General features: G+C 72.7%; 65 protein-coding genes (2 of these 65 running past the window's edge). 54 read left to right on the top strand and 11 right to left on the bottom strand.

What is annotated here, in order from left to right:
- Both ACIQI7_RS32245 and ACIQI7_RS32250 read right to left on the bottom strand, forming a co-directional pair.
- Positions 1-908: the 5' portion of an AAA family ATPase gene (locus tag ACIQI7_RS32245; RefSeq protein ID WP_401117124.1), read on the bottom strand. Its footprint begins 106 nt before the window's first position; only the first 908 of its 1,014 coding nucleotides appear in the window; the start codon lies at positions 906-908; its stop codon lies off the left edge, out of view.
- Positions 909-1,101: 193 nt separating this feature from the next.
- Positions 1,102-1,848, bottom strand: coding sequence for a GntR family transcriptional regulator (locus ACIQI7_RS32250; protein WP_401116961.1), 747 nt, complete (start codon positions 1,846-1,848; stop codon positions 1,102-1,104).
- A 391-nt stretch (positions 1,849-2,239) separates the two neighbouring features.
- Here ACIQI7_RS32250 and ACIQI7_RS32255 point away from each other — a divergent pair, with 391 nt between their 5' ends.
- The 18 genes from ACIQI7_RS32255 (at position 2,240) to ACIQI7_RS32340 (ending at position 15,615) form a co-directional block, all read left to right on the top strand.
- Positions 2,240-2,851 (top strand): hypothetical protein, encoded by a 612-nt coding sequence (locus ACIQI7_RS32255; protein WP_401116963.1) that lies wholly within the window; start codon positions 2,240-2,242, stop codon positions 2,849-2,851.
- Between the two features lie 119 nt (positions 2,852-2,970).
- Positions 2,971-3,375, top strand: coding sequence for a hypothetical protein (locus tag ACIQI7_RS32260; RefSeq protein ID WP_401116965.1), 405 nt, complete (start codon positions 2,971-2,973; stop codon positions 3,373-3,375).
- The gene (locus ACIQI7_RS32265) at positions 3,375-3,569 is read left to right on the top strand and encodes a hypothetical protein (RefSeq protein ID WP_401116967.1); all 195 of its coding nucleotides are present in this window, start codon (positions 3,375-3,377) and stop codon (positions 3,567-3,569) included. The genes ACIQI7_RS32260 and ACIQI7_RS32265 overlap by 1 nt, the downstream gene beginning before the upstream one ends.
- A gap of 169 nt (positions 3,570-3,738) precedes the next feature.
- Entirely contained in the window at positions 3,739-4,146 is a 408-nt protein-coding gene (locus ACIQI7_RS32270; RefSeq protein WP_401116969.1) for a hypothetical protein, read from the top strand.
- The gene (locus ACIQI7_RS32275) at positions 4,146-4,538 is read left to right on the top strand and encodes a WhiB family transcriptional regulator (RefSeq protein WP_401116971.1); all 393 of its coding nucleotides are present in this window, start codon (positions 4,146-4,148) and stop codon (positions 4,536-4,538) included. Before ACIQI7_RS32270 ends, ACIQI7_RS32275 begins: the two co-directional genes overlap by 1 nt.
- Before the next feature lie 5 nt (positions 4,539-4,543).
- A complete protein-coding gene (locus tag ACIQI7_RS32280) occupies positions 4,544-4,684 on the top strand; it encodes a hypothetical protein (RefSeq protein WP_401116973.1) in 141 nt (46 codons plus the stop codon).
- Between the two features lie 237 nt (positions 4,685-4,921).
- The gene (locus tag ACIQI7_RS32285; protein WP_401116975.1) at positions 4,922-5,173 is read left to right on the top strand and encodes a hypothetical protein; all 252 of its coding nucleotides are present in this window, start codon (positions 4,922-4,924) and stop codon (positions 5,171-5,173) included.
- 119 nt (positions 5,174-5,292) lie between these two features.
- Positions 5,293-5,538, top strand: coding sequence for a hypothetical protein (locus tag ACIQI7_RS32290; protein ID WP_401116977.1), 246 nt, complete (start codon positions 5,293-5,295; stop codon positions 5,536-5,538).
- A gap of 115 nt (positions 5,539-5,653) precedes the next feature.
- Positions 5,654-6,016 carry a hypothetical protein gene (locus ACIQI7_RS32295; protein WP_401116979.1) on the top strand — a complete coding sequence of 121 codons (363 nt, stop codon included), beginning with the start codon at positions 5,654-5,656 and terminating at the stop codon, positions 6,014-6,016.
- A 117-nt stretch (positions 6,017-6,133) separates the two neighbouring features.
- Entirely contained in the window at positions 6,134-6,331 is a 198-nt protein-coding gene (locus ACIQI7_RS32300; protein ID WP_401116981.1) for a hypothetical protein, read from the top strand.
- Positions 6,332-6,439: 108 nt separating this feature from the next.
- Entirely contained in the window at positions 6,440-7,246 is an 807-nt protein-coding gene (locus tag ACIQI7_RS32305; protein WP_401116983.1) for a hypothetical protein, read from the top strand.
- 35 nt (positions 7,247-7,281) lie between these two features.
- The gene (locus ACIQI7_RS32310; protein ID WP_401116985.1) at positions 7,282-9,489 is read left to right on the top strand and encodes a hypothetical protein; all 2,208 of its coding nucleotides are present in this window, start codon (positions 7,282-7,284) and stop codon (positions 9,487-9,489) included.
- 146 nt (positions 9,490-9,635) lie between these two features.
- Entirely contained in the window at positions 9,636-10,151 is a 516-nt protein-coding gene (locus ACIQI7_RS32315; RefSeq protein ID WP_401116987.1) for a hypothetical protein, read from the top strand.
- Between the two features lie 4 nt (positions 10,152-10,155).
- On the top strand, positions 10,156-10,338 hold the full coding sequence (locus tag ACIQI7_RS32320; RefSeq protein ID WP_030286848.1) for a hypothetical protein: 183 nt from the start codon (positions 10,156-10,158) through the stop codon (positions 10,336-10,338).
- 144 nt (positions 10,339-10,482) lie between these two features.
- The gene (locus ACIQI7_RS32325; RefSeq protein WP_401116990.1) at positions 10,483-12,699 is read left to right on the top strand and encodes a hypothetical protein; all 2,217 of its coding nucleotides are present in this window, start codon (positions 10,483-10,485) and stop codon (positions 12,697-12,699) included.
- A 12-nt stretch (positions 12,700-12,711) separates the two neighbouring features.
- Positions 12,712-13,224 (top strand): hypothetical protein, encoded by a 513-nt coding sequence (locus ACIQI7_RS32330; RefSeq protein ID WP_401116992.1) that lies wholly within the window; start codon positions 12,712-12,714, stop codon positions 13,222-13,224.
- Positions 13,225-13,337: 113 nt separating this feature from the next.
- Positions 13,338-14,168 (top strand): hypothetical protein, encoded by an 831-nt coding sequence (locus tag ACIQI7_RS32335; protein ID WP_401116994.1) that lies wholly within the window; start codon positions 13,338-13,340, stop codon positions 14,166-14,168.
- Between the two features lies 1 nt (position 14,169).
- Positions 14,170-15,615 (top strand): transfer protein, encoded by a 1,446-nt coding sequence (locus tag ACIQI7_RS32340; RefSeq protein WP_401116996.1) that lies wholly within the window; start codon positions 14,170-14,172, stop codon positions 15,613-15,615.
- Positions 15,616-15,622: 7 nt separating this feature from the next.
- Here ACIQI7_RS32340 and ACIQI7_RS32345 read toward each other — a convergent pair whose 3' ends face one another.
- Positions 15,623-15,766, bottom strand: coding sequence for a hypothetical protein (locus ACIQI7_RS32345; protein ID WP_401116998.1), 144 nt, complete (start codon positions 15,764-15,766; stop codon positions 15,623-15,625).
- Between the two features lie 143 nt (positions 15,767-15,909).
- On the opposite strand from ACIQI7_RS32345, the gene ACIQI7_RS32350 reads away from it, so the two are divergent.
- The 17 genes from ACIQI7_RS32350 to ACIQI7_RS32430 all read left to right on the top strand — a co-directional run bounded on the left by ACIQI7_RS32350 (position 15,910) and on the right by ACIQI7_RS32430 (position 29,011).
- Positions 15,910-16,104: a hypothetical protein gene (locus tag ACIQI7_RS32350; RefSeq protein ID WP_350533838.1), complete on the top strand. Its 195-nt coding sequence runs from the start codon at positions 15,910-15,912 to the stop codon at positions 16,102-16,104.
- Positions 16,105-16,132: 28 nt separating this feature from the next.
- Positions 16,133-16,504 carry a hypothetical protein gene (locus ACIQI7_RS32355; protein ID WP_401117001.1) on the top strand — a complete coding sequence of 124 codons (372 nt, stop codon included), beginning with the start codon at positions 16,133-16,135 and terminating at the stop codon, positions 16,502-16,504.
- 84 nt (positions 16,505-16,588) lie between these two features.
- Positions 16,589-17,320 (top strand): hypothetical protein, encoded by a 732-nt coding sequence (locus tag ACIQI7_RS32360; protein ID WP_401117003.1) that lies wholly within the window; start codon positions 16,589-16,591, stop codon positions 17,318-17,320.
- A 126-nt stretch (positions 17,321-17,446) separates the two neighbouring features.
- Complete coding sequence (locus ACIQI7_RS32365; protein WP_401117005.1) at positions 17,447-18,088, top strand: hypothetical protein; 642 nt, start codon at positions 17,447-17,449, stop codon at positions 18,086-18,088.
- A 122-nt stretch (positions 18,089-18,210) separates the two neighbouring features.
- Positions 18,211-18,531: an RRQRL motif-containing zinc-binding protein gene (locus ACIQI7_RS32370; RefSeq protein WP_401117007.1), complete on the top strand. Its 321-nt coding sequence runs from the start codon at positions 18,211-18,213 to the stop codon at positions 18,529-18,531.
- Positions 18,532-18,559: 28 nt separating this feature from the next.
- Positions 18,560-19,732: a DNA polymerase III subunit beta gene (gene dnaN / locus ACIQI7_RS32375; protein WP_401117009.1), complete on the top strand. Its 1,173-nt coding sequence runs from the start codon at positions 18,560-18,562 to the stop codon at positions 19,730-19,732.
- An 86-nt stretch (positions 19,733-19,818) separates the two neighbouring features.
- Positions 19,819-20,547: a hypothetical protein gene (locus ACIQI7_RS32380; RefSeq protein ID WP_401117011.1), complete on the top strand. Its 729-nt coding sequence runs from the start codon at positions 19,819-19,821 to the stop codon at positions 20,545-20,547.
- A 455-nt stretch (positions 20,548-21,002) separates the two neighbouring features.
- Positions 21,003-21,422 (top strand): hypothetical protein, encoded by a 420-nt coding sequence (locus ACIQI7_RS32385; protein WP_401117013.1) that lies wholly within the window; start codon positions 21,003-21,005, stop codon positions 21,420-21,422.
- A gap of 121 nt (positions 21,423-21,543) precedes the next feature.
- Complete coding sequence (locus ACIQI7_RS32390) at positions 21,544-22,050, top strand: hypothetical protein (protein WP_401117015.1); 507 nt, start codon at positions 21,544-21,546, stop codon at positions 22,048-22,050.
- Positions 22,051-22,087: 37 nt separating this feature from the next.
- On the top strand, positions 22,088-22,693 hold the full coding sequence (locus ACIQI7_RS32395) for a hypothetical protein (RefSeq protein ID WP_401117017.1): 606 nt from the start codon (positions 22,088-22,090) through the stop codon (positions 22,691-22,693).
- Positions 22,694-22,804: 111 nt separating this feature from the next.
- The gene (locus ACIQI7_RS32400; protein WP_401117019.1) at positions 22,805-23,266 is read left to right on the top strand and encodes a Pycsar system effector family protein; all 462 of its coding nucleotides are present in this window, start codon (positions 22,805-22,807) and stop codon (positions 23,264-23,266) included.
- Positions 23,267-23,296: 30 nt separating this feature from the next.
- Positions 23,297-23,806 (top strand): AAA family ATPase, encoded by a 510-nt coding sequence (locus ACIQI7_RS32405; RefSeq protein WP_401117022.1) that lies wholly within the window; start codon positions 23,297-23,299, stop codon positions 23,804-23,806.
- Positions 23,807-23,918: 112 nt separating this feature from the next.
- Positions 23,919-24,698: a hypothetical protein gene (locus ACIQI7_RS32410; protein WP_401117027.1), complete on the top strand. Its 780-nt coding sequence runs from the start codon at positions 23,919-23,921 to the stop codon at positions 24,696-24,698.
- A gap of 90 nt (positions 24,699-24,788) precedes the next feature.
- On the top strand, positions 24,789-25,235 hold the full coding sequence (locus ACIQI7_RS32415) for a hypothetical protein (RefSeq protein ID WP_401117029.1): 447 nt from the start codon (positions 24,789-24,791) through the stop codon (positions 25,233-25,235).
- A 412-nt stretch (positions 25,236-25,647) separates the two neighbouring features.
- Positions 25,648-26,802, top strand: coding sequence for a ParA family protein (locus ACIQI7_RS32420; RefSeq protein WP_401117031.1), 1,155 nt, complete (start codon positions 25,648-25,650; stop codon positions 26,800-26,802).
- Positions 26,799-27,995 (top strand): ParB/RepB/Spo0J family partition protein, encoded by a 1,197-nt coding sequence (locus ACIQI7_RS32425; RefSeq protein ID WP_401117033.1) that lies wholly within the window; start codon positions 26,799-26,801, stop codon positions 27,993-27,995. The genes ACIQI7_RS32420 and ACIQI7_RS32425 overlap by 4 nt, the downstream gene beginning before the upstream one ends.
- Before the next feature lie 455 nt (positions 27,996-28,450).
- Positions 28,451-29,011 (top strand): hypothetical protein, encoded by a 561-nt coding sequence (locus ACIQI7_RS32430; protein ID WP_401117035.1) that lies wholly within the window; start codon positions 28,451-28,453, stop codon positions 29,009-29,011.
- A gap of 43 nt (positions 29,012-29,054) precedes the next feature.
- Here the strand turns inward: ACIQI7_RS32430 and ACIQI7_RS32435 are convergent, their stop codons facing one another.
- Both ACIQI7_RS32435 and ACIQI7_RS32440 read right to left on the bottom strand, forming a co-directional pair.
- Positions 29,055-29,981, bottom strand: coding sequence for an ATP-dependent DNA ligase (locus ACIQI7_RS32435; RefSeq protein ID WP_401117037.1), 927 nt, complete (start codon positions 29,979-29,981; stop codon positions 29,055-29,057).
- A gap of 110 nt (positions 29,982-30,091) precedes the next feature.
- The gene (locus ACIQI7_RS32440; protein ID WP_401117039.1) at positions 30,092-30,304 is read right to left on the bottom strand and encodes a hypothetical protein; all 213 of its coding nucleotides are present in this window, start codon (positions 30,302-30,304) and stop codon (positions 30,092-30,094) included.
- 443 nt (positions 30,305-30,747) lie between these two features.
- Here ACIQI7_RS32440 and ACIQI7_RS32445 point away from each other — a divergent pair, with 443 nt between their 5' ends.
- Both ACIQI7_RS32445 and ACIQI7_RS32450 read left to right on the top strand, forming a co-directional pair.
- Complete coding sequence (locus ACIQI7_RS32445) at positions 30,748-31,281, top strand: hypothetical protein (RefSeq protein ID WP_401117041.1); 534 nt, start codon at positions 30,748-30,750, stop codon at positions 31,279-31,281.
- On the top strand, positions 31,278-32,012 hold the full coding sequence (locus ACIQI7_RS32450; RefSeq protein ID WP_401117043.1) for a hypothetical protein: 735 nt from the start codon (positions 31,278-31,280) through the stop codon (positions 32,010-32,012). The genes ACIQI7_RS32445 and ACIQI7_RS32450 overlap by 4 nt, the downstream gene beginning before the upstream one ends.
- A 36-nt stretch (positions 32,013-32,048) precedes the next feature.
- On the opposite strand, the gene ACIQI7_RS32455 is transcribed toward ACIQI7_RS32450, so the two are convergent.
- Both ACIQI7_RS32455 and ACIQI7_RS32460 read right to left on the bottom strand, forming a co-directional pair.
- Positions 32,049-32,885, bottom strand: a complete 837-nt coding sequence (locus ACIQI7_RS32455; RefSeq protein WP_401117045.1) for a hypothetical protein — start codon at positions 32,883-32,885, stop codon at positions 32,049-32,051.
- Between the two features lie 16 nt (positions 32,886-32,901).
- A complete protein-coding gene (locus ACIQI7_RS32460) occupies positions 32,902-33,186 on the bottom strand; it encodes a hypothetical protein (protein ID WP_401117047.1) in 285 nt (94 codons plus the stop codon).
- 318 nt (positions 33,187-33,504) lie between these two features.
- On the opposite strand from ACIQI7_RS32460, the gene ACIQI7_RS32465 reads away from it, so the two are divergent.
- The 6 genes from ACIQI7_RS32465 (at position 33,505) to ACIQI7_RS32490 (ending at position 40,941) form a co-directional block, all read left to right on the top strand.
- On the top strand, positions 33,505-34,236 hold the full coding sequence (locus ACIQI7_RS32465; protein ID WP_401117050.1) for a hypothetical protein: 732 nt from the start codon (positions 33,505-33,507) through the stop codon (positions 34,234-34,236).
- 183 nt (positions 34,237-34,419) lie between these two features.
- Entirely contained in the window at positions 34,420-36,162 is a 1,743-nt protein-coding gene (locus ACIQI7_RS32470; RefSeq protein WP_401117052.1) for a hypothetical protein, read from the top strand.
- Positions 36,163-36,528: 366 nt separating this feature from the next.
- Positions 36,529-37,260, top strand: coding sequence for a hypothetical protein (locus ACIQI7_RS32475; RefSeq protein ID WP_401117054.1), 732 nt, complete (start codon positions 36,529-36,531; stop codon positions 37,258-37,260).
- Positions 37,261-39,021: 1,761 nt separating this feature from the next.
- Entirely contained in the window at positions 39,022-39,147 is a 126-nt protein-coding gene (locus tag ACIQI7_RS32480) for a hypothetical protein (protein ID WP_401117056.1), read from the top strand.
- 174 nt (positions 39,148-39,321) lie between these two features.
- The gene (locus ACIQI7_RS32485) at positions 39,322-40,440 is read left to right on the top strand and encodes a helix-turn-helix domain-containing protein (protein WP_401117058.1); all 1,119 of its coding nucleotides are present in this window, start codon (positions 39,322-39,324) and stop codon (positions 40,438-40,440) included.
- A gap of 81 nt (positions 40,441-40,521) precedes the next feature.
- On the top strand, positions 40,522-40,941 hold the full coding sequence (locus ACIQI7_RS32490; protein ID WP_401117060.1) for a sigma factor-like helix-turn-helix DNA-binding protein: 420 nt from the start codon (positions 40,522-40,524) through the stop codon (positions 40,939-40,941).
- Between the two features lie 87 nt (positions 40,942-41,028).
- Here the strand turns inward: ACIQI7_RS32490 and ACIQI7_RS32495 are convergent, their stop codons facing one another.
- Positions 41,029-41,700 (bottom strand): HNH endonuclease family protein, encoded by a 672-nt coding sequence (locus tag ACIQI7_RS32495; protein WP_401117062.1) that lies wholly within the window; start codon positions 41,698-41,700, stop codon positions 41,029-41,031.
- A gap of 621 nt (positions 41,701-42,321) precedes the next feature.
- Between ACIQI7_RS32495 and ACIQI7_RS32500 the strand changes: the two genes are divergently transcribed.
- The 6 genes from ACIQI7_RS32500 to ACIQI7_RS32525 all read left to right on the top strand — a co-directional run bounded on the left by ACIQI7_RS32500 (position 42,322) and on the right by ACIQI7_RS32525 (position 45,596).
- The gene (locus tag ACIQI7_RS32500; protein ID WP_401117064.1) at positions 42,322-42,588 is read left to right on the top strand and encodes a hypothetical protein; all 267 of its coding nucleotides are present in this window, start codon (positions 42,322-42,324) and stop codon (positions 42,586-42,588) included.
- The gene (locus tag ACIQI7_RS32505) at positions 42,569-43,084 is read left to right on the top strand and encodes a DUF6879 family protein (protein ID WP_401117066.1); all 516 of its coding nucleotides are present in this window, start codon (positions 42,569-42,571) and stop codon (positions 43,082-43,084) included. The genes ACIQI7_RS32500 and ACIQI7_RS32505 overlap by 20 nt, the downstream gene beginning before the upstream one ends.
- A 27-nt stretch (positions 43,085-43,111) precedes the next feature.
- On the top strand, positions 43,112-43,963 hold the full coding sequence (locus ACIQI7_RS32510) for a helix-turn-helix domain-containing protein (protein WP_401117068.1): 852 nt from the start codon (positions 43,112-43,114) through the stop codon (positions 43,961-43,963).
- 152 nt (positions 43,964-44,115) lie between these two features.
- Positions 44,116-44,265 carry a hypothetical protein gene (locus tag ACIQI7_RS32515; protein ID WP_401117070.1) on the top strand — a complete coding sequence of 50 codons (150 nt, stop codon included), beginning with the start codon at positions 44,116-44,118 and terminating at the stop codon, positions 44,263-44,265.
- Between the two features lie 192 nt (positions 44,266-44,457).
- The gene (locus tag ACIQI7_RS32520; RefSeq protein ID WP_401117072.1) at positions 44,458-45,174 is read left to right on the top strand and encodes a phytanoyl-CoA dioxygenase family protein; all 717 of its coding nucleotides are present in this window, start codon (positions 44,458-44,460) and stop codon (positions 45,172-45,174) included.
- Positions 45,171-45,596: a hypothetical protein gene (locus ACIQI7_RS32525; RefSeq protein ID WP_401117074.1), complete on the top strand. Its 426-nt coding sequence runs from the start codon at positions 45,171-45,173 to the stop codon at positions 45,594-45,596. The genes ACIQI7_RS32520 and ACIQI7_RS32525 overlap by 4 nt, the downstream gene beginning before the upstream one ends.
- Positions 45,597-45,658: 62 nt before the next feature.
- Here the strand turns inward: ACIQI7_RS32525 and ACIQI7_RS32530 are convergent, their stop codons facing one another.
- Positions 45,659-46,891, bottom strand: coding sequence for an MFS transporter (locus tag ACIQI7_RS32530; RefSeq protein ID WP_401117076.1), 1,233 nt, complete (start codon positions 46,889-46,891; stop codon positions 45,659-45,661).
- A 371-nt stretch (positions 46,892-47,262) separates the two neighbouring features.
- Here ACIQI7_RS32530 and ACIQI7_RS32535 point away from each other — a divergent pair, with 371 nt between their 5' ends.
- The gene (locus tag ACIQI7_RS32535; protein WP_401117078.1) at positions 47,263-48,078 is read left to right on the top strand and encodes a hypothetical protein; all 816 of its coding nucleotides are present in this window, start codon (positions 47,263-47,265) and stop codon (positions 48,076-48,078) included.
- A gap of 48 nt (positions 48,079-48,126) precedes the next feature.
- Here ACIQI7_RS32535 and ACIQI7_RS32540 read toward each other — a convergent pair whose 3' ends face one another.
- On the bottom strand, positions 48,127-49,011 hold the full coding sequence (locus ACIQI7_RS32540) for a hypothetical protein (protein ID WP_401117080.1): 885 nt from the start codon (positions 49,009-49,011) through the stop codon (positions 48,127-48,129).
- A 295-nt stretch (positions 49,012-49,306) separates the two neighbouring features.
- Positions 49,307-49,588, bottom strand: a complete 282-nt coding sequence (locus ACIQI7_RS32545; RefSeq protein WP_401117081.1) for a hypothetical protein — start codon at positions 49,586-49,588, stop codon at positions 49,307-49,309.
- Between the two features lie 306 nt (positions 49,589-49,894).
- Here ACIQI7_RS32545 and ACIQI7_RS32550 point away from each other — a divergent pair, with 306 nt between their 5' ends.
- From ACIQI7_RS32550 to ACIQI7_RS32565, 4 genes are all read left to right on the top strand, one after another.
- On the top strand, positions 49,895-50,515 hold the full coding sequence (locus ACIQI7_RS32550; RefSeq protein ID WP_401117083.1) for a DNA-binding protein: 621 nt from the start codon (positions 49,895-49,897) through the stop codon (positions 50,513-50,515).
- Positions 50,516-50,520: 5 nt separating this feature from the next.
- Entirely contained in the window at positions 50,521-52,734 is a 2,214-nt protein-coding gene (locus ACIQI7_RS32555) for a hypothetical protein (RefSeq protein WP_401117085.1), read from the top strand.
- 38 nt (positions 52,735-52,772) lie between these two features.
- Positions 52,773-53,438 carry a helix-turn-helix domain containing protein gene (locus ACIQI7_RS32560; protein ID WP_401117087.1) on the top strand — a complete coding sequence of 222 codons (666 nt, stop codon included), beginning with the start codon at positions 52,773-52,775 and terminating at the stop codon, positions 53,436-53,438.
- A gap of 123 nt (positions 53,439-53,561) precedes the next feature.
- A protein-coding gene (locus ACIQI7_RS32565; RefSeq protein ID WP_401117089.1) for a Helicase associated domain protein crosses the window boundary here: on the top strand, positions 53,562-55,443 show its 5' portion. Its footprint extends 479 nt past the window's final position; only the first 1,882 of its 2,361 coding nucleotides appear in the window; it begins with the start codon at positions 53,562-53,564; the stop codon falls past the right edge of the window.

The raw sequence follows: 55,443 nt of genomic DNA on the forward strand, positions 1-55,443 counted from the left end.
ACGTCGATCGTCTGCAGGTAATCGTCCCAGCGCCCCAGCTTCCAGGCGTCCCGGGCCGCGGAGCGGAAGCCGATGTACTCGCGCATCGACTCCGGGTCGCACTGGACCCAGATCGGTGCGACGTCGACACCGAGCGAGGTGCACTTGTTCGTGAGCCGCTGCATCCAGTCCGCGTTGGTCATCTCGGCGATGAAGGGTGCGGTGAGCACGGTGCTGATCCGGCAGTTGATGTTGGCCCAGGCGGCCTGCATCAGGCACTCGTACTCGAGGTCGCGTACCTGTTCGCGGTACAGATCGGTGTGTCGGTCGTGCGGGTCGCCTCCCAGCGAAACCAACAGCCGCTCCACCAACGGCCGGGTCAGCGGGTCCTTGTCCAGCAGCGGCCAGCCGGTCAGCTGGGTGAGGAACCGGGCGAACTCCGTCTTCCCGCTGCCGGCGTAGCCGCCGACCAGGACTACGACCGGGCGGTGCGGGTCGCCGCCGGTGTGCCTGCGCTTCCAGGCGTCCAGGATCCGCTGCTGCACGCCCATGTGGTCGGCCTCGTCGTTGCCAGGGGCGATCCGGTGGATCGCCCGCTCGACAGCGAGCACGTGCGTCCCGTTGTGGTCGTCGCTCGCCGGCGTCAGCCGGAACGACGTCTCCTCTCCCGGCAGCGCGGCACGGAAGCCCAACTGCGGGTCGGTCGCCCGGTACAGGAGGCAGTACGCCCGCCGGTAGTGCGGCCCGGGGTAGACCTCGCCCTGCTCGTGCTGCCACAGCGTCTGGGGATTCGCGGCCGGGATGCCCTTGAGCTTCGCCTCCTCGGCGACCTGGCGCAGCTTCTCCCCCGCCTTCTCCAGCGTCAGTCCGTGTGCCTCCCGCTGCGCACGCAGCAGGTCAGGCCGCCACCCCGTACGTCCCTTGGCCATGCCCCCACCCTCCACTGTCACCATGCCCGGCAGCCTAGGGCTGACCAGGCAAAACCCATGTGTATGCAGATGTGAATACGTGTGTACCGCCCCGTTGATGGAGCTGATGACGCAGCTGTGATTCTTCGTCAGGTCCCCAGCCGCTGTGATGTATCCCATGAGAGACGAGGACTTGAAGCCGCTGCCGCAGAGGTCAGCCGGCCATGCTCAGCGTCAGCAGGTGATGCAGGGGTGTGGTGCTGACCGTCACAAAGACCGTGGACTCCTGTGGATCGCGAGCAATGCTCAGGATCCGGAAGGCAGGGGTGCCCTCTGCCATGCCGAGCGCTGCAGCTGCGGCATGATCCATGGGTTCGGCAGAGATGGTGGTGTCGGTGCGCAGCACGTTCCAGCCGAGCCAGTCGGCGAAACGGACTCCGGCCGGGGGGGACATGCGAGTGGCGCCGACCGGAGCCAGCAGGGGAGGGACCCCTTCGTGACCCTCAGGCTGACGAGACGCCAGCTCGTAGGGCACGATGGTCAACTTGTGCTGGACCGGAACACCGTCTACCGAGCGGACCCGTGTGCGCTCCACGACATCGGTGTCAGCGATCCCCCACACAGCCATATGTGGCGGTGCGGGCAATTGACGGACCAGGGTAGTGGCCTCGCTGGCCTCACCGCCGGATGTCGGCTTCCAAATCGGCATGCTCAGGTCGGGGGGGCCGAACGTCCCAAGGTGGGCTTCGGTGGTCGGGCCTGCGGTGACGACAGTGCCGCTACCGGGCTCAGTTCGGACCAAGCCTAGAGCCGCCAGCTGAGCGTAGGCCGCAGCAACGGTCTGCTGACTTACGCCGCGCTCTTCCGCCAGTTTGCGCACGGCAGGGAGGCGCGTCCCGTGGCGGTAGCGCCCGGTCGAAATCCCTTCCCGGATCTCGGCCGCGATGGTGCTGGCGTTCAAGGTCGTCTCCTATCAAGCGGCTGCTTGGCAACAGGCTATCGCGTCAAGCAATGGACGTCACTATCTTGACGTCCGTCACGATGCAACAGAACCATCTTGACACATGTGAGATGGATCCCTATCTTCGATTGCACCGGACCAGTTACGGTCCGCGACAGCGGTGTCACCCGCCTTCGGGCGGTGGCGAAAAGTCACCTCGGTGACAGGGGTCGAGCCCTAGCTCCCCCACGTCGGACGCCTACATATCGGGTTTCACCCTCACAGCGCTGCTGCGCTGTCTGTCCGCCAGGACGCCGGCCGATCGGGCCGCAGGCCTGGCGGGCGGAGAGAGCAGCACTCCCGCTCCCGAGTTCCTCCCCCGCACTTCTCGTCTTCCTGCCAGGAGGCCCCGATGCCCGCTCGAACCCGCACGAAGCGCCGCTCCGCTCTCGCCCCGCTCAAGCTCTCGACCCTGCTCCCCAGCCGCTACAACCTCCGCCCGGACGAGGTGAACACCGTGGTCTGCCCCGACTGCCAGACCTGGCAGCGGATCATGGGGGTCGAGGGCAAGGTGCGCACCATCCGCGACCACTACTCCACCGACCGGTCCGGCGCCGAGCTCGCGGCCGGCCAGCGGGACACCCGCTGCCCCTCCGCACGCCGGATCGTCGAGATCGACGTCACGATCGCGCGATGGGCCCAGCAGGTCGAGGAGGGGAGCACGGAGGTCGCCTCACGTCGGCCGACCACGGTGTTGAAGAAGGTGAAGGCCCCGCAGCCCCGGGCGGTGCTGCACATCGCGCAGGGTCGTCCGGCCGAGCCCACCGTCTCCGCCAGGCAGGTCGCGCGGAAGCGCGCCCGGGGCTGGGAGGCCGTCCGCGTCGGTGTGCTCGTCACGGACGCCGTGCGGCAGCAGCCGCTGTACGGCGCGCGGGGCCCGCTCGTCTCGCTGCCCCTGCCCGACGGCGTGGCCACGGAGCCGCCCCGGAAGCACCGGAAGCGGAAGGGGCGCCTCGCCGCCTGACGCGCCACCAGCACGAACGATCACGGCCGCCGCCTACCCCGACCCGCCGGGGTGGGCGGCGGCCGTCGCCTTGCTCCGCACAGAACCCTGCCCCGCGAGACCGTCCTGAGGAGATCGCGATGCCCGACCCGACCACTCAGCTTGCCGAGGCCTTCACCTGGTACTCGACCGGCCTGCGCGACCTCGTGCAGGACCTCCTGGACGAGACCGGCCTGGACACCGCCAGCGACACCGTCGACGACCTGTGCGGCGAGCTGTGGCTGCACGCGGTGACTCGCGCCGTCTCCCACGGCCGCTCCTTCACCGAGCTCCTGGACATGCTGGACGCCCACGCCGAACTCGTCGTGGGCCGGCTCCGTGACCGGCCGCCGGTGACCTCCGCGGGCCGGCTCGACACCGCTGCCGACACCGTCGACGTCGCCGAGCTCGTCACCGACGCGATCGTCGACGCCGAGCGCAGGCCGTTCCGCCGCACGCGCCCCCGCGGCGGCGAGTGCCACCGCCCGCAGCGCACGGCGGCCTGATGCCCATCCACCTGATCGCCTACCTGGCCCGTACCCGTGACGGTGCCGAGCAGGGCGTGGCCCGCGTCCCGTCGGAGCGCGACCGGCCGTCGTGGCACGAGTGCGCAGCCGTCGTCCCCGGATACCTCATCGGCCAGTACCTCGGCCCCGTGCCCGAGCCGGACGAGACCCGGCCAGCGCGCCGATCCGCCTGATCCACCCACCGTACGAACCACCACGGCGCCGCCCACCCCGCCCTGTGGGGTGGGCGGCGCCGTGGCCGCTCGTGCAGCTGCCAACGCAGCAAGAAGGCCTCCGGGGATTGCGCCCCCGGAGGCCTAGCCCGGCCGCGACCACACCCGCAGAGACGAGAGGAACACGACCGTGAACACCATCATGCACGACGACGAGGACACCACCCTCGACCTCTACCACCGCTACTCCGCCCGACTCCTCGCCGCCGCGACCGAGCGCCTCGCCGCCATCGGCACCGACGCCACCCAGCTCGACGAGGACGTCGCCCAGGACGTGTGGGCCGCCGTCGCCGCCGGCGGCTACCCCGCCGGCCACCGGGGCCTGGACGGCCTGCTCGTCCTGCTGGACCGCGCCGTCGGTCGTGTGCGCGACGTCCGTTCCCGCGAGTGGCCGGCCGGACTCCCCCAGGCCCGCCCGCACAGCGAGGCGCCCGACCTCGTCGAGGACCTCGCCACCGCCCCGACCCCGCTGCGACGGCAGCACCCGGCCACCACGAACACCCTGCTCGCCGACCTGCGCGCGCTGGAGGTGGCGTGATGGCCATCCTCCACCTCTCCTCCCGCCCGAACAGCGCGACCCGCACCGCAACCAGCACCACCAGCACCGGCATGCCGGCCCCGTGGCCCTGCCAGACCGTCGACCCCGAGATCTTCTACCCGCTCTCCCAGTCCGCCTCCGCGACCGCCGTCACCGCCGGCGAGCAGACCGCTCTCGACCACTGCGCGGCCTGCCCCCTCACCCGCCGCAACGCGTGCCTGACCGAACAGCTCACCCACGGCCCCGCCGCCCAGTGGGGCGTCTCCGGCGGCCTCACCGCTGCCCAGCGCCGCCACCTCCTCGACAAGGGCAAGCTCGGCCCCGCCGTCGCCGCCCAGGTCCGCGGCCAGCTCCAGCAGCCGGTCACCACCGTCCTTCCCCTGGCCGGGTGACCGCGATGACCGACCAGCACCTCGCTGAGCTGCAGCGCCAGCTCCAGGAGCAGGCCGAGCGCCTCGCCGCGCAGCACGCCGCCGAGCGTGCGCTCGCCGAGCAGCTCCGCCAGCAGCAGGAAGCCGCCCAGGGAGGTACCCAGTGATCACCACTCGCCCCCACCGCTCCTACGCCGGCGGCACCCCCATCCCCAAGCCGCCGACCCCGCCCACCCCGGCCGGGGGTGGCCGGTGAACAGCCCCGAGGACCAGGCCTGGACCCAGCGGCAGATGGACGAGCTGCTGCGCCGGGCGCGGGAGATGCACCGGCGGGCGCAGGCCGAGAAGGCCGGCGGCCAGCAGTAGCCAGCACCCAGCGACGAAACGAGAGGGGAACACCTGTGATGACGACCGAGGAGTACGACGCCTGGCAGGCCGGGCTGGAGCAGATGCACGCCGCCTACGAGGAGGCCGACCAGGCCGAGTACGCGGCCTACTTGGATGAGCTCGACGCCCGCGACCTCGCGCTCTGGGCCGACCCGGTCCTGGAGCAGCCGGCCACCGACGGGGCGCTCCTGGATCAGCGGCACGTCCTGCACGAGGCCGCCCACCCCGACCAGGTCGAGGCGCTGCGGCGCCTGGCCGCCCTGGCCTGACCGTCGGTCGGTTGTCGTTCGTCGCCGCGCTCGTCCCGGACCACCGGGGCCGAGCGCGGCGACGTTCGTCGGTGCCCGACGCACCTTCACCTATCCGCTCTTCCACCAGAGGACCCACCATGCGCTGGACGTCTGCCGCCCGTACCAACCTCGCCGCGAACCTCGACCAGGCCGCCGCCGCCGATGAGGCCGCCGCGGCCAGCGGCCGCGCCGTCGCCGCCGACCCGACCGCTACCCCGACGGCCCGGCAGCAGGCTGCCACCGCTTCCGGGTTCCTCGCCGACCAGGCCCGCTACCTGCGCGCCGACGCGGCCGCGGTCCGAGACGGCGCCGACCCCGTCGAACTCGGCTACCCGACTCCCTGAGCCTCGGTTGCTGTCGTTCACCGCCGTGCCCGCCCCGGACCACCGGGGTGGGGCGCGGCGGTGTTCGTCGGTGCCCGACGCACCGCAACATCCGTCCCCCGAAGGAGCGCCTGCGATGGCCCATGTCCCGCCCCCGTACATCGACCTGCACCCGCTGATGAGCGCGGAGAACCCGCTGCCGCCCGGCAACGAGGACCTCGCCGCGCGGATCACCGTGCAGCTGGCGCAGGCCCGCCTGGCCGCCGCGGCCTTCACCACCGCCGACTACACCGACACCGCCCTCACCCGCGACGAGCTGTGGTCCCGCTTCACGGCGATGCGCGGCGAGGCCTGCGCCCTGGCCGCGCTGCTCAACGAGGCGCTGCTGCTGATCCCGTACGAGCAGGTGCCCGGCGTGTGGTGCGTGAGCACCGCCTCCGTCGTCGAGTACCTGACCGTCCCGCGATACCCGGTGATCCAGCGGGAGCTGCACTCCTGACCGCCGGACGCAGTCGTTCGCCGCCGCGCCCACCCCAGCAGCACCGGGGCCGGGTGCGGCGGTGTTCGTCGGTGCCCGAGGCGCCGCCCGCTCCATCTCACCTCACTGGAGGACCTCATGAACGACCCCACGAACTCCGAGTCCACGACGACGAACTCGGTCGACGGCACGGTGAACGGCCCGGTCATCCAGGCCGGCCAGGTGAACGGCCCGGTGATCACGGGCCCCGTCGACCAGACCGTTCGGAACATCACCTTCAACGGCAGCGCCAACTACGTCGCGACCGGCGACGTCCACCAGACCTTCAACCGCTAGCTAGCCGGTGCTCACCGCCGCGCCCCGCCCCGGACCTGCCGGGTGCGGGGCGCGGCGGTCTCGTCGATGCCCGATGCGCCAGTTCGCAGACCCGTACGAGGGAGAAGAATGACCACCCGTACCCACACCGCGTCCGCCGGTCCCGCCGTCCTCGACCTCACCCAGCACACCGGCCGGATCACCATCCGGGTCGACCACGCCGTCGCCCAGGCCTGCATCGCCGTCAGTACCACCGCGGAGACGGGCCCGGTCGCCGACGCGGTCCGCACCACCGGGATCGAGCAGAACGGCCGGCGGATCACTGTGGCCGTCCCGGAGGTCCCCGGCCTGTCGCTCTCCACCGGCACCACGGTCATCTCCGGCGGCGACATCAACATCAGCGGAGGCCGCATCAGCGGCGGCCTGGACGGATTCAACTTCTTCGGGGGTGTCAGCGGCCGGGTCGTCATCAACGGCGTCGACGTCACCGAGACCGTCGACGGCGGCACCGCACCCGCCGAGATCGAGACCGCCGTCACCCTGCCGCCGAACTCCTGGGTGCGGCTGACCACCCACTCGGCCACCACCCGGGCGATGGGCCCGCTGGAGTGCCTCGACTACTCCGGCACCTCCGGCAACCTCAGCGCCGACGAGGTCGGCGACCTGGCGCTCACCCTCACCTCGGGCCGCGCGACGATCGCCCGGGTCACCCACCGGCTGACCGCGACCCTGACCTCCGGCAACCTCGGCGTGCACGCCTACGACGGCAGCGACGCCCGCCTCACCCTGACCTCCGGCCACGCCCAGGTCGCCGCGACGCCGACCAGCCGCGGCCGCTTCTCCGTCGGCCTGACGTCCGGCCACGCCACCCTCACCGGCACCCGGCACCTCGACATCAGCCGCCGCGTCACCAGCGGCTACCTCAGCGTCAGCTGATCCCCCGCGCACCCCTATAGAGAGGAGGAGTTCTCGTGGCGACCCGACGCACCCCGGCGCGCCGCCCGACCGCGGCGAAGACCCCCACGAAGAAGACCACCACCACCGCCCCGGTCGCGGCCGAGCAGCCCACCACCGACGCGGCCCTCGACCAGGCCCGCGAGGAACGGGCCGACGCCCGCGACCGCGCCGCCGACCTCCTGGGCCCGGCCGAGCAGGCCACCGCCGACGCGGCCGCCCTGACCCGGGCCGCCGACGAACAGGCGCAGCAGATCCTGGACGGCGCCCGCCAGCAGGCCACCGACCTGCTGGCCGACGCCGAGCAGGACGCCCAGGCGCTGCGCGAGCAGACCCGGGCCGCCGCCGGCGCCGAGGCCGAGCAGCTGCTCGCCGACGTGAAGGCGCGCGCCGACCAGCTGCTCGCCGACGCCGAGACCGCCGCCGACCAGGTCCGGGCCGTCGCCGGCGCGGAGGCCGAGCAGCTGCTCGCCAACGCGACGGAGCAGGCCCGGCAGGCGGCCGCGGTGCTCACCGCCGAGGCCGAGGCCACGGCCGGGCGCCGTGCCGAGCAGGTCCTCGCGGACGCGACCGAGACGGCCGGCCAGCTGGTGGAGGCCGCCGAGACCGAGGCCCGGCAGATCCGCCGCAAGTCGGCCTCGGACCTGACCACCGCCCGCGAGCAGCTCGCCGACGCCACCGAGGCCCTGGAGCGCACCCGCCAGCGGGTCGACGCCTACCAGGCCGAGGCGGAGAAGGACCTGGCGGGCCGTCGGGCGCTGGCCGACCAGGCCTGCCGCGACGCGCTGGCCGCCGCCGACCAGGCCCGCGCGGACGCGGCCGCCGATGCCCAGCGCATCCGCGACACCGCCGCCGCCAAGGCCCGCGAACTGGCGGAGGCCACCGAGGCCCAGGCCGAGGAGCTGCGCCGCCAGGCCGAGGAGCTACGGGTGCGGCTGGAGGAGATGGCGAGGGCGGACGCGGACGAGATCCGCGAGACGGCCCAGGCCGAGGCCGAGCGGCTGCGCGAGCAGGCCGAGAACGAGGCCGAGGCCATCCGGGAGGACGCCGCCCGCCAGGCCGCCGGCCTTCGCGAGCGCGGCCAGCAGCACGCCGACTCCCTGCGCACCGCGGCCGAGAGCCGGGCAGCCGAGCTGGACAGGCAGTCCAAGGCGGCGCGCGGCAAGGCCGAGGCCGAGGCGCAGCGGATCCTCACCCAGGCCCGGATCGAGGCCGAGGGGCTGATCGGTGGGGCGGCCCAGCAGGTGGTCGAGGCCGAGGCCAGGGTCGAGGTGCTGGTCGCGGAGGAGCGGCGGATCGCGGCCAAGCAGGCGGCGCGCAAGCGCGGCTGGGCCTCGAAGGCCCGGCGCCGCACCACCCAGCTGACCGGCTGGGCGTGGACGAAGGCGCCGTGGGCGGCGCTGGCGGCCGGTGTCGGCCTGACCGCCAGCGGCGAGTACGCGCTGGCGGTGCTGGTCGGCATCCCGGCCTCGATCGGCTGGCTGCTGCCGGTGGCGATCGACGTGTGGGCGATGTCCGCGATCCGCGCCCGCAAGGCGAAGGAAGTCGTGGTGGCGCTGATGACGATGATCCTCGCGAACGCGATCTACCACATCGCCGACGCCCACCTCCTCGGAGTCGCGCAGGGCGCCGACGGAACGTGGCACGCCACGTGGCAGCTGATCGTCGCCGTTGCATGCATCGCACCGATCGTCGTCTGGCGCGTCCACGCGCTCATCCCGCACGCCCCTGCAACGCACGACGACGACACCGCCCCGGCGGACGAGGCGTCTGCAACGCAGCCCGACGGGCCTGAAACGGGCGCTGCAACGGCCCCGGTCCACCCCGCCCCGGTGGCGGCTGCGCCGGTCGCCCCGGTTCCCGTTGCACGGCCCGCCGCACGGGGTGAAACCGCAGGTGGCGCGAGTCGTGCAACGGTCGGCGGTGCAACGCGGCTGGCGCTGGCGGCCGGTGAAACGGGCCGCAACGGGGCGGCTGCAACGGCTGCAACACCCCGGTCCACTGCAACGCCCGTAGCCGCAACGGAGACCGGCGGCGCAACGACGGTGAGCGTTGCACGGGTCCTGACCGAGACCGACATCGAGGTCATCACCCGGCACGTGCAACGCCACCAGGGCCCGCCCGAGCGGCTCCCGTTGCAGCCGATCGCCGACGAGCTCGGCGTCTCCAAGTCGACCGCGTCGCGGCGGGTCGCCGCCTACCGCGACCTCGCCAAGGCGAACTGACCGACGAGCACTCGGCCTCTCCGGTGGCCACCAGGGCGCACCAATCGCCCTGGTGACCGCCGAAGGCGCCGACAGCGCCGAACACCACCGTAGCGACCCGTGCATCCGGCCGGAGCCCGGGTCGGCACCCATCACCTGGAGGACATATGTCCCAGCACCACAAGAACGGGTGGACGTCGGAGTACCTGCTCCGCCCGCAGGGCACCAACCTGTACGCCGCCCAGCAGCGCGAGCGGCTGCGGCAGATGGCCAACGAGGTCCAGGGCCTGCTGAGCGAGTACCGCTCGGCCCTGGAGGACATTCACATCGACGGCGACAAGCCGCTGGAGGCGAAGGTCCGCGCATTCCGTGCGACCCGGCCGATGGCCGCCCTGGAAAAGCACCTGCGGGCGGCCGTGAACGAGGCCGGAAAGATCGACACCACCTACAATCGGCTGTACGTCGAACTCCCCGTCAAGCGCGAGAAGCGCGCGGCCGCCAAGGCGCTCCAGAAGGCCCACAAGGCCGGAATCAAGAACGGTCAGGGAATGCAGGCGGTGAACACGGCGGCAAACCTGCACGGAATCGCCGCCGGATTCACCGACCAGCAGAACGGAAACGGCGACGGAAACGCCCAGGAAAAGCCCGCCGCGACGTTCCTGGATTTCCTGAAGGAGGCGTGAATCCGTGCCGCTCACACCCGGGCAGGCTGCCCACTGGAATCAGCGCATCGCGGCGACCGCGACGAATCCCGACCGCGCGCAGGCGCTGTGGGACCTGGCCCGCGCGATGGCAGGCCGGGACGAGACGGCCTGGGCGGACCTGGTCCGGATGCTCACCGCATGGACGCAGGCCCGCGCCGGCTCCTGACTGGCCGAGCGACGGGGTGACTCTTCGCGCTCACCGAATCCGCCGCGATGCCGTCATCCAGGGTCCCCACGTGCGCGCACTGTGCGCGCACGCGAGAGACCCCAGATCGGTGACGCACAGTGACGAACGATTGGAGGCGGCCGGATGGCCGACGACACCACGGGGACCGTGCTCGGCTTCCCCGGCCTGACCCTGCCCGGGGTCGTGGGCGAGGACGGCCCCGGCGACGGCCTGCCGACCCTCGCCCCGCTGACCACCGAATTCGCCCCGCCCGCGTCCCTCTCCGTTCCCGAGGGACCCGAACTCGGCGGGAATTCGGAAACCGCCGCCCACGGAATGGAGGCCGCCCCGCCCGCCGGGTCCGGCTCCTTCGCCCAGGTCGCCTCGATGTCCACCGTGATGATGGCCGGGATTACGGTCGCCGCCCTGCGCGGCGCCTATCACGCGGTCGGCTACCTGAAGGCCCGCGCGGAGCACTTCAAGGCCGTGAGGGACCAGCAGAACGCGGTCACGGGAAAGGCAAATACGGAACTCGAAAAGGCCCGCACCGCCGCCCTGGCGGCGCAGCAGCGCGGCCGCATGCAGTCCGGTCCGGAATTCGGTCGGAACTCCCGTAGCTCCGGCCCGAATTCCTCTCCGAATTCGGGCCGGGCGAATAGCCAGGTGCCCTCGACGTTCCGTTCCACCGGGCAGACGGGGCCTGGCGGCCCGCAGCCGAAGAAGCCCGAGACGGGCCGTGGAGGCGGGCAGGACGGCCGCTCGGGCGCGCCGGGCAGCACCGGGCCCGGCCGGGTCCAGGAGGCGCGCAGGAAGGCCCTGGAGGACTCCGGCCGCAAGGGCCGCCAGGACGGGAATTCCGGAGCCCAAAACGGCTCTCGGAACGGTGCTTTGACCACCGGTCAGCAACGGCCGCCACGGCAGCCGGCGCGGCCGGACACGATCCGCGGAGCGGCCCGCCAGCGCGCCGCCGACCGGATCCTGAACGGCCCCAAGGACAAGCAGCCGGGCGCCGACCGGAAGGGACCGGGGGAGCGGCCGGGCAAGCCCGAGCGGACCCCCGCCGGGCCGGACACGATCCGCGGAGCGGCCCGCCGCCGGGTCGCCGACCGGATCACCACCGGCAACTGGAAGCCCACCGGCGCCCACACCGGTGGCGGCGCCACCCCGACCACCATCCGCGGCGCGGTCCGCAAGCGGGCGGTGGACCGGATCCTGAACGGCAAGAAGCCCACGGACACGGCGAAGAAGGACGGCACGGCGGACACGCCGAAGCCGACGACGCCGGGCACCGAGCTCGCCGTGCGGCCCGGATCGACCGGGGCGGCCGGGACCGGGACGGGGGCGGCGGGCACCAGATCGACCGCCGGCACCCGAAGCGGCCGCCGCACCCGGCGGACGTTCACCCCGGGCGGGGAAACCGGGGCCAGGCCCTGGCGGCTGCGCAGGCCCGGCACCACCGCCCCCGGCAGCCCGGAGGACATCCGGGCCCGAAAGCGCCAGGAGCAGCAGGAACACAAGGACCGCCAGCGTGCGGAGCGTAAGGCCCGCAAGGCCCGGCAGGCACGCGAGCGGGCCCAGCGGGCGAACGCCCGCCGCGCCGACAAGACACGGCCCGGCGACACCCGACCGCCTGACGACGGACGGTACGGGCCCGATGAGGACACCGACTCGGAGTGGAGGTACGAGGGACGGCATTCGTGGCTCTGCGGATGCCGCGACTGCGCCCGGTCCCACGAACAGTCCGGACCTCCGCCCGGCTGGATGCACAGCACCGAGCACACGGTGCGCCGCGACGACCGGCCCGACCCCGACAAGGCCGCTCCCGCGATCAGCCGGGGCCAGGCCGCGCTGCCGCGCGCCCCGTACAACGGCCCGCACGCGCGGCCCGGAACCACCCGCCCGACCCCGATGCCGCCGGCATCACCCGTTGGAGGACGACACGTGACCATCCCCGTGCCCAGACCGGGCTCCGGCACCCAGTACGCCGGTGACTCGGACCTGACGATCCACGACGTCATCGAGGCGGATGCCGACATGGCGGAGGAGATCCTGCAGGGCGCCGACGACGCGCGCCTGGCCGCGGAGGGCTGCGAGAAGCTGCTCGGCCGCCTGGAGGCCCTGCACGCCAAGGTCGTCGACCTGAAGGTGCCGGGCGTCCTGGAGAGCATGGTCGCCTCCCTGATCGAGAAGACCGAGGAGGTCAAGGCGAAGGCCGACGCGGTCGCCGAGGCGATCCCGGCCGCCGCCGAGGCCATCGCCGCGGCCGGAGCGAACGCGGCCCGCCGTGACAAGCCGGTCGCCGACATCACGCGCGACATGGGCCACGCCGCCCCCGCCGAGCGCGACTACCACGAGAAGTAGAAGGGAGAGCCGATGTCCGACACCGACCTCGCGCCCATCACCAGCAGCGCCCCGGCCGCCGTCCACGACGCCCGCACCGACCGGCCCGCCGGCGGCGGCGCCGATCTGGAGGTCTCCACCGGCGGGGTGCTCGCCGCCGCCGGCGAGGTGATCCGCGACGCCGTCAGCTACGGCATCGTCGTCGGCCAGCTCGCCATCGCCGCAGTGCGCCTGGCCTACCTGTCCGAGCAGGTCACCGGCACCTACGAGTACGTCGAGGGCTGCGCCAAGTCGGTGCAGCGCCTCGCGGACCAGGCCGCCGGGATGAACGTCGACCGGGACACCGTCGCCGAGCACCGCGACGCCGCCGCGGTGATGCTCTCCGTCCTGGAGGAGGCCGAGGCCATGGCCGCCGCCACCGCCGAGCTCTCCACCCTGTTCCAGGCCACCGCCGACGCGCACGAGGCCGACTACGGGCCGGTCGACGACGTGATCGCCGCCAAGGAGGGCGAGCTGGCCGACCGCGAGTTCTACGCCAACCGCTGACCCCACCCACCGGGGGCGGCCGGTGCCGCCCCGGACGGGCCGGTGCCGTCCGCCCCTTCGCACACCCCGCCCCGCCGCTTCCCCGGCGGCCCCCGCGAAGGAGCCCCACGTTGATGTCCCTCGGCCCGCTGCGCGGGCGCATCGCCGTCGCCCGCGGCTACGTCGGCCGCACCGCCACCCTCACCACCACGGCAGGACTTGCGGCCGGCGCGCTCACCACCGACCCCCTGCCCTTCGCCGTCACGCTCAGCGGCGCCGGGGCCGCCACCGCCTGGGGGCTGATCTGGTCGGCCACCCTGCCCAGCGGCCGCATCCGCGACGCCGCCACCGCCCTCTACCTCGTGGCCCCCGTCAGCGCGGCCGCACTGCTCGTCACCGAGCGCCTGGTCCACGGCCTGCACTGGTGGGAGCTCGCCCTCGACGCCGCGTGGGCGGTGGTCACCTGGAAAGTCCGCCCCGCGCGCATGGCCCGCGTCCTCGCGGGCCGCGAACGCTCCCTCACCCCCGAAGCCGTCCAGCAGGTCCAGGAACAGCAGGCCACCGCCCTCGTCCCGGCCGCCTCCACCCACCCGATGTCGATCTGGTGGGCGCAGCGGGTCGCCGTCGAGGGCGGCGTCGCCCCCGGCACCGTACTGACCGACGTCGAGCGCACCGGCGAGAAGGGGATGAGCGCCCTGATCCGCGCCGCGGTGCCCGGCACGCCGGTCCCCACGATCTCCATCACCGCCCTGTCCGCGCTCCTGGACTGGGACGAGGAGGAGATCAGCGTCGAGAAGGTGGCCGGCCGCGGCGCCGGAGTGCGGCGCCTGCACATCGGCACCGCCGACCAGGCCGCCCTCGACCCGTACGCGCACTGGGTGAAGAACATCGCCCCCAAGGGCATGCCCGGCACGGTCATCACCGGCGTTCGCATCATCGACACCGACACGAAGGAACTGCACTGACATGGGGCTCATCTACGAGCTGACCGTCCAGGCCCCGCCCGGCGACGTCATCGGCTACGACATGGCCCGACTCTCCGACGCGATGAACATCAAGGACCCCGCCCGCCTGGCCGTCGAGACCCACGGCAGCCGGGGCCTGGTCACCATCTACCCCGAAGACCCGCTCGCCGACGTGATCCTGCCCGACCCCGAGTTCCTGGTCATGGACGCCACCGGCCGGATCTGGGTCGGCCTGCACCACAACGGGCGCCGCACCCGGCTGCGCCTGTACGACCCGAAGGCCGGCTCGGCGCAGCGCATGCTGCTGTTCGGGACCACCGGCGCCGGGAAGTCCACCGGCGGGCAGATCATCCTCGCCGCGATGAAGCGCTCCGGGGTCGGCGTGTTCTACGCCGACCTCAAGGGCGGCCAGTCCGCCCCCGAGGCGCGCGGCAACTGCGACTGGGCGGTCTACACGCAGGAAGGCGCCATCGCCCAGCTGCGGACCTTCTGGAACGTCATGAAGGCCCGCGAGGTCAGGTACGCGGCCGCCGGGCGCTCGAAGTTCCTGATGGACCGTCCGGACCCGCTGATGTACCAGGTGGTGGACGAGGCGAACCGGCTCCTGGAGAAGGGCGCCCCCTACCGGGACGAGGCCACGTTCTACATCAAGGACATCGGCCGCACCGGCCGCTCGCTCGGGATGGGCATCGCGCTGTTCGCGCAGGCCGGCCACCTCGAGGAGCTCGGCGGCTCCGACACCCTGCGCTCCATGCTCAAGGAGGGCGAGGTCATCCTGCTGCGCTGGACCTCCAACCTCATGAGGCAGCTGGTCTCCGACGGCCTGCTCCCGGCCGGGCAGAAGCTCGCCGCGATCCCGAAGTACGCGGGCGCCGTCGAGCTCGTATCGCAGTTCGACGACACCGAGGCGGACGAGGACCGGCCCGGCACCCAGGGCAGCGGCTACCACCTGTCGGGCCTGCACCCCACCGCCCGCATGCGGTTCTTCAAGGTCGGCTCCGACGTGCCGACCGAGGGCCTGGACCCCGAGATGCTCGCCCTGTACGGCGACGGTCCGCACGCCGTGCTCGAGAAGGAATCCTGGGAGCCCGCGGGCGAGGCCTACGTCGGGAAGCTCGACGGCATGGAGGCCTACCAGGCCGCGTGCCCGGAGAAGTTCGAGGAACCCGAAGCCGGCGGTGGCGGCCGGGGCCGCGGCGGGAACCGGGGCGGCGGCGGGGGCGGTCGGGGTGCGCGCAGCGCGCCGGTCCCCGTCATCCCCGTCTCCGCTCCCGAGCCGCGGACCGCCTCCCGGCTCAACCTCACCGACCGCGTGCTGGCGGTGCTGGAGAGCACCGACGGCGAGGACCTGGACGCCGAGGAGATCCTCGCCGCCGTCAACGCCGACGGCGGCCGCAAGGTCAGCCTCGGCGGTGTCCGCAACGCCCTGACCGGCCTGCGCGGCTGACCAGCGGTCAGTCGTCGCAGAAGTTCTCCGCGTCGCAGTTCCAGCAGAACCAGGACTCCGGGACCTCCACGACGTCGCAGCAGTCGCAGCCCTCGCCGTGTACGCGGTTGTCCGCCTCGCAGTTCCAGCAGGCGTAGTGCACGTGCGCCACCACAAGCCCCCTCGTCTCCCAGCCCCGCACCCCAGTGGTGCGGGGCGCAGCCCGAACCTGACGTACCACCAGGCCGGACCAGCAAACACCACACCCGGCCCGCTCGTCCGCCCAACCCGTCAACGACCCGCCAGGAGCCAACCGTGGCCGTCACCGTCTCCCTCGCCGTCCTCTTCGGCATCATCACCGCCGTCCTCTACCGCAGCCGCGCGGTCGGCTTCTGGCCCGCCCTGGCCCTCGTGCTGTTCGGCTTCACGCTCTCCTCCACCGGCGCTGGCCCCGCCATCAACCAGCTGCTCACCAACCTGGTCACCGCGCTCAGCAACGCCGCCTCCTGACCCGCCACCCTCCCGGAAGGACACCCCCATGAACGCCAGCCGCCCCGCTCGCCCCGCGCGACTGCGTATCTCCGGCCAGGTCAGCGCCGTCGACCTGCTCCTCGCCGAGGCCTCCCACGACCCGCGCATGCGGTCCCAGCCCTTCACGGGCACCGCCGAGGACGCCCTCACCGCGCTTGCTGCCCACCAGGCCCTGATGGAGCTGCGCCTGCGCAGGGCGCTGCCCGCCGCGTCCCGGCGCTTCGGGCTGCCGCCCGGCCCGGCCCGCGTCGACCTGGTCGTCCTGGACGAGGCCGCGTACCTGGCCGGCCAGCCCCGCACCGGCAAGCACTCCCCCGAGACGACCCGCCTGCTCCGCGAAATCCTCGCGCTCGGCCGCACCAGCCGCATCAACGACTGACCACCACCCGCCACCGACACCTTGACCGTGCCCGCCGCCCACCACCGGGCGGCGGGCACGACCGCCTCCCGAAGGGAACAGCCCATGACCTCCGCCGCCGCTCTCGCCCGCTACGCCGACCTGACCCGCCAGCACCAGGAGACCGCCCAGCTCGCCGACCCGGCGCCCCGCCCGCCGGCCGACCAGCTCATCGACACCGCCACCGGCACCGTCGCCATCGGCCGCTACGCCGACGGCACCGTGGCCCGGGTGCCGCTGTGGAACACCAACGGCGCCGTGCACCTGCACATCAGCGCCCGCACCGGCGCCGGGTCCAGCACGCTGATCGACCACCTGGTCGCCGCCGAGCACGCCTGCCCGCTCACCGAGCCGTGGGTCGCCGACCCCTACGGCGCCCGCCCCGGCCTGGCCGCCCGCACCGCCACCACCAAGGCCGACACCACCACCCTGCTGCGCGAAGCCGCCGACCTGCTGCGCGGCCGCCTGGGCGAGACCGGCGACCACACGGCCTACTCCCCCAGCCCCGAGCACCCGCTGATCACCATCACCCTCGGCGACTGGCCCCACCTGTCCACCGACGAGGAGACGGTGCGCCTGGCCGAGGAGATCGCCAGCACCGGCCGGGCGGCCGGGATCAGCCTGCGCATCGAGACCTGGGGCGTGGTGTTCCAGCCCCCGCTCCCGCTGACCACCACCGCCCTGCGCCACGCCCACCAGGTCACCATGACCGCCCGCCTCACCCCGGGTCTGGGCACCCACGCCCCCCACCCGGCCGCCCCCGCCCGCCTGTTCCGCACCTGGACCCCCGAGCAGTAACCCCGTCCGCTCCCGGCCTCTCCGGGGGCCGCCGGACCCGCCCCGACCACCGGGCGCGGGCCCGGCGGCCCCAGAAGGCGCCCGGCGCCCCCAGACCCAGCAAGCCCATCCCCCTTGGAGCACCCCGTGGACAGCATCTACACCGGCCCCGCCGCCATCGCCGCCGACCTGGCGGTCGACCTCAACGCCTACCTCCTCCAGGAGGGCTTCGTCCCGGCCTCGCTCGACGGCCAGGTCGTCGCCGTCCCGCTCCAGCCCTCCCCCACCACCCCGGCCCTGATCCCCGCCCTGGTCGACGGCAAGGTGATCGCCGTCCCCGTGCACAACCCGCTCGCCGCCGCCGCCGCGGCCGCCGCGCAGCAGCAGCCCGCCCCCGCCCCGGCCGCCCAGGCGCAGCCGGCCGCCGAGCAGGGCCTGCCGCTGGCACTGCGTCAGGGCATCCTCTACGGCTGCGCCGGAGCGCTCACCGTCGGCGGCCTGACCTGGATGGTCGGCGCCGGGGTCGGCGAGGTCGCCCCGTACGCGGACCAGATCGGCAAGGTGCTGATGTGGGCGGCCGCCACGGTGGCCGCCGTGGCGATCGGCGTCGCCGCTCTGCTCGGCAAGCTCCGCTCCGTCGCCTCCAGCGCCGGCACCGGGGCGACCGCCAGCGGCGACGGCTCCACCGCGTCCGGCCCCGTCCTCGCGATGTTCCACCGGCACACCGAGGTCACCATCGGCAAGCAGTCCGCCGGATGGAAGGGCACGGTCAACAACAACGTCCGCTGACCGGCCGCCCGGTCTCGCCCCTGGCCCGCCTCCGCCCGCCCCGCCGACCCCGGCCGGGACGGGCGGCGGCGCACCGGCCCTCCGATCCGCCGCCCACCCAGCAGGGAAAGGAGACCCTGGCGGTGCGCGCATCCGACCTCGACCCCTCCGGTGAGGACCACGGCGGCCTGCCGACCTGGCCCTGGCGCTACGCCGACCCCGGCCTGCACACCCGCCGCATCGCCTACCTCTACCGCATCGAGGGCGCCCGGCCGGTGCGGCCGATGACGCCGGGCCGGGCCGCCGCCCTGGACCGCGCGATGGCCGCCCGCCAGACCTGCCCCCTGTGCCGTGTCCGCTACGACGCCTGCCTCCCGCTCAAGACCCTCGGCTCCTGCCTGCCCTGCGCGGAGCTGTCCGACGACGAGCGCGAGCAGCTCGCCGCCCTCACCAACGCCGCCTGACCCACCGCCACCGTCCTGGAGGACACCCGTGAAGCTCCGCGTCTTCGCCAACGTGCTCGCCGAGGCCGTCGCCTTCGCCGCCCGCGCCCTGCCCACCCGCGCCCCCGTCCCGGTCCTGGCCGGCATCCTGCTGCGCACCGACGAGCGCGGCCTGCACCTGGCGGCGTTCGACTACGAGACCGCGGCGACCACCCGCGTGGACGCGGAGATCGCCGACGACGGCACCGCGCTGGTCTCCGGCCGCCTCCTCAACGAGATCTGCAAGACCCTGCCCAAGGCGGCCGAGGTCGACATCGAGCTGTCCGGCTCCCGGCTGCTCGTCACCTCCCGCTCGGCGAAGTTCACCCTGCCGACCCTGCCGGTCGAGGAGTACCCGCAGCTGCCCGGCGTGCCGGACACCGTGCTCACCGTCCAGGCCGACACGCTCGCCGACGCCGTCGCCCAGGTCGCCGTCGCCGCCAGCACCGAGGAGAGCCTGCCGGTCCTCACCGCCGTGCAGCTGCTCCTCGAAGACGACCGGATCACCCTGGCCGCCACCGACCGCTACCGCTTCGCCGTACGCGAGCTGACCGTCCAACCCACCGGCACCCTCCCCGCGGTGACGCCCAAGACCGGCAAGAAGAAGGACCAGCCCGACGACGGCGCCGTCCTCATCCCGGCGAAGTTCCTCGCCGAGGCCACCCGCGCGATGACCGGCGAACACCCGGTCGCCGTCGGCTGGTCGGACGGCCAGCTCACCCTCACCACCGCCGGCAGCAGCATCGGCACCCGCCTCCTCGACGGCGACTTCCCGCGCCACCGCGGTGTGTTCCCCACCCCGGCCGACGCCGAGCTGACCGTCACCGTCCCCACCAGCGAGGCCCTGGACGCGCTCAAGCGCGTCGCCCTGGTCGCCTCCGACAAGACCCCGGTCCGCCTGACCGTCGCCGACGACGGACGGCAGCTGCTCCTGGAGGCCGGACACGGCGACGACGCCCATGCCGTCGACCGTATCCCCTGCAACACCACCGGCCACCTCGACGGCGGAACGATCGCGTTCAACCCCGGCTACCTCGCCGACGCCCTCAAGGCGCTCGCCGCGCCCGAAGCCCGTCTGCACGCCACCTCGGCCACCAAGCCCGCCCTGCTCACCGGGCACTCCGGCGAACTCGCCGACACCGACTACCAGCACCTGCTGATGCCGATCCGCCTCACCAGCTGACCGCGCCTCACTCCGCCCGCCCCGCACCGCCGGGGCGGGCCCCGGCCACACCCCCAGCACACCAACCCGAACAGGAGCAGCAACCCGTGACCCAGCACACCGAGCCCACCGCCCTCCAGGAGCAGCCGAGCGTCAGCGTCCGCGAATCGGCCCGGCGCCGAGCCCGCGCCCTGACCGCCCCCGGCGGCTGGCTCGACCGGCGCCGCCGCGAGCTGGCGGCCGGCTTCGACGACTTCGCCGGCGCCGAGCCGTGGGTGCGCACCCTGGCCTACCTGACGGCGATCACCCTCGCCGTCCTGGTGGTGGGCACCGTCGGCGGCATCCTGCTCAACGCCGCGGCCGCCGTGATCGACGCCGTGCACCTGCCGCAGAACCTGCCCGCCGGAGGCGACGGCCTGCGCGTTGCCGTCACCGGCCCCATCCACGCCTACCTCATCGCCCACCAGGCCTACCCGCTCACCCCGGACACCGTCTACGGCGCCTGGAAGACGCTCGGCCTCCTGGCCGCGCTCCTCGCCTTCATCACCCGCAGCGCCATCGCCCGTGCCAGCTGGACGGCCTGGGCCACCGCCACGCTCGCCATGGTCTGGTCCGCCGCCCCCGAGGCCGGGCGCCCGGTCGCCGTCGGCCTGACCGCCGCCGCCATCGCGGTCGTCTCCCTGTTCGCCCTGCGCGGCCTGTCCTTCAGCGTGCGCCCGATGGTGATCAACCGCACCGAGGTCCAGCCGCAGATCACCATCCAGGCCCCCGAGACCAAGACGGCCCGGCCCCGCCCGGCCGTCCCGGCTCCGGGCTCGCCGTTTGACCCGCGCTGACCCTCCCGGGCGGGCCGGTGCACCGAGCACCGGCCCGCCTGGTCCTTCCCCGTCCCGTTCCGCACCGCCGATCGAGAGGCACCTGCCGTGGCCCTGGCCGTATCCCGCGACGCACAGATCGCGGCCCTCTACGAACGACTCCACCACCGCTCGGCGATCCTGCCGGCCTCACCCCCGGCAGCAAGGCCCACGCCGGGATCCAGGCCGAATGCGACGCCATCCACGCCGAGATACGGCGCCTGCAAGCCACCACCAGCATCTCGCCCAAGGCTGTCCTCGTAGGGATCGCCGTGATCCTGCTGCTCATCTGGAGCGCCGTCCACTGACGTCCGGGCACTGACGCTGCCCACCACGGCGCCCGCCGTCCCCGCCACCCAGGCCGGGACGGCGGGCGCCGTGGTGCGCGGCGCGGCCACCCGGCCGGCACCAACCAGCCAGCCCCCTTGGGAGGAACCGTGAACGGCCGCCTGCTCCGCCTGCTGCCCGCCCGCCTGCTCCGCCGCCTCGGCCACGGCCTCGCGTACGCCGACCAGGACGCCCTGGCCGCCGCGCTGGAAGACAACCTCGACACCGCCCGCGCGGGCCACCCGGCCGAGCTGTCCAAGGCCCTGCGGCGGCTGACCTCGCCGCTCGACTTCCAGCCCGGCCTGGTCGACCTGCACCAGGAGAGCGCCGACATCGTCGTCTACCTCTGCGGCCTGGCCGCCGCCTCCGAGACGCACCTCGACCTGCGCGACCCCGACCAGCACCGCCTCTACAAAGACCTGCTGGCCGTCGTCCAGGCCGCCGAGGAACTCCGGCTCCGGGTCGCCACCGCCGCCACCCACACGCTGCCGGACGCCGAGCGGGACGCCGTCGAGCTCCAGCACAGCTGACCCGCCCCCGGGCACTGACGCTGCCCACCACCGCGCCCGCCGCCCCGGCTAGCCAGGCCGGGACGGCGGGCGCGGTGGTGCGCGGCGCGGCCGCCCGGCCGGACCCCGACAGGAGGCTTCCGTGACCACCGACACCACCACGTCCACCCTGGCCGCCACCGCCTACGAGCCGTTCAACCAGCCCGGGAGGACCTTCCGCAAGGACAGCATCCTGGGCGAGGCCACCGACTGGGAGCTGGCCCGCCTCGCGCTCTCCGAGCGCAGCTTCGCCGCTTACAAGGACGACCCGCGCGCCGACGAGGCCCGGCGGATCGGCGAGCAGTTCACCGCCGAGGAAGCGCAGCGCGTCGACGCCTTCCTCGCGGCCGGCATCCAGGACACCGGCCACCTCGAGGCCGTCGCCGCCGCCGAGGAGTTCACCGGCGAGGACCGGGACTGGCTCATCGGCCAGCTGCGGCTGGCCTGGGACCGCCTGGACCGACTGCACGACTGCCTCGACGACTCCGGCAGCCTCCTGACCAACACCTACGCGGCGAGCAGCGTCGACTACGTCCGCTGGTCCCGCAAGCCGCAGGCCTTCTCGCCCCTGCTCGGCGGGCGCCCCGGCCGCCCGACCACCGCCGGCTGACCACAGACACGAACCCCGAGCAGGAAGAAGGAGAAGGATGAACAGCACCCTGTCCGCGGAGGAGCAGCTGGCGCTGGCCGTGGAGTTCCGAGTGCCGATCCCCCAGGGCCCGGTGGGCGGCTACGGCGAGGTCGTCGTACGCCGCGACGAGACCAGCGACGGCTGGGCGGTGACCGACGGCGCCCTGGTCGGCCTGCGGGCCTGGGTCGAAGGCGAGGACGGCGGCTGGCAGCCCGTCAGGGACATCGGCCGCGCCGCCGCCTACAAGCACACCCGGGAGCAGGCCCTGGGCCTGGCGCACCGGGTCGCCGAGTACGAGGCCATCAACCACCAGGTGCTGCTCGGTGTGATCGCCGACCCCCTTGGCCATGCCATCCGCACCCGGCAGTACACGATCACTTGCCCGCGCTGCCAGACGCCCGGCGCCGAGGAGTACGGCGAGCCGGCCTGGAACAGCGACGACTTCGCGGACTGCGCCCGCTGCCGCGCCTGCGGTCTCGAATGGGCCCTCGACCCAGGGGCTGACGCCTCCTGCACCACCTGCGGCGGCAGCGGCATCCCGGGCGCCGGCCCCACCCGCACGCACACCCCCAGCGGTTGGCAGTCCGTCCCGAACTGCGGGTGCCACGAGTCCGGGCGCTGACCCTGCCCACCACCGCGCCCCGCCCCCGGTGCCAGCCAGGCCCGGCGGGCGGGGCGCGGTGGTGCGCGGAGCCGGCGCCCGGCCGGACCCCGACAGGGAGGGAAGACCACGATGGACACCACCACGCCGATGACCGCGCTCGACCAGGCCCTCGACCGCGAGCTGGCCGCCGTGAGCGCGGACATCGCGCGAACGGACAGCAAGGCGTCGTTGCTGCTCGGAATCACCGGCGTCCTCATCGCCGGCGTGGCCGCGCTCGGCAAGGCGCCCACGTTCGCGTTCGCCCTGGCCGCCGTCGGCATCGCCGCCGCCGTCGCCTCCGCGCTGCTCTCGGTCCTGGTCGTCATGCCCAGGCTCGACCCGACCAGGTCCAACGGCTTCTCCCGCTGGGCCCGCTGCACTGACCCGGATGCGCTTCGCGAGGCCCTGGCCGACGACGTCCGCCCCGCCCGCCTGCACGCCCTCAGCGTGCTGTGCGAGCGCAAGATGCGCCTCCTCCAGTGGGCGGCCCGCCTCGCGCTCGTCGCAGTCCTCGCCGTCTCCGCCGCGGCGCTCCTGTCCGCCGCTGCCTGACCACCCACCACCCACCCGGAGGCAACCGCCGTGACCACCACCCTCGCCACCACCCGAGCCCGCACCCTCGACCCCGTCGAACCCGGCGACGTCGTCGTCATGATCGGCCCCAGCGCCTCGGGCAAGTCCACGGCACTGCTCAGCGTTCCGCCGCACCAGATCGTCAGCCTCGACCAGCTGCGCGCCGTCGCCTCCGCGCCCGGCGACCAGGCCGCGACGGCCGACGCCCTCCTCCTCCAGCACCAGATCCTGAGCATGCGGCTGCGCCGAGGGCTGACGACCTTCGTGGACAACGTGAGCTGCGAGAGTCACCACCGACTCCAGCTGGTCGACCTCGCCCACGCCCACGGGCGCCGCGCAGTCGCGGTTCTCACCGACGCCCCACTCGACCTGTGTCTCGCACGGAACTCGAGCAGGCCCGACCACCAGCGGGTGCCGGAAGACGTCCTGCGCTATCAGCACCGCATGGCCCGCTCCGCCCGCGCCCTCCTCCTCCACGAAGGATTCGACGAGATCCGCCACCACCGCACCGGGCACTGACGCTGCCCACCACCGCGCCCCGCCGCCCGGCCATCCAGGCCCGGCGAGCGGGGCGCCGTGGTGAGCGGCGCGGCCGCCCGGCCGGCACCACCCGCTCCCCTGGAGGCACCTGATGACCGAGCAGACGACCCGCGCCCGCCTGCTGAGCAACGCCCTCGACACCGCCGACAACGTCGCCATCGCCGCCGCGGCGGCCGCCGCGGGCCTCACCACCTACCGCACCCTCGCCGCCCGCCCCACCGAGACCCGCTTCATCCTCGCCGCGGCCGCCGCCGGCATCGCCGCCTGCCTCGCCGACCAGGCCACCACCCAGCTCCGCCGACCGCTGCGCAACCGCCTCGGCGTCCCCGCCTACGGCTACGCCCCCACCCCCGCCGCGCCCGCCCCGGCACCGTCCAGGGAGCAGCTCGCCGAGGAGGTCGCCTCCGACGCCGCACACCGCGCGGCCACCCACGCCCACGGCCTCGACCGCAGCGGCGGCAGCCTCACCGAAGCCGCCAACTGGGTCGGCTCGACCGACGGCACCGCGACGTGCGAGCTGCCCGGCGGCGCGCACCTGCTGTGCGTCCCCTCCCCCGCCGACCCGTACGGCCACAGCACCCGCACCTACCTGCTCGTGCGCGACGGCGAGCAGATCCGGGTGAGCAGCATCAGCGAGCTGGTCGCGCTCCTGGACAACCCGACACCGACCCGGCGCAGCCCGCCGACAACGAGGACCAGGCCGACGACCCGTGGCCCGCCCTCGGCAGCGACCTCGCCATCGCCGAGCTGTGCCCCGCCGAACCGCTCGACAGCGAGGACTACGTCGACCAGGAGGCCGAGGCCCACGCCGCCGGCCTGCTGTAGGGCCGTCGCACCCACCGCGGCCCGCTCGACCAGCCACCACGCCTGACCACCCGCCACCAACCCGGCCCCGGCCCGCACCCCAGCGGGCCGGGGCCGATCACCTTCCTCGTGACCCGCTGACCTGACGGAGGACCACGTGCACCGACCCGTCATCGCGCCCACCCCTGACAGCCCCGCCAGCCAGGCCGTGGGCCTGGACCTGGACGGCACGCTCGCCGATGCCTCCGCCGGATGGATGGGGGGCCGCATCGGCCTGCCCCTGCCCGGCGCCATGGAGGCGCTGCGCGTCCTCACGGCGTCCAGGGCCGTCTTCGTGTACACCGCCCGGCCGCGACACTTCCTGCCGGAGGTCGCCGACTGGATCACCTGGTACTCCGGCATCGCGGCGTTCGTCGACCCGTCCCCGGAGCGGGCGTACTGGACCACGGTGGGCGGTCCCATCCTGGTCACCAGCACGAAACTGGGCGCGGCGGCGTATGTGGACGACCGGGCCGTGCACCACGCCGGCAACTGGAATGACACCCTTGCCACCGTCAGTCGGGCGATCGGCCTGGACCGAGCGGGCGTTCCCCTCCCAGCCTGATCGCCAGCACAGTGAAGGGCCCGCTTTCCCCGGCTTGAATGCCGGAGGAGGCGGGCCCTTCTGCGTTTCCGGGTCTTTACGCCCTATAGGTCTCTACGACGAGCCCTGTGCCCGCAGGCGATGGCCTGGTACGCGATGGTCGGTGCGTCGAGGGGCGCCTTCAGCGGGTGGGTGATCCTCGGGGAGCAGGCATAGGCATTCCCGTCGTTGCTCTCGTGCGACGCGGTCCGATGTTGTCCGCGGACAACATGGAGGTCCGGGAGCGTCCGCTGAAAGGGGCAGGCGGGCTGGGCATTGTTGTCCGCGGACAACATCGGGCGAGGTCCCACGAGGCCGGGGCAAATGCACGCAAAGTCTGTATTGCCCGGTGTGGGTGTGCTGACGTCGTGCCAGCGGTTAGTAAACTCCCCTCATGACCGCCGAATCTGTGCCCGATGACCGGGACAAGGTAGTTACCAAAATCCCTAAGCAGTTGCGACTGGAGCTGAAGATCCGCGCCGCAACGGTCAACACCCCGATCCAGGACGCCGTCACCCAGGGCATCCAGGCATGGCGGAAGGTAGACCGCGAGCTCGACCTGATCGACACCGCCAAGTCGGAGTCCTTCTCCACCTACGTCCCCTCGGAGCTGTACAAGGCCTTCCGCGCGGACTGCTCAGGCCGCAACGTCAAGTTCAACCAGGGCCTCGCCCAAGCGATCCGGCTCTGGCTGGACGCCAACCCGCTCCCCCAGCGGAGCCGGCCGACGACCGGCGCTCGCCGGGTGGCGTTCGGCAACCAGAAGGGCGGCGTCGGCAAGACCGCCATGTCCGCCGGCGTCGGCCAGGCCCTGGCGGAGATGGGCTACCGGGTATGCCTGGTCGACTTCGACCCCCAGGGACACCTCACCAAGCAGCTCGGCCACGACCACCTCCCGATCAAGGGCGACAGCCTCGTCAAGAACATGTGCGGCGAACGGCAGGCGGACCTTCGCGAGTTGCTCATCGAGATCCCCGGGGAGGCCTTCGGCGACCGCCTGCACCTCCTGCCGGCCTGCACCGACGGCTTTCTCCTCGACGCCAAGCTCGTCTCCTCGCGCGACATCCGCGTCAAGGAGACCGCTCTCGAGAAGGCCCTCGGCCCGATCGAGAGGGAGTTCGACTTCGTGATCGTCGACTGCCCCCCGAGCCTCGGGTACGCGATGGACAACGCGATCTACTACGCGCGGACCCGCGACGGCGAGCCGGAAGGCAGCTCCGGCATCGTGATCCCGGTCCAAGCCGAGGACTCCTCCGCCGACGCCTACACCCTCCTGCGCGAGCAGATCGACTCCCTCTGCGACGACCTCGACATCCGCGTCCACGACCTCGGCTTCGTCGTCAACCTGTACGACGTCCGCAAGGGCTACGTCGTGACCTCCTCTCTCGACTCCTGGAAGAGCCTCGGCCACCCCGAAGTGATCGCCGTCGTGAACGACCTGAAAGACCAGCGCGAAGCCGTACGGATGAAGACACCGCTACTCGTCCACGCACCGGACAGCGACCAGGCCGACGTCATGCGCGACATCGCCAGGAGGATCGCCGAGTGAAGGCCGCCGACCGACTCGGCACCGGGGGAGCCTTCGGTGCCATCACCCGCACGCCCCGCAGCGAGCGGGGCCGGGCCAAGGCCCAAGCCGAGGGATCGATCCCGGACTACGAGATCCAGCGCATCCCCCTGACACTGGTGGCGCTGTGCCCGATGAACCCCCGCCGCTACTACGGCACCGACGAACAGCGCGAAGCCCTCGGGCAGAGCCTGGCCAAGAAGCAGACCACCGCATGCGTCGCGGTCACCCGCAGCGCCTACCTCGCCCTCTGGCCCAGCCACAGCCGCCTCATCGGAGACGACACCGAGTTCGTCCTCCTCAACGGCGAACGCCGTCACCGCTCAGCCTCGCAGGTGGGACTCGAGGCCCTCGACTTCGTGGTCCGGGACGACCTGGCGACCAGCCAGGCCGATTTCATGGACTACCTCATGGCCGAGAACGAGGACCGTGAGGACTTCAATGTCATCGAGCGGGCCGTGGGCCTGGAACAACTCCTGAAAGCGTGCGGAGGCAACGCCGCCGAGGTCGCCCGCCGCCGTGGCAAGGGCCGGTCCTGGGTGGGCAATCAGATCCTGCTGCTGTCTCTCCCCTCGGCGATCCAGGACCGGCTCGCTACCGGCGAGATGGCCGAGCGCTACGGCCGGCGCTTGGCCCGCGCCTACAAGGACAACACGTCCCTGACCGTCGACGAGCTCTTCGCCCTCGAGGAACAGCTCAAGGAAGAAGAACGCGCAACACGCATCGCCCAGCGGGAAGCGCTCAGGATGTTGTCCGCGGACAACACGCCTACCCCGCCGGAACAGCCGTCGGCCACCGCCGCCGCCCAGACTGTCGTGTTGTGCGCGGACAACACGACGCCCGAGACCGCCGTGGATACGACGAACGTCCCGGAGGCCGAACCGGAAGCCCCAGCAGCGACGGTGTTGTCCGCGGACAACACCGAGCAGTCCACGGGCCGACAGGACGAACCGGTGGACGAATCGGTGGCAACGCCGCAGGCGACAGCTACCGCCGAGGCCCGGCCCCCGCTGCCCAGGCAGCCCCCCGCCACGGACCCGGTTCCCTCCCAGACGGCACGCCAGCGCGTTCAGGCGCTCGGATCGACGGCTGAAGAACAGGCCGAAACGCTCCACGCCGGCCTGGACGCGGACGGCTTCCTCGCACTGATCAAGGCGTTGCACGCCCACGTGTAGACGGGCACACGGAGTTCTTCATTGCCTCTGATCCTGTCCGCGAACAACACATGGCCCTGGCATTCGCCGGGGCCACGGTGTTTTCACACCACGTGCGGTGCTGCTCCTGTGGACGGGTACGCCGAGCACGCCCCGCAGCAGAAGTGCTCGGGATGTCGTCCGCGGACAAAATCCCGCCCCACCGAGTACCCCGCCGCCGTGCCTGCGCAAGGGCTGAGCGGCGCAGCAGGCAATCCTCTTCAGCTCTGCGGGGCCCCCTGGCCGCCGCCGAGTACTGCCACGTCCGCACCCTTACGCGCCCGCTACGAACCCCGGCCCGTCGACCCGGCCCGCTGGGACTGGGCCGGGTCGACCCACCCTGATGGCCCGGGCCGTCCTACCGCAGAGTTCCCGGCGGGGGCGGCGTTTCAGTGAATCCGCCCGCCGGCCATCACCGGGCCGGGATGCTCACTCCCATGACGACGAAGACCTCAACGGGCCTGGAGCTGGCCCGGATCCTGCCCGGCGACCCGGGGTGGATCCGGCGCGCCGCATACCTCTCAGAAGTCCTCGGCCTGGTCGCCCGCGCGGCTGACGTCCGCCCGTACGCCTACCCCCTCCCCGCCCTGACCCTGGAGACGGCGGGCGAGGTCATCGCGGACATCGACGCCGCCCTCACCGCCACCGCAGCAGACGACCCGACCCCGGCCGTCCTCTACGTCCTGCCCGCCTGGGTCCTGAAAGCCCTGCAGGACGTCCTCGCGGCGCTGCGCACCGCAGTCGTGGAGGAGCCGGGGGGCGAGTTCCGGCTGCGGCCGATGCTGGTGCTGCTGGGGGAGGGCCTGGACTACCCGAGGGGCCGGACGCCGGCCGAGATGGCGGCGGACCTGGAGCCGGTGGTGGCGGTGCTGGCCCTCGACGGCCCGGCGGTACGGGCGGCGGCCACCGATCTGGCCCTGGGGCGCTGGCAGGCCGGCACCGGGGCGGCGCTCACCGAGGTCTTCGCGCAGTGGGTCCTCCTCGGTGTTCCGCTGTAGGCCGGTCGGATACCGGCGCCCCGCCTTGCACCTTCCATACTGATCAAGTGCGGGCCAGGTGCTCGGGGCGCAGGTCGGCTCGGACGCGCTTGACCTTCGGTCGGTGGCGGTAGCGCGCGAACTCGGCCCGCTCGTCGGTCTCGATCTCGACGACGACCTCGGGCTCCACCGGCAGGAAGGCGACCGGCGCACTTCCCGGCAGGCCTCCCAGGGTCCCGGGCAGCTCCGTCAGGTCGCTGCCCGTCGGGTGCAGGAGCGAGGCGAGCTCGGAACGCTGCGCCTGGTCCAGTGGGAGGCTGATGCCGACCGGCCGGAGCCGGCCGCGGGCGTCGGGCTGAGCGAGGACGGCGGCTTGGCGGGCGGGGGAGGAGCCGGGAACGATGCCGACGACGACGGCCTCCACGGTGGTGGTGACCCGGAACTTCCTCCAGCCGCTGGAGTAGCCGGCGATGTAGCGGGAGCGGGCGGGCTTGAGCACACAGCCTTCGACGCCTCCGCCGAGGCTGCCGAACCAGGCCTTCGCCTGGTCGAGGTCGTCCGTCATCGGCACCGGCCAGATCGTGGCGGGCGCGCTCTCCAGCAGGTCGAGCAGGTGGCGGCGACGCTCTAGATAGGGGAGCGGGCGCAGGTCGGTGTCGTCCGCGAGCACGTCGAACGCGGCGAACTGGACGGTGAAGTCGGCGCCCGGCCTGGGGCCCTTGCCGGAGCGGGTCTGCAGGCGGGCGAACGACAGCGCACCGGTGTCCAGGACCGCGATCACCTCGCCGTCCAGGACACACGGCGGTAGCTCCGCGGCGGCCTGGACGACGTCGGAGAACGCGCGGCTGAGGTCGGTGCCGTGCCGGGAGTACAGCCGCGGGACAGGGCCGCCCGCCAGCACTCCGCGCCACCCGTCCAACTTCGGCTCCACACGGTCGGACCCCGCGCTGGCCGGCAGCCGGTCGATCGGCCGGGCGAGCGCGACGTCCACAGGAAGACCAAACGGCGCCACACCTTGCATCTACCCGCCGCAGCGCGGATTGACCTGCGCGGTGGCCCAGCGGTGACCCGGGCACCCCCGGAGCCGCCTGCGCGGTCAGGTCACCGGCCGCTCTCGCACGTGGCGGTGGCGTTCGGGACCGCATCGATGGGGATGGCGAGGAGCTGGGCGCTGTTGCAGGCACCCTGGGGGAGCGGGACGTCGAAGTTCTGAACGAACTGGACATCGAAGTCGTCGGCAACGGCGCCGCCTGCGGTGGCGAGGACGCCGGCCACGGTCAAAGCGACTGCCGTTAGGCCAGTTCGAATACGCATGTTCTCTCCTCGAGTGGTGACGGACGTCGTTCTACGAGCACACATCCCGGGAAGGTCGGCGGCAATACCCATCATCCGATCGAGGTAGTGGCACGTGCGTCGCCCGGCGCGGCACTCCTCTTCCGGTGGAGGAGGAGGTGCCGGCCGCCACTCCCCGCGTGCGGTCTGCGGGCCACGCCTCGACATCCCAACCCGGCGCAGTTCACGGGCATACGCCTGCTCCGGCGTGTTCCGGTACGAGCCGGTGCGAGTCCATACCGCTCCGTGCCCGCTCAGTAGAGCGGTTCGCGGTCAGGCGGCGCTGACGTTTGATCAGTCGAACAAGCGATCGAATAATGAGGGGTGTGACCGCCTCCGTGCCCTCTTCCGCCCCGCCCCGCCGACCCGGCGGCGTACCGGGGGATGCCGAGCGTCCGCCCCGGGAACTGATGACGCTGCCCGGCATGCACCAGGAGGTACGCCGGTGGCGGCTGGTGGAGGTCCGCCTCGACGGCCGGTGGCAGCCCGCCATGCTGACCGGGTGGCGCCGACCGCCCGGCAGCACCCGCTGGGTGGTCCACGTCCGCTGGGGTCCCGACGGGCCGGGCCCAGGCGCTGAGCCGTGGGCCTGGCTGCTGTTCGACGAGAGCACCATCCGCCCGCTGTCCGAACCAGTCGGCTTCGTCCCGCTGAAGGACGCTGTCGTGGTGCCGCCGGAGATGGCCGGCACGTCCGCCGCAGACGACTCCGGGCGCTGCTGGCGCCTGGCCTGGGTCCACGTCCAGGGTCAGTGGCGCTCCGGCCTGGTCACCGAGCAGCGCCGCCCCGCGCCCGACCTGCCATGGATCGCCCACGTGCGCTGGGGCGAGGACCGCCAGGCCGCCTGGCTGGTCGCCGACCCGGCCACGGTGCGCCCGATCCCCGCCGCCGAACAGGCCGCCCCGCCGGTCACGCCCGCGCCCACGACGCCGGCCCCCGCCGCTGGGGACCGGCGGTGAGCCCGCGGATCGCGGCCGTACCCGATCCGGTGACACCCGCGTACGACGAGCGGCTGGCAGAGCTACTGGACGAGACCAGCCCGCAGGTCCGCCGCGCCCGCATCGAGGCGGGGACCCGGCCGGTCCTGCCCGCGCTGGAACCGCTGCTGCCGGACGGCCGACTCCCGAAGGGCGTCGTCGTCGAGGCTCTGGACCACGGCCTGCTGCTCGCGACCGCGGCGGGACCGGCCGCCGCATCCGAATCGCACTGGACCGCGATCATCGGCTGGCCCGACGCCGGCCTCGCCGCCGCCCGCGCCTACGGCCTGCCCTGGGAGCGCACCCTCGTCGCCGACGACCCCGGCGACCACTGGGCCGAGGTCGCCTCCGTCCTCGCCGACGCATGCGAGACGATCATCCTCAAACCCACCGGACGACCCGCACCGCGCCAGCTCGCCCGCCTGGAACAACGCCTACGGACCACCGGCACCACGATCCTGACCCCCACCATCTGGCCGGGCACCGCCGAGCTCCGCCTCACCGTCAGTGGCTCTGCCTGGGCGGGGCTCGGCGAAGGCTACGGAGCTCTCCAGCACCGGACGGTCACCGCGCGCTGCACCGGCCGGGGCCGCGCCCGCCGCCCCCGCGAGGCGCGTCTGCTGCTGCCGGACGAACAGGGCAGGGTGAGCGCAGCGGCTCCCGCGTTCGCAGATGCGGGTCCTGGTGCCGTGGGTGTCGCCGCCATGGCGTAGCCGCGCGACACGCGGCCCGCCGCCGCAGACGGCGTCTCAGGTGAAGTCGTACAGCCTGGTGCCGTCGACGCGCGCCAGGTCGAAGGTGGCCACGACGGCGAGGTGGTCGGAGTGGTCGTGCTCGACCACCTGGTAGTCGATGGCGGCCGGGGTGAGCGCCGGGGTGGTGTGGACCTGGTCGACGCGCAGGCCCCCGTGCCGACCGGTTGCCCGGCGCAGCGTCGGGTCTTGGCGGTCGTCGGCGAGGTGGGCGGCGACGTCGGTGAGGTCCGCGTCGCGCAGGGTTCGGCCCACGATCCGGTTACTGACCCAGGGGTCGCCGGGGTTCTGGCGGCGCTCGCAGCGGGCGGACCGGTTGTACGGCTTCACCCGCTCCCAGTCGATCTCCGGGTCGGTGGCGGTGGGGTGGTTGATGTCGCCTCCGATCAGGCCGATCCCGCCGTGGCGGTAGACCCGGGCGGCCAGGATCTGCGCCTCGACGGCGGCCTGCTGCGCGGAGTAGGGGATGAGGTGGGCGCTGACGGCGATGAGCGGGGCGGGCAGGGCGGCGGTGAGGCCCCAGGGGGCGATCCGGGCGGCGGCGTAGCCGTGGTGGAGTTCGGCGGCGTACCGGGTCTCGATGTCTTCGACCCGCAGGTGCGCTGGGTCCCAGGCGACGGAGACCGGTCGGCCGCTGCGCGCGGGCGCGACGAACAGCTCCATCCCGAGGGCCCTGCGGGCGGCGTCGGCCTGGCCGGGGTCGGTGAGGTGGTCGGCCTCCTGGAACAGCAGGAGCTGCGGAGCGACCGCGCGGACCACATCGACGAGTCCGGCCCACCGGCGGACATCCGATCCGTACTGGATGTTCTGGCTCATCACGGTCAGCGTCGGCATGGCGTGGCTCCCTGGATCAGCGGCGGCCGAGGCCCGCGTGCGTGATGTCGGACAGCAGGCCGGCGGTGTCCTGCCGGATCCGACCGACAACGTAGGGGCTCTCGTCGGAGCGCAGGAGGACACCGACGGCGACGGCCAGCGTGTCCGCCAGGGCCATGTCGTCGTGCGGCGGCCGCCGTGAGCGGACAGTCTGCCACCCAGACTGGATCTGGCGGGCGGTGAGGTCGAGTCCGCCGTCCTCGCGCTGCCGCTGCAGGATCCGGTCGGAGACGAGGACGTCGGCCGGGGTGGGGATCCACACCCCGGCCGCGAACTCGAACGGGCGCTCATCGCCGTGTCGAGCACATCGCCCAGATCCGTGGCGTCCGGGCCGACGACACCCCCTGACCAGCTGAGGCACCTCCCCTTTCACTTGGCCCGAACGAGTCACCGCACGCTTCGGGCAGGACACCGCGCAGACCCTCGCCGGCGAACCGTGTCCGGGGCATGAGGTGGTCGTTGAACGCTGCGACACGAAAGGCCGCCGTCGAGAAGGGCGACGGATGCCGTCCTCGCCGCCGAATGCGGCGACGGTTTTCGGGCGTGGTCACCGTCGTCGGCGGCGCAGGAGAGGAGCGGTATGCCAGGCGAGCAGCAGGACACGACCGAGGCGCGGACGGACCAGGAGAGGGTGGCAGCTCGGCAGATGGCGGCGGCGCTGATCGCCGCGCACCGGCTCTTGGGCCGTGAGTCCAAGGTGCTCGCCAACGACGAGAGCGGCCTTGCGTCCAACGATCGGGCTGCGACGCTGCGCCGGAAGCAGGGCCTGCTGAGTGATGCCTCCCGGCATCTGGCCGGCGCGGTCAGCTCGCTTGCCTCGGTCGTCGGGCTGCAGGAGCTGGGTGTCGACGGGCAGTACCCGCAGGATGCGTCCGGCGAGCCGTACAAGGCGCTGTACAATCTGGAGAGCCTGGATAGCGACCTGTTCTCCTCGGTCTTCGAGGAGCTGCACGGCGCCATGAGGGCTCTGCGCAAGGTCTACACCCCCACCCGCAAGCACCCGGACCTCGCCTATCCGGAGGACAGGGCGGCAATGAGCGAGGTGGTCACGCACCTGCGCACTGCCTCCACGTTGCTGAAGGCCTCGTTCAACGGTGCCGAGGACGGCGAAGAGGACGAAGGCGATGAGGTGGACCTGCTGGCCGAGCTGGAGCAGATCTGCGAACCGTTGCCCGCGCAGCAGGGGGAGATGAGCGACGAGGCCGTCATCGCCCGGGTTCTCAGCGATCCCCGGCTGGCCGCCAAGACCGCGAAGGCGCTGCGCTCGCGGAAGCTGGCAGCGGGGCCGGCCGAGCAGACATCCGTTCGTTGAGTCGCGGCTTACCCGGCGACCTGGTTTGAGTTGCTCGAGTACGTTCGGGCGCAGCAGGTCGGGCACGTCAGGTTCTGATGTCCAACCAGACGGTGTGATCCCGGGCGGGAGCCGGCCCGGCGACGTGCTGCCGGTTCCTGGAGGCCCGGCTTTTCCTACGCGTTCGTGCCCGGAGCCGGGCGGATGGCGAATACCCTGCCGCCCAGGACCACCGCCCGCCTCCTCCACACGCTCCAGGAACGGATGTTGAACGCCATCATCAACCCCCTCACCCTGCGTACCAGCCTGAGCATCGACCAACCCGCACTCGCAATCCCCACCGTCCGCAGGCTCACCGTCGAGTGGCTGACGAAGAAGTTCGGCAGCGCCCCTCTCGCCTCAGGGCACCACCAACTCGATGCCATATCGACGCTCACCAACCAAGTGATCTACGGCGACGACGGCACCGAGCACGCCATCCGCCTCCAACTGCGCGAGGACCAGCCAAACGCCACCTGGCGAACCACCATCACCGCCACAACACCACCGCGGAGCGCCACCGCCGCAGTGGCCGTCCTCCTGGAGGCATTCCCCAACCCCGGCCACCAGGTCAACCCGGCGCGCCCAGCCCTGGTGCGCAAGTTCGTGGAGACCCTGCGCCCCCGCGACGGCCTGGCCCGGCTCACCCTCAAGGCACAGGAGGTCGGTACCGACGTCGAGCCGCTTCTGCACGTCCTATGCGATCCCGCTCGAACCCTTCCTGTCGTTGTCGCCGCCCGCCCGCTGCAACCCGACCCCACATGGTCCACAAGGATGCAAAAGGCTATGCCGCACTGCGCCGGCGCAGCCTCCCTGTACCTTCTCAAAGACGCCGACGCCGTCGACGCCTTCCGCCAAGAGATCGGAGAACACCACCGCGTCGCACCCGGCGCCGTACGCACCTACCTGCCGGACGTCGACCCCGCCTGGGGCCCGGACGCGGCCCGGCATCGCTTCCTTAGCTTCGCCAGAATGAGCGACCCCACCGACACCTCCTGGTTCGGCATCGCCCGCCGCGTCCAGCAACTGGCCAACGAAGCCCCAGTACCCGAACCGCTGCGCCACCTGATCTTCCCCGATGCCGCCCAAACCCACCACGCCCAGCGGCAAGCCGCCCTGACCGCCGACCGCACCTCCACCGAACTGGCAGCCCTACGCTCGGACATCACCCTGCTCACCGGGCTGCTGACCCAGGCCGACACCGACCTCAAGGAAGCCGCCCGCAACGCCGAACTATCCATCCGCACCATCGACTCTCTCGAGAGCGAGCTTCAAGAAGCCAACGCCCGAGCGCTGCGCGACATCGAGGAGGCACTGACAGCCTGGGACGAGGTCGAGCGGATCCGGGGCGAGGCCGATACTCTCCGCACGCGCCTGCGGGAGGCCGGCCGGTATGGCGACACCGTCGTTGTGGAGCAAGCGACCAGCCTTCCGCAGTCTTTCGAAGAACTGTGGGAGCGGCTCGGAGAGCTGGAAAGGGTACTGGTCACGGCCGACCGTGATGTGGCGCTCGCCCTCGACGAGTCCGACCGCAGCCGGGTTTGGGCCGCGAAGGCGTGGAACGGCCTGCGATTCCTCGATTCCTACGCCCACCACCCCGATTTCAACGGTGGAGTCCTACAGTTCTGCAGCGCAGGGATTCCCGGAGCCGTTTCCTGGACGCACAAGCAACTCGCCACCAACGAGGGGAAGACGACGATGGATCGTTGGGGAGGCGAACGGATCTTCCCTGTTCCCCCTGAGGTCGACGCTGCCGGGCGGGCGGCGATGAAACCGCACCTCAAGCTCGACAACGGCGGTCAAGCACCTCGGATCTACTTCCTCGACGCCACCAAGACTCTAGGGCAGCCGCCGCGGGTCATCGTCGGCTACATCGGCGCCCACCTCACCAATACCAAGACAAACTAACCGCCCCTGCCGGTGGGCCGGGCCGGCAGAAACCGAACCAGCCCACCGGCCCGGCGTGCCCTGACAGACTGGTGAACATGACAGCCGAACACCGCCGCCCGTTTGTGGCAGCCTTTTTCCGAGCAGGCCGCCTGACCGGGGACGACCTGGAGCTGCGACGGGCAGAGGAGGATCTGATGCGCCCGGATGTCCTGGCCCGCGTCTCCCCACGCGTCCTGGCTTCTGCGGCCCGGGCCGTAAATGCGCCCGAAGCCGCGGCCGCGCCGAGACCTGGAGAAACGGCCCGAGCCGCAAATGCCGCCTTCGCGTCCGGCCCCGGCACACCCGGGACAACGGCCCGGGCCGAAAAACCGTCCCGGCGCCGCCGTGCCCGCCCCGGCCGGCGCGGCCGAGCAGTGGGCGGAGGACTTCGAAGCGCTGCGCCGTGCGGCGTGCACCCTCCCGACCCGGCGGTTCGGCGAGCCGGACCGCCTCGACGACGTGGACCTGACGGTCGGTGAGGGCTGGCTGCTGGCCTCCTGGGACGACCCCGAGGCCGGGGACGTCCACCAGCTGCTCCACCGGGGCCGGCCGATCGGCTGGACCGCGCCGCTGCCGGACGGCCCGTGGGGAGCGGCCGGCCACATCGCCGCCGCACACCAAGGCGAGCAGGCCGCCGTGATCCTGACCGACAAGGACAGCGGAGCCCGCACCCACCGCACCGTCGGCGACGCCCTGGACGCCCTCCAACGCGCGCACGCCACCCGGCTGAGCGCCGAGCAGGCAGTGGCCGGCGTGCCGCGCCTGGCCCTCAAGCGCCCGACCGGCTGGACCGTCCCCTCCGACCGCGGCCTCGGCATCCCGACCCGCTACGCCCTCGCCAACGGCCTGATCCACCTCACCTGGCCCGACCACCCGGGCGTCCAGGAACTCCAGCAGGACGGCCGACCGGTCGGCTGGATCGAGGAGTACGACGTCCAGCGCGGAACCTGGACCGCCCTGATCGACAGCAGCATCATCGCCGACGCCGCCAGCGGCGAACCCCTGCGCTGCCCCGGCCCCGCCGACGCCCTTGCCCTGCTGCGCCGCGCGCTCGGGGAACACCTCACCCGCTGGTAGACCCGCCGACGCCCCCACCCTGCTGCGCCTCGCGCTGCACCGGGGCCTGGCCGGGGCCGGGTGGGCCCGGCGTCCGGCCAGGCGCGGCCTGGACCTCGCGGGAGTCGCCGAAGGAGAGGTCGGGGGTGCCGGAGCCCCGTCTTCTCGCGTCGCTTACCGGTCCTGGGCGATCGTCTCGATCAGGGACCGCCGTACGACCACGGTCCTGGCGATGCTGTCCGCCCAGGTCTGGTGCCGGGCGTGGACGACCGGACGTAGGAACCCGGCGCCGACCGGGAGGGCGTCCAGGACGTGGAGCAGCCCGCGCAGGATGCTGCGGGCCGCACCGATGGGCGGCCCCTGTCTCCTCGTCGACCGTCACCACCCCGGCGAGCCGCTGCCCGAGGCTCTCCCCGGCGCGGCGCGGCGCGGCCCCGCTCCGCCCACTGGACGACCATCCAGCCGGCGCCCACCAGCCACTACTCCTGCGCCAGCCACCGCGAACGTCCACGTCGGCCAGCAGCGGGAGCAGCTGCAGCACGGCGAACCCGCTGGGCCGCGTACAGCGCGGCCGGGTACGCCGTCATCAGGCCGTCGGCGATCCCGAGGTCGATCCCGGCCGCCGTCGCGTGCGCCGCCCATCCGGCCCGGCCCGGGATCGAAGCCGCCCTCGGACGGCAAGGCTGCGGCAGGGCCGGTACCACCGGGTGCGGAGTCGGCGGCACCGCAGGCATCCACCATGGAGCCGCCGGCGAACGGGCGCCATCGGATGGGACGCCGGTCGGCAGCCGGGGGCGGAGGAGTCGTTCATGATCCGGACAACGACGCGGCTCCGGGCCGGTGCCGCGTGGGTCCGCCGAACGTGGCGGCCGCGAAGAACAACCGGCAGCGGGACTCCCAGAAGCCGTCGGTCGCCGCCCTGACCAGGTCCGCTGGCCAGGCCCGCGGGGCGGCCTCGAAGAGGACCTTGCCGACGGTGCCGGGGTGCGGTCGGCGGCCGGCGACGTGCGCTCGGAAGCGCGTGGCATCGCCTGCTCGCCTTGACGGAGGCAGGCCAGCTCGCCGCCCAGGTCCCCTTGCCGGTGTCCACCGCGGTGTTGAGGAGTTCCCAGCCTGGTGACGCCGGCCGGGACGGTGCGCAGCATCTTGGCGACGTGCCGGTCGCGGGCGTGGTGGTGGAGCTGGTCGAACGCTTGGAGAACCCGATGGGTGAGAAGGTAGACGGCGTTGCCCTATAGCAGGCTGGCGGGGTTGGCAACGGTGCGTCCGGTGTGTTGCCGAGAAGCGGCAGGCGTCGGCATCGTGGTGCCTGCGGTGTACGAAGGCGCTCCCGCGGCAGCGCCCGCACCCTGAGCACCGAAGATTGCGTTTCGTTGACCCTGGCGGGCTCAAGGCGCCAGTCGATTCGGAAGGAATTTGGCGGGATTCGAAACGAGCCGCACCGTCGGGCGATCGGTTACTTTCGCTTCTGATCGCTTTGTTCGAATTCTTTCCGGTGAGTGGCAGCTAAGAAGATGACCCGTTAACGCGGTGGGGTGATCGCGCTGTAGTGTCGCGAATACGGAGAGCCCCGGCGGGCCTGAGAAACCAATCATGCCGGGGCTCTGCGCAACAACACGACTCGATCGAGGAGCCTTTGTGAGCCCTGACCGGATCCGGTACCTGACCGCCCTGCGACGGTTCGTCCGTGGCACCGAACCTAACATGCCTCCGCAGTTGGCCGGGGAAACCTCCGTCGCCATTGCCATGTGGGTACATGTGAAAGGCGGCCTCCTCGTAGCCGTGCCCGGCGCGTTCGCCGCCCTCGTCGCGGGGGCCGGTCCCGGCCTGGGAGCCTCGGCCCTGCTGTACGCCGCCGGGTCTGTCGCCAACGCCTCCCACGTCAGCTACCTGCGCCGTCTCATCTGACCCCTGGCACAGCCGGCCCGCCCCGGAAGTACTCCGGGGCGGGCCGGCAGCCGCAGCACCCGCGTACGGCTGAACTGCAATCCGTACGCGCTGTTCTGAATCACCGGGTATCCGCGAACGAAATCCCCTGGAGAGGCTCACCCGTTCGCGGTATCCCGAATCAAGGAACGGGACATGACCAAGCCGATAGGGCCGAGGCAGACCTGCGACCACTGCCGCACGGAATTCGAGCCCAAAGCCCTCGGGCGCCGCCGTCGCTTCTGCACCGACAGGTGCCGCTCCGCCCACCACCGTACGAAGAAGACCATGCCGCTGGACCCCGCACCGACACTCGACCCGGAAGTCACTCAGATCGCCACGGGCCTGATGACCTCCGCACGGCGGCTGCGGAACGTGGTCAAGTGCGCCGACCCCGCCCTCGGCGACCTCGCCGAACTGAAAATCCTCGCCGACATCGGCAAGGACCACGACGAGCTGGTCAACGCCGTCGTCCTCCAGGCCCGCCGACGCAAGGTCCCCTGGCCGACCATCGCCAAGATCCTCGGCGTGAGCACCGAGACCGCGCGAACCCGCTGGGAGGAGAAGAAAGCCGCCCGGGTGCTGGACCGCCGACGCGAACGTGCACGCAGGACCGCCCGCCCCAGAGGCTCCTCCCCTAGGGAACGCGGCCCTCGCAACCGCCGCTCCGCAGCCCACGCCCTCGACGCCCAGGCCCGCCTCGCCAGCGCCCTCTCCCACCTCCTGCGCCCCACGGGCCGCTACATGCGGGAGATCGCCGAGGAAGCCGGAGTGTCCACCTCCTACATCTCCCGAGCCGTGAGCGGGGAACGCATGCCGCGCTGGGACGTCGTCGCCTCCTTCGCCCGCTCCTGCGACGCCGACCCCGAACAGCTGCGCGTGCTGTGGGAGGAAGCCAATGGCAAACCCGCCACCCGCCCGTTCTTCGCCGGCCGGCCGCAGGCCTACGACCACGCACTGTTCCAGCTCACCTCCGCGATCAAGGGCCTCCACCTCGCCGCCGGCCGTCCCACCGCGGAGTTCATCGTCGAACGCTCCAAACTCTCCCTCACAGCCGCGCAGGCCACCGACGTCCTGCAGCGCCCCGAACTCTCCCGATGGCCGGACATCGTGGCGGTCGTCACCCTTCTCCAGGGGCTACCCGACGTCATCAGGCCCCTGTGGGAGTGCCTCCAGCTGGCAGCGAACCCGGAATGGACACCCGAGAGCCCGCCCTCACCCACCCCCGCGTCGATCGCCCAGGCCACCACCACCTTCCTGGCCGAGTCCTTCTGACCCCGGTCCGCGGCACCCTGCCGCGGACCGGCCCCACAACCCCGCCCTCCTGCTTCCACTCCTCTGCTCCCGGGAACCGCCATGCCACCGACCTGGCACGGGAACCGACCGTGCCGCCCGACCCGACCCGAACGCGTAGGACCATGGGCCCTGCGCGACCTCCACTACGACCGCTACCTCCGCTACGCCTCCCTCCTGCTGCCCGTCGCCGACGCCTGCACCGCGATCAAGCAGGCCTTCGACGACATCGCCGCACGCTGGCCCACCATCCTGGCCACGCCCAGCCCCGCCGCCTGCGCCTGGCAGGCGGTCCGCCGCCGGGTCCGTTCGATGGCCGGCCCGCTCCCACCCGTCGCCCACCTGAGCGAGCCCGAGCAGGACGTCCTCGTCCTGCACCTCGTTCTCGACCTGCCCGAGGCCGAGGTCGCCGAACTCACCGGAACCGACACGGCAGCCGTCCACATGCATCTGTGCTCCGTTCGCGCCACCCCCCGCCCCTAGCCCTCCGGCTCCATCCCGGCCGGAAACGCGACCGGGGCTGTGCAGCCCTGCGCAGACTGCGCGGACTGCCGACCGGCTCCCGCGTGGTCAGCGGGCGAGGGCGACCGTGATGACGGGGTTGTCGCAGGCCGCGGTGATCCGCTGGATCGCGGCGTGCTCGGCGGGATCGGTGCTCAGGCGCCACCGCGTCTTCACGGTGACCCAGTCGGCGATGTAGCGGCAGGTCGCGCTGGCGGCCGGGGGCATCCACTGGGCGGGGTCGCGGTCGGCCTTGGACTGGTTGGCGCTGTCGTGGACCGCGAGGAGGGAGCGCGGGTCGTCGAGGTCGTTGGCGTAGGCCTGGCGCTCGGCCGCGCTCCACACCGCCGCTCCGGAGTCCCATGCCTCCCCGAGGGGCACCATGTGGTCGATGTCCACGTCGAACTTGTCGGTCTGCGTGGTCTCGTCGTACCAGGACTTCCACACGCCGGTGTTGGCGACGATGGTGCAGCGCCCGGTGATCTGCGGCGCGACGACGGCATCGCGCAGCAGCACCTCGTTGCGGGTGTTGCAGCCGTTGTGGTCGGCGTCGATCCAGTGCTTGAACTGCTCGCGGGAATAGCCGTCGCGGGGCCCCTCGTCCTCTACAGGAAGCGCCGCGACCAGCCCCGACAGCGGAGCGCTCAGCGTCTCCCCAGGAGCGGCCGCGGCTGTACCAGAGGGCAGCAGCAGAGCGGGAACGGCGAGGGCGGCAGCGAGCGCAGTGCGCAGGGTTCTCATGCCGGGTCTACGCCGCCGACGGGTACAGGGTGACGGGATCAGCACAGGGTTCATCCGAAAGGCGACCCCGGTGCCCCCACGGGGAAGCCCCCGGCGACCGGACCCGTACACAGCTCGCCCCGGCCCGGATGGGTGCCGGCCCCGCCCACGGTGAGCCCGCGCCGCCATCGGCCGCCGCGGTGAGGGTGTGGTGGCGGGGCCGGTTGATCCGTCGGGGTTGCGTAGCGTTCGCGGCTGTTCAGCTCCGTTCTCGCCCGGCCCTTGCGGCGGTGGAGTTGACCGGTCTCGTCGCGCTCCCACCCTCGCCTGCGGGCGTCCTGGAACGGCACGGTGACGGGCCGTTGACCGATCTCCGGCTCCGAGACGTAGGGGAGCTTGAAGACGCGGGTCTCACGGCGGGAGGCCTGGACGGGACTGGCCCGGTTACATCCGGGGATGATCGCCGACGGCAAGATCCGTACCGCCTGACCGCACCACAGGCCCGAGGCCGGACGCTTCCGCCTCGGGCCCAGTCGTACGGCCCGGGCCGCGTGGATACGCCCGTGCGCCCCTTGACGTGTCGTCACCTGTGGGTGGAGCGTCGTGCAAGTCCGTGTAACCGACTTGGTACGGGGGGCCACCGTGACGCTACGTTTTCTGGGGATCTGGCCGAACACCCCATCCGACCAGTCCCCGACGATCTGGGTAGAGGAAGAGACCGGAGATCTGATCATCCAGTCCTGGAAGGCGGACGAGGAGACCGTCCGGCAGGCGCAGGAGGTCGGCTCGGTGCCCGGCCACACGACCGACGTCCCGGAGCACGAGACGGTGATCCGGCTGCCCGCCAACATGCTCCAGTTCATCCCGCGGCCCGACGGAGAGGCCCCACGTGGCAACACCGGTTCGTAAGGCGCTCGCCCGGGCGCAGCGCTCGGCGGTGCATCTGGAGATGCGCGACCACTACATGCTGGACGACCCGGAGTTCATCGCCTTCCAGCACGGCAAGCGGCTGGGTGAGGCCGATCGCGGGTCGTGGTGGCACGGGTGGCACGATGCGGTGGCCGAGGCGGTTGGCCGCGGTGTAGTGGTGCGGCGGGCGCGGATCGTCTCGGAGCCGGTGCACGACTACATCCGCTACGAGCACGACCTGACCTTCGGCAATCTGGCCGCCGGCGAACTGGTCCGCTGGCTGCCGAGGCGCAACACCAAGGACCTGTGCCTGCCGGGGCTGGACTTCTGGGTCTTCGACGACCAGGTGGTGCACTACCACCACTTCACCGGCGACGGGCAGCTCGCCGAGGACGGGGAGGAGATCCTCCAGGATCCCGCCCTGGCCAAGCACTGCGCCGCGGCGTTCGAGGCGGTGTGGGAGCGCGCCGTCCCGCACGACCGGTACGCGGTCTGATCCGAGCACCCCCACCCGCACCGGACCATGCCAGCTTCCCCGTCGTCCAGCGCCCAGGCCGCCCGCAAGGCCGTCGCTGAGCGCCTGCGCGAGCTCATGCTGGACGCCGGCCTGAACGGCAAGCAGCTGGCCGCCCTGTGCGGGTGGACCCCCGCCAAGACCTCCCGCATCATCAACGCCAAGACCCCGCCCTCGGACGCGGACATCCGCGCCTGGTGCGCGGCGTGCGGCGCCGACGACCAGGCCGCCGACCTCATCGCCCGCAGCCGCCAGGCCGACGCCATGTTCCTCGAGTGGCGCCGGATGGAACGCTCCGGCCTGCGCCAGGCCCAGCAGGCCGTGCGGCCGCTCTACGAGCGCACCCGCTCCTTCCGCGCGTACGCCCCGTGGGTGCTGCCCGGCATGGTGCAGACCCGCGCGTACACCACCAGGGTGCTCACCGCGATCCGCGACCGCCGCGGCCTGGTCGACGATGTCGAGGCCGCCGTCGACGAGCGGATGGACCGCCAGCACATCCTCTACGAAGGCCGGCACCGCTTCGCCCTGCTGATCGAGGAGAGCGTCCTGCGCAACGGTCTCGGCGGGCGCCCGGTGATGCTGGAGCAGCTGCGCCACCTGCTCGCGGTGGGCCGGTTGCCGAACGTGAGCCTCGGCGTGGTGCCGATGCGGCCGGACCGGGACAACGGCTGGCCGGTGGAAGGGTTCTGGATCTACGACCAGACCCAGGTCAACGTGGAGCTGGTCTCCGGGTACCTGACGATCACCCAGCCCAGCGAGATCACCATGTACGAGAGGGTGTTCGCCGAGCTGTCCGACGTCGCGGTGCGCGGCGCACCGGCGCGGGCCCTGATCACGGCGGCGATCGACGCGCTCGGATGAATCCGTGTAATCCCGTGCAACTTCGTTGAGTGACCACTTCGCTACTCCCTACCGTCGTTGATGCCGCCCGGTGTGAGGACTCAACCGATCCCCCTCGGCACCGTGGACGCCCCGGGCGGCAACCAAGTCCCGCGACGCGCTGGAGTACCGCTATGCCCGCGAGTAGACCGCATCCTCGACACCCCGGCCGCGACCTGGTGGTGACGGTCGATGGCAGGACGGTGGTCCGCATCCCGAACCACAGCGCCGCCCTGCGCCGGGCCCGGCTGTTCCGCGAGCTGCGCGGCCGGCGGCCGCGGTGAACAGCGCTGACTTCGTCCCGCCCGAGAAGCGACGGCCGGGCCTGACCATCCGCACCTACTGCGTCGGGCCTGACGGCACCCGGTCCCACGACACCGGCCCGCTCGCTCTCGACCCCGACGACGTCCCGGCCCACGCCACCCACCCCGCGGCCGGCTGGCCGACCTGCTCCTGCCCGATCCACGGAGGAAGCCGTGCTCACTCAGCTTGACGGCATCCTCGGCCGACGCGGCATGAGCTCGCCCATCGCATGGTCGTCTCCCGGCGCGGCGCGCGGCCGCGGCGCTCTCCTGGTCGCCGCTCACCGCGACCGCGAGATCGTCCGCAACCCCCACCTGACCGAGGACTGGGCCGCCTCCGCCGTCCGCTCCCCGAACCTGCTCGTCGCCGTCCAGGCCGTCCTCGGGCCGGACGTCGCCGTGGAGAACGCGTTCCTTGTCGCGAAGTGGCCGGGCCGCTCCTTCGAGATCCCCTGGCACCAGGACGGCATCGACGCCCGCTTGGAGCTGGACCCCGAGCGCTCCGTCTCGGCGTGGCTGGCCGTCACCGACGCCACCGAGGCCAATGGGTGCCTTGAGGTAGCTCAGGGATCGCAGTCGGCCGGCTACCTGCCGGTGGAGAAGGAGCCGGCGAACGGCACCGGGCGCGGGCGGGCCGACCAAGCCGTCGGCTTCACCCCCGAGACCACCGTTCCTGTGCCGCTGCGCGCCGGCTGCGCCGTCCTCATGGACAGCCGTCTGGTGCACCGCTCCGGCTCCAACGCCAGTAGCGGCGCCCGCATCGGGCTGAACGTCCGCTACACCGCGCCGGGCGGCATCGTGCGGCGCGATCCCCAGAGCCCCAGCGTCGTGCCGATCAGCGGCACGGGCTGGCAGTCCGGCAGGACAAGGGAGAGGAGAGCACCACTGTGACCATCCTCGACACGCTCGACCAGGCGCACGCGGTGACCCGCGTGCGCGTGCTGACCGGGGAGGACGCCGACGCGGCCCGCCGCGCCGACAAGACGCCGATCGGCAAGTCCGACTGCACCTACTACTGCCCCGACGCCGCCACCGCCGAGCGGTGCATCGAGGCCCTGCGCGAGTCCGACGAGCGGCTGCGCAGCCGCCCGGAGGAGCTGATGCTCTGGGACTGGCAGTGCACCTACTGGGAGCCCGAGATCGGCAACCCCAACGGCGGCGGCACCGTGCTGCTCGGCGTCGCCTGGTACGACCCGGCGTTCTTCGCCGACCGACGCGACGCCTGGTTCGGCGCGATGCACCAGCGGATCTACCAGCAGCTGGGCATCCCGCTGGAGGACATCACCGTCACCCACTGGTCCCTGATCGCGTGAGCTGAGACCGACAGCGCGAAGGGCCGGCCTCCCTCCGGGGGAGGCCGGCCCCGCTCGCGTCGTCAGCCGCGCACGCTCTCCAGCACCGGCTCCGCGCCGGGCAGCGGCGTGCGGGTCTTCGCCCACCACACCACCACGGCGCACCCGGCGACGCCCACCACCGCGGTGACGAGGCCGCCGGCGGTGAACCCGGCCCTGGGGTGAGCAGCGGCCAGCGCGGGGATCCCCGCCATCGCCAGGGTGCCCATGGTCCGGATGACCGTCTGGTCGAGCGTCAGCAGCCGCCTGCGGGCGGCCGGCGGGAACTGCGCCAGGTGCGTGGACAGCGACACCGCCAGGAACGGCGAGACGGCCCCGTACGCGGCCGACACCGCCACCAGCTCGGCCACCGTGCTCACCGACCCGGTCACCGCCATCAGCACCCCGGAGACGGCCCACGCGGCGCAGTAGAACACCGGCAGAGCCCGGGGGAGACGGACGTTCCCAGCGATGGCGTTGCCGACGATCGTCCCGGCCCCGGTGGCGGCCAGCATCACGCCGTACGTGCCGACCCCGCCGCCGAGCCGCACCGCCACCAGCGCGGGCATCACGATCGACACCGCACCCGCGAAGATCGCGATCCCGTGGACGGCCAGCACCACCCCGGTCTCCGGATGCGTGCGCACCAGCGCCCTGGCCCGCGGCCTGGCAGCAGGCGCTGCCGTCGCTCCGGCCAGCCCGGCCTGCCTGCGCACGGCACCAGCGCCCAGCACGGCCAGCGCCACGGCGGAGAGTGCGAACGTGCCCGCGTCCAGCCAGAACAGCCCGGCCATCGGCATCACCGCGAGCAGCACCCCGGCCGAACCCGGGCCGGCGACCCGCGCGATCCGGTTGGTCGAGTCCATCAATCCGCTCACGGCCTGGACCTCCTCCGGCCGCACCAGGTCCGGCACCAGGGCGCCGAGGTTCGGATCGAACAGCGCCCCGCCGACCCCGAGCAGGCCGGCCGACACCAGCAGCCCCGGCGTGCCGAACGCCTCCCACGTCCACGGCAGCGCCGCGACCAGCACCATGCGGACCAGGTCCACCCCGGCGAGCGAGCGCAGCGTGGTGAACCGCTCCATCACCGGACGTCCCACAGTGCCGAGCACGATGTACGGCACCGACTCCGCGATCGCCACCAGGCCCATCGCCGCGCCACCGGATCTCTGCCAGGCCAGCCACATCACCGCCAGCGCGTACAACCGGTCACCGAACACCGACGCCGTCTGCGCGCCCCACAGGAGAAGAACCGGGCCCCGCCGAAGCAGCCGCACGTATCGCAAGATCCACACCCGTCCGGAAAGCACGAAGTCCCGGCAGCAGGCTCGCCACCGGGAACTCCCGCAACCCTAGGGCAAGTTGAAGATCACCTGTCGCAGACTCCCCGATCGCCACAGTCCCCGGGCCGTTGACCGCATCCGCAGTGCCACCCGCTCGTTGAACCGGCCGAGCGCCCCGACCAGGGCGTGCGGCTGCGCCTGCTCCACACTGCCCGGCACGTACACCCTCACGGGCCTGGCGCCGCACGGTGAAGCCCTCGGACGGTCGGGCCCGTACACAGCCCGGCCGCCCGAAATCCCCTCACGCCGACCACCGGCTCACGCCAGAATCGCTGCACAGTCGGAACAGCGAGGACGGGCACGGCATGGACGAGTTGAGGTTCGACGGGGGCATCGGGACGTTCACGGTGAATGTCCCGGAGAACACCCTGATGATCGACCGGGCGATGGGCACCCACAGCCTGCAGATGCAGCTGGAAGTCGGCGTCCCGAAGGGCGGGGACGCGGGCCGGGTGCTGCAACTGGACACGGACCTGTTCGCAGCCCGCGATGCCGGCCCGAGGGCCTGGCTCGGCTCGGCATCCCGGGCCCTGGCCTTCGTGCCCGACACCGGGCTGGAGCGCCCGACCCTGCGCTTCCTGCTGACTGGTGCCCAGATCTTGGCACTGGAGCAGCACCGCAGCGGTGACCTCCGCCTCGAACTGGAGGTCCGCGCCGTCCTGCCCCAGGCCACCGGGCACCCGGGCAGCAGCCAGGCCACCGTGCGCATCAGCGTCGCCGAGAGCCGCTGGCGCCAGCAGCTGGCCGCGCTCGGCCGCAACCTCGGCGTGGAGATGACCATCCCCTTCCCCGAGGACGACGGGCCGGGCCGCGGCGCCGCCGACTTCCTGCGCGAAGCCCAGCGCCTGCTCGGTGCCGGCGAGATCGACCCCGCGATGCTCATGGTGCGCAAGGCCCTGGAGACCATCGAGAAGATCACCGGCTGGAACCGGCCGGGCAGCAAGAAGGACAAGGGCCAGATCACTGCGGACGAGCGGTGGGCGCTGATCCGCTGCGCGCTGGAGGACCAGGCCAGCGGCGCCATGCACGTCGACCCCGGCACCCGGGACTACCGGTACAGCCGCACCGAGGTGGAGTCGCTGATCGCCATGGCCGCCGCCCTGCTGCGCCTGCTGCCGTGACCACGGCCGCCCCGGTCCGCCGCCCCCTGCGGCGGCCGGCCACCGCCGTCAGTCTTCGTCATCCTCGTCGTTGAGGAGCGTGCGCGGTGGGGTGGTGGTGTCGACCTGGCCCCAGCGCAAGGCGTGCCTCACGGCGGTGGTCATCCAGCTCATGGCCTGCTCGGGGCTGGGCTGGGTGAGCTTGTAGACCTCGCACACGATCCGCATCCCGCCGTGCGAGGGGCAGTCGGCGAGCATCTCCCACAGGTCGATCCGCGGCTCCCACGGAGGCTGCGCGGACGGACGGATCGGTGCGGGCGGCTCCTGCGCCCGCACCCATCCTCCATCCTGTTCGAGGTCAGCCCGGCCGCGGCAGGCCCGCAGCAGGACGTCGTTCCACTCCATGCCCATGGCCGGGTGGGGCAGGAACTCCATCACGCTGTCGCGGAACCAGCTCCGTCGCGCGGTCCTGTCGGCGGCGAGGCGCTTTTGGCCGCCACCGTCGACCAGCGCACCCATCAGCTGGCCAAGGCGGGCGGCTGGCTCCAGGTCACCGCTCCACCGGTAGTCGACGGCGACCATGACCCGCCAGGTCTGCTCGGTCCAGTCCCCGTCGCAGGGTCCAGTGCTGGTGCCCCAGCCGGCCCCGAGACGGATGGCCTGCCACAGGTTCATACCCCTCGGCCCGACGAACTGGCGGTTGGTCAGTCCGTTCAGCTGCTCCGGGATGTGCGGGGTACGGGCGCGGTGGAAGCCGAGTTCCGGCGACCAGCACCAGGGGTTGGCCTTGTAGGTCCGGCGGAACTCGGGTTCGTCCTCCAGGCCGTCACGCGACCAGCGGTGGACGTCCCAGCCGCTGTAGGGCTGGCAGGTGTGGCCGCGGTACACGGGGAATCGGCCGTCGGGGCCGCGCTGGCGCGATGCCGGTACGGAGGCGGGGGCGGTCTTCGTCACGCCCTGCCAACGCGGCGCTGCCCGCGCCGGACACGGGGCAGAGCACCTGGCGGCGGGGGCAGCGCGCTGCGCTGGATCAGTGCTGGATCAGTCCAGCGGAGCTTCCTCGGTCTTCTTCGGCTCCGTGCCGCCGTGCGTCGGGTGGTCGGCATGGCATGCGGGGCACAAGCCGCCGTCAGCGGTGTAGCGCCGGGCCATGGAGGCGCATTTGCCGCACCAGGGGATGAGGCCGTCGAGGACCTCTCCACCGTCCGACTCCGTCCCGTCCTGGTGAACGAGGACCCAGCCCCCAGACTCAACGGAACCGATCGCAAGCAGTGGCAGGAGTGCCTCCGTCGGAGAAGGCCAGCCAGCCGACGACGGGCACGGTCCAAGTGGTCCAGGCCGAGCACTCGTCGTCTCCCGTGCTCCAGCGGCGCACCCGAAAGCCCGGTTCGGCTGGCAGGGCGCCGACCAGGGTCGGGACAGCCTTCAACCCCGCGTAGCCGGGCTGCCGATAGGCCGCGACCAGGCGATTCTCCGCGCTGAGAATCATCGCCGCGCCGTCGTCGAAGGTCACGACCGGCTTGGAGACCATCGGGTTCTCCGGCCGCTCGAACCGTGCGACCAGCCCTGTCTGCTGACTGCCGGGTGGTGGGGGACGGTACACGCACTCTCCCTTTCGCCATGTTGCGCGCTGCCAGTTGGGCCGCGCTCGTGGTGACCGTACGGGCAGCACGAGTGGGGGGAGGCAGGTTCGGCGGATATGGCCGCTTCCGAGGGACAACGGCCAAAGTATGCTTGTACGACTTACTAAAAAGGCATGGACAGTGTCGGAGGGGAGGCGTAGGGTCGCCCTAGCGTTTCAAGTTAGGTCAATAGGCGTGGAGGTGTGGGTGTGTTCGTGACGACCGGTCAAGCCGGGACGGCCCTGGGGTGCTCGATCCCGACGGTGAAGAAGCTGGTGGCCACCGGCGTGGTCCCGGGCGTGCGCGAGCAGGGGCGGCAGGTGTTCCCGCTGGCCGCGCTCCAGCGGCTGCAGGCCCGGCCCCTCGCCGACCTGGCCGGGCTCGGCACCGGCGAGGTGGCGGTGCTGCGCTCGGACGCCCCGGCCAGAGTCGAGGAGCCGGACCGCCAGTGGATCGGCTTCGGCACGGCGCTCGACGGGACGCAGCTGCTGGCCGCGCTGTCCGGCTGGTGGCGGTGCGACCCGGCCCGGGTCGCGGCCGGCGCGGTGCTGCCGGTGACGGTCGCCGGGTTCGTCGTCGCGGTGCTGACCGGCCTGACCGAGTGGGAGTCGGACGGCGCGGTCGGCACCACGGCCCGGTTCCGCTTCCCGAAGGCGCGGCTGGCCGGCTACCTGACCGACCTCACCGCCCCCGCCAACGCCACCACCCCCACCGATCCCGAGGACGTCCGCCTGGCGGGCCTGCTGCTCGGCACCCGGCTCCCGTCGGTGTCCGGCGGCCCGATCGCCTACGTCACCGCCAACCCGACCACCGACACCGCCGACGAGGGGGAGTAAGCCTGATGGACCGCAAGATGTACACCGCCGAGCTCGCCGGTCTGCGCGAGCTGCGTACCGAGATCACGGCCGCCGAGAAGGCCGTCGCGGCCGCGCAGAAGGAGCTGGACAGGCTCACCGCCCAGCGTGCGCGCCGGGTCGCCGGGCTGGCGGCGTACGAGGGCGCCCAGGCGCCGGCCATCGCGAAGGCATCCGGACTGACGGTCGGCGACGTCGTGCGGATCGCCCCGCTGCTGGACCCGACCCCGGCCGCCGTCCGCACCGCCAAGGCCGACGACCAGGCCCCCGCCGCTGCGCCCGCCCCGGCGCCCGTGGCCGCGCCGGTCGCCGAGCCCGCCGCCGCGGTCGCCCCGGCGCTGACCCGCCCGGCCCCCGCCGTCGAGCAGCAGGCCCCGGCCGCCCCGGCGACCGAGGCGCCGGCCGAGGTCGAGGACCAGGCCGTCGCCGCGCCCGCCCCGGCCTCGGAGGCCGCGCCGGTCGTCCCGACGGCTCCGGTCGCTTCGGTCGCTGCCGGGCCGCGCGAGCTGCCCACCCTTCCCGAGGGTCCGGCGGGTTCGCGGTTCGAGGCCGTCACCACGGGGCTGGTCTCCAAGCGTCCGAACTTCACGCAGCAGGCCCGCGCCACGGTGTTCCTGGACGCGGCTGCCGGGATGCTCGCGGTCCGCGACCAGGTCGTCCGGGTCGACCTCGGCGCCCGCACCCCGGGCGAGGTCCTGGACGCCGTCCTGTACGCCGCGCCCGGTACGGAGCGGGTCTACATCACGGCTGGTGCTCCGTGGCACGATGGCGCCGAGCGGTACTCCACGCTCAAGGACGCGGTCGCCGCCTGGCTGAACACTCCGAGCGAGCGGTGGACGACGGCGGTCGGCTCCGGCCGGGACAAGCTGGCCGGGCACTTCGTGCACCAGCGCCAGCCGGTCGGCCGCTACGCCCCGGCCGCCGCCCCGGAGGGGCCGGTGACGGAGGTCCGGTCGATGGGGGAGTGGTTCGACCCGGACGGCGCTGACGTGGTCACCTGCCGTCAGGCGTTCACCTTGCTGTGGCAGGCGCTGCGGCGGCACTGGGACGACGCGGTTCTCATGGGTTCCCCGTCGCAGACCGGGCGGGACCTGTGGTCGCGCACGATCCCCACCACGGGCAAGTGGGCGGGCGGATACCCGGTGCTGTCCGAGGAGCTGCGGGGTTTGCTGCACGCGACCGGCGGGCAGGGCCGGACCGAGCTGATCCTGCCCCCGCGGGTGCCGGAGCAGCTGCCCGCGCTGGTGGAGTACGACCGCACCTTCGCCTACGCCAAGCACTTGTGGAAGTCGCCGGTGGGCACCCCGCGCCGGGTCACCGCGGCCGCGTTCGCCGCGATGACCGAGCAGGAGCAGGTGAAGGCGCTGATGTCGTGCTCGCACTGGAACGTGCGGGTGACCGTCCCGGCCGGGTGGAACCACGTCGGGCTGCTCCCGGCCCCGGTCACCGGTGACCGGGCCTGGGTCTACCCCTCGGAGCCGGGCGCCACGTTCACCACCTGGGCGGGCGGGGCGGAGGTCCACCTCGCCCTGTCGAACCACCTCGCGCCGTGGAAGGTCGAGGTCCTCGGCGGCCTGCTGTTCGAGGACGGCAAGCCGCTGGACGAGTGGGGCAAGCGGTTGAAGGCGGCGTGGGCGGACCTGACCAACCTGTCTCGGATCCACGACGATGAGCGCCAGCGCCAGGCCGCCTACCTCGCCTCGCGCGCGGTCCGGTCGGTGCTGCTGTTCGGCCTGGGCGGTTTCGCGCAGCGCCCGCGCCTGGTCTCCGGCACCACCCCGCTCGGTGAGGCGCTCCCGGCCGGGGTGGAGATCCTGGGCCAGGACGGCGAGGTGGTGACCTGGCAGCGGCAGGCCGGCTTCTCCCGCGATCCGTACGCGCACCCCGAGTGGGCGGCCTACGTGTGGTCGGGGGCCCGCGCCGCGCTGCTGGACATGAAGTACCGCCAGGGCAAGGAGGTCATCGGGTACGCCGGGGCGCTGCACGCGAAGCCGGGCGCGGTCGTCTACTTCGGCACGGACGGCATCGCCCTGACCGAGCGCCAGCCCTGGCCCTACCGCGGCGAGGTGGGCGACTACCTCCTCAAGGGCCACCTCACCGGCCCCGTCGAGCACCCGACCTCTCAGGAGCAGTACCTCAAGCTGCGCGGCCTGGGCCGCGCCGAACTCGCCGCCGAGCAGGCGGCCGGAGGTGACCGGTGAGTCCGGCCGACCCGAACCAGCCGAACGAGGCCGCCCGCTTGACCCAGGATCTGCTGGACCACGGCTACACCAAGCGCCAGGTCGCCAAGATGCTCGGCCGCGACGCCAGCCTGGTCAGCCAGTTCTTCACCAAGGGCAAGGGCAAGGCGTTCGTCGGCGCGCTGCGCCAGGTCGTGCGCGCGGTGCGCGGCGGCGAGCGCGACACCGAGACGCTGTCCGGGATCGCCGAGGCGAACACCAAGCGCCGCACCACCAAGACGGGGCAGAAGGCCCGGGTGCGGGGCAAGGACGTCGTCGGCAAGCCCGGCGAGTCGATGGCCGCCCGCGCGGGCAAGCAGGCCATCAAGTCCGGCGCCTCCCACCTCGCTCCGGTCGTCCACGAGACCGGCCAGGCAGGCGGCCGCCTCGCCTTCACCGTCCGGATGAAGGCCGACCAGTACACGATGTCGGCCGGCTCCACGGAGGACTCCCCGGGCCTGCGCCGCGGCTTCATCCCCCGCGCCGACGGCACCGAGGAACGCACCTACGGCTCCGCCAGCACCGGCGGGTTCGACGCCGCCGAGTGGTCCCAGCGCGTCGCCGACCACCACGGCGACGTCACCGAGGCCATGCGGGCCTGGCTGGTGGAGACCGGCCGCGCGGTCGAGGACGCCGACATCGCCTACCTCGAAGTCCGCGGCTGGATCCCCGAAGACCAGCAGTAGAGAGTCCGGTCGGCCTCTCCCCAACCATGACCTGGCCCCGGGGAGAGGCCGCCCGCCCCGACCCTCCCACAGCACCGAGCGCCTCGCCCCGCCGTCTCAGCATCCGAAGGAGAAACCGCCGCCGTGGACACCACGACCACCGCCGCCGTCGCCGAGCAGGACGTGCCGGCCGCGTTCCGCGCCGCAGCCGCTCAGCCGGTCCCGGCCCAGCCGACCGGAACCGCCGCCGTGAACCCGCTGCCGCTGCACTGGTTCCAGAAGGACGCGGTGGCGGCCGCGGTGCGCGAGGTGAAGGACGGCGGCCGCGCCACGGTGGTCGCGGCGACCGGCTCCGGCAAGACCCTGATCGCCGCCGGGTGTGCCCGGCGCCTGGCGGCGCGGGGCCGGGTGCTGGTGCTGGTGCCGACGATCGAGCTGCTGGAGCAGACCGCCGAAGCGTGGTCGCTGCGGGGCGGTCGCCGGGGCCTGGCGGTGGCGGCGTGTTCTCGGGAGGAGGCGCTGGAGAGCGCGGAGGCCGGCGGCCGGGTCCACGCCGAGGTGACCACGCAGGCGGCCCGGATCACCGACCTGGTCAACGGCGCCCCCGACGACCAGCCGGTCACCGTCTACGCCACCTACGCCTCGCTGGAGCGCATCGTCCAGGCCCACCAGGGCTGGGGACTGGCCCAGTGGGACCTCGTGATCATCGACGAGGCCCACCGCACGGCCGGTTCGGAAGGGAAAGCGTGGGCCGCGATCCACAACGACGCCCAGGTCCCCGCGAAACGCCGGCTCTACTTCACCGCCACCCCGCGGATCGCCGACGACCGGCGCGCGAAGGACGGCCTGGCAGACCTCACCGACGGCGCGGAGGAGCTGCCCGCCCTCTGCTCCATGGACTCGCAGGAGATCTACGGCAAGACCTGCTTCACCTGGACCCTCGGCCAGGGCATCGAGCACGGCTACCTCGCCGACTACCGCGTCCTGGTCCCCGTCGTCACCGACGAGGACCTGCGCGAGCTCCTCAACCTCCCCGCCGTCGCCGACCTCCGCTCCCAGCGCAGCAACGAGGAACTACTGCGCCTCGCGTTGCAGATCGCGGTGCTGCGCGCGGTCGCCGACCTCGGCCTGCGCCGCGTGATCACCTTCCACTCCCGGGTGTCCGCGGCGCGGGAGTTCGCCGGCACCCTGCTGGACGCCTCCGAGCTACTGGAGGACGCCGAGCGCCCGGAGCGGATCTGGGCGAAGGCGGTGGCCGGCACCGACCGCCTCAAGGACCGCCGCGCCGCGTTCGCCGACTTCAAAGCCCACACCGGCGAGGACGGCGAGGAGTGCGGCATCCTCTGCAACAGCCGGCTCCTGACCGAAGGCATCGACGTCGCCGCCGTGGACGCCATCTGCTTCGCCGACCCGAAATCGAGCGTCATCGACATCGTCCAGGCCGTCGGAAGGGCACTGCGCCAGTCCTACCGCCAGGGCAAGGTCAGCTGGGTCATCATCCCGGTCTACCTCCCGACCCCGGAGGTCGACGACGACACCGCCACCGCGCACCCGGCCGAGGTCCACGACGCCGGCGAGGCCGTGAAGGCCGAGGCCGACACCGAGATCGAAGCCAGCTCCTTCCGCACCATCTGGCGGGTCCTGCGCGCCCTCGCGGCCCACGACGCCCGGGTGGTCGGCCGGATCACCGAGCTGCGCGCCAGCCGCTCCCAGGGCACCGCCCACACCACTGCGGCCAAGCCGGCCGAGAGCGAGACCGCGGAGCCCGGTGGCGAGGGGGAGCAGCCGCCGGCCCCGGTGGAGTCGCCGATCGACTGGCTCAAGATCAACGCGAAGCAGCACGCGGCGAGGATCCTCCAGACCGTCAAGCTGCGCGCGTTCAACCCGCGCGCGGTCGAGTGGCAGCGCATGCACGCCGTCGCCGCCGTCTTCCACCTCCAGCACGGCCACCTCGACCCCACCGACAAGGCCAAGCACGCCGAGCTGATCTCCTGGCTCACCCGCCAGCGCCACCTCTACGGCCAGA

The sequence above is a fragment of the Kitasatospora sp. NPDC092039 genome, from assembly GCF_044756065.1.
Lineage (GTDB): Bacteria > Actinomycetota > Actinomycetes > Streptomycetales > Streptomycetaceae > Kitasatospora.

Excerpts from the sequence above, each read along its gene's own strand:
- ACIQI7_RS32255 (WP_401116963.1), top strand. The coding sequence starts at position 2,240 with ATGCCCGCTCGAACCCGCACGAAGCGCCGCTCCGCTCTCGCCCCGCTC.
- ACIQI7_RS32260 (WP_401116965.1), top strand. The coding sequence starts at position 2,971 with ATGCCCGACCCGACCACTCAGCTTGCCGAGGCCTTCACCTGGTACTCG.
- ACIQI7_RS32265 (WP_401116967.1), top strand. The coding sequence starts at position 3,375 with ATGCCCATCCACCTGATCGCCTACCTGGCCCGTACCCGTGACGGTGCC.
- ACIQI7_RS32275 (WP_401116971.1), top strand. The coding sequence starts at position 4,146 with ATGGCCATCCTCCACCTCTCCTCCCGCCCGAACAGCGCGACCCGCACC.
- ACIQI7_RS32280 (WP_401116973.1), top strand. The coding sequence starts at position 4,544 with ATGACCGACCAGCACCTCGCTGAGCTGCAGCGCCAGCTCCAGGAGCAG.
- ACIQI7_RS32285 (WP_401116975.1), top strand. The coding sequence starts at position 4,922 with ATGACGACCGAGGAGTACGACGCCTGGCAGGCCGGGCTGGAGCAGATG.
- ACIQI7_RS32290 (WP_401116977.1), top strand. The coding sequence starts at position 5,293 with ATGCGCTGGACGTCTGCCGCCCGTACCAACCTCGCCGCGAACCTCGAC.
- ACIQI7_RS32295 (WP_401116979.1), top strand. The coding sequence starts at position 5,654 with ATGGCCCATGTCCCGCCCCCGTACATCGACCTGCACCCGCTGATGAGC.
- ACIQI7_RS32300 (WP_401116981.1), top strand. The coding sequence starts at position 6,134 with ATGAACGACCCCACGAACTCCGAGTCCACGACGACGAACTCGGTCGAC.
- ACIQI7_RS32305 (WP_401116983.1), top strand. The coding sequence starts at position 6,440 with ATGACCACCCGTACCCACACCGCGTCCGCCGGTCCCGCCGTCCTCGAC.
- ACIQI7_RS32315 (WP_401116987.1), top strand. The coding sequence starts at position 9,636 with ATGTCCCAGCACCACAAGAACGGGTGGACGTCGGAGTACCTGCTCCGC.
- ACIQI7_RS32325 (WP_401116990.1), top strand. The coding sequence starts at position 10,483 with ATGGCCGACGACACCACGGGGACCGTGCTCGGCTTCCCCGGCCTGACC.
- ACIQI7_RS32330 (WP_401116992.1), top strand. The coding sequence starts at position 12,712 with ATGTCCGACACCGACCTCGCGCCCATCACCAGCAGCGCCCCGGCCGCC.
- ACIQI7_RS32335 (WP_401116994.1), top strand. The coding sequence starts at position 13,338 with ATGTCCCTCGGCCCGCTGCGCGGGCGCATCGCCGTCGCCCGCGGCTAC.
- ACIQI7_RS32340 (WP_401116996.1), top strand. The coding sequence starts at position 14,170 with ATGGGGCTCATCTACGAGCTGACCGTCCAGGCCCCGCCCGGCGACGTC.
- ACIQI7_RS32355 (WP_401117001.1), top strand. The coding sequence starts at position 16,133 with ATGAACGCCAGCCGCCCCGCTCGCCCCGCGCGACTGCGTATCTCCGGC.
- ACIQI7_RS32360 (WP_401117003.1), top strand. The coding sequence starts at position 16,589 with ATGACCTCCGCCGCCGCTCTCGCCCGCTACGCCGACCTGACCCGCCAG.
- ACIQI7_RS32395 (WP_401117017.1), top strand. The coding sequence starts at position 22,088 with ATGAACAGCACCCTGTCCGCGGAGGAGCAGCTGGCGCTGGCCGTGGAG.
- ACIQI7_RS32400 (WP_401117019.1), top strand. The coding sequence starts at position 22,805 with ATGGACACCACCACGCCGATGACCGCGCTCGACCAGGCCCTCGACCGC.
- ACIQI7_RS32410 (WP_401117027.1), top strand. The coding sequence starts at position 23,919 with ATGACCGAGCAGACGACCCGCGCCCGCCTGCTGAGCAACGCCCTCGAC.
- ACIQI7_RS32420 (WP_401117031.1), top strand. The coding sequence starts at position 25,648 with ATGACCGCCGAATCTGTGCCCGATGACCGGGACAAGGTAGTTACCAAA.
- ACIQI7_RS32430 (WP_401117035.1), top strand. The coding sequence starts at position 28,451 with ATGACGACGAAGACCTCAACGGGCCTGGAGCTGGCCCGGATCCTGCCC.
- ACIQI7_RS32440 (WP_401117039.1), bottom strand. The coding sequence starts at position 30,304 with ATGCGTATTCGAACTGGCCTAACGGCAGTCGCTTTGACCGTGGCCGGC.
- ACIQI7_RS32445 (WP_401117041.1), top strand. The coding sequence starts at position 30,748 with ATGCACCAGGAGGTACGCCGGTGGCGGCTGGTGGAGGTCCGCCTCGAC.
- ACIQI7_RS32455 (WP_401117045.1), bottom strand. The coding sequence starts at position 32,885 with ATGCCGACGCTGACCGTGATGAGCCAGAACATCCAGTACGGATCGGAT.
- ACIQI7_RS32465 (WP_401117050.1), top strand. The coding sequence starts at position 33,505 with ATGCCAGGCGAGCAGCAGGACACGACCGAGGCGCGGACGGACCAGGAG.
- ACIQI7_RS32470 (WP_401117052.1), top strand. The coding sequence starts at position 34,420 with ATGGCGAATACCCTGCCGCCCAGGACCACCGCCCGCCTCCTCCACACG.
- ACIQI7_RS32485 (WP_401117058.1), top strand. The coding sequence starts at position 39,322 with ATGACCAAGCCGATAGGGCCGAGGCAGACCTGCGACCACTGCCGCACG.
- ACIQI7_RS32490 (WP_401117060.1), top strand. The coding sequence starts at position 40,522 with ATGCCACCGACCTGGCACGGGAACCGACCGTGCCGCCCGACCCGACCC.
- ACIQI7_RS32495 (WP_401117062.1), bottom strand. The coding sequence starts at position 41,700 with ATGAGAACCCTGCGCACTGCGCTCGCTGCCGCCCTCGCCGTTCCCGCT.
- ACIQI7_RS32510 (WP_401117068.1), top strand. The coding sequence starts at position 43,112 with ATGCCAGCTTCCCCGTCGTCCAGCGCCCAGGCCGCCCGCAAGGCCGTC.
- ACIQI7_RS32515 (WP_401117070.1), top strand. The coding sequence starts at position 44,116 with ATGCCCGCGAGTAGACCGCATCCTCGACACCCCGGCCGCGACCTGGTG.
- ACIQI7_RS32535 (WP_401117078.1), top strand. The coding sequence starts at position 47,263 with ATGGACGAGTTGAGGTTCGACGGGGGCATCGGGACGTTCACGGTGAAT.
- ACIQI7_RS32545 (WP_401117081.1), bottom strand. The coding sequence starts at position 49,588 with ATGGTCTCCAAGCCGGTCGTGACCTTCGACGACGGCGCGGCGATGATT.
- ACIQI7_RS32555 (WP_401117085.1), top strand. The coding sequence starts at position 50,521 with ATGGACCGCAAGATGTACACCGCCGAGCTCGCCGGTCTGCGCGAGCTG.